57 protein-coding genes and 6 tRNA genes (2 of these 63 cut by a window edge) are annotated in these 55,031 nt (G+C 66.6%); 23 read left to right on the top strand and 40 right to left on the bottom strand.

The genetic code is table 11. The annotated features are described in order from the left end of the window. On the top strand, window positions 1–42 hold the end of the coding sequence (locus O1Q03_RS13930) for a GAF domain-containing protein (RefSeq protein WP_269504141.1). The gene continues 465 nt to the left of window position 1, outside the view; 42 of the gene's 507 nt are visible here — the last part of the coding sequence; its start codon lies off the left edge, out of view; the stop codon is at window positions 40–42. 137 nt (window positions 43–179) lie between these two features. Here the strand turns inward: O1Q03_RS13930 and map are convergent, their stop codons facing one another. Both map and O1Q03_RS13940 read right to left on the bottom strand, forming a co-directional pair. Continuing rightward, window positions 180–986 (bottom strand): type I methionyl aminopeptidase, encoded by an 807-nt coding sequence (gene map, locus O1Q03_RS13935; protein WP_269504143.1) that lies wholly within the window; start codon window positions 984–986, stop codon window positions 180–182. After that, the gene (locus O1Q03_RS13940; protein ID WP_269504145.1) at window positions 986–1,222 is read right to left on the bottom strand and encodes a ParD-like family protein; all 237 of its coding nucleotides are present in this window, start codon (window positions 1,220–1,222) and stop codon (window positions 986–988) included. Before O1Q03_RS13940 ends, map begins: the two co-directional genes overlap by 1 nt. A gap of 125 nt (window positions 1,223–1,347) precedes the next feature. Between O1Q03_RS13940 and O1Q03_RS13945 the strand changes: the two genes are divergently transcribed. Together O1Q03_RS13945 and O1Q03_RS13950 are read left to right on the top strand one after the other, a co-directional pair. Further along, a complete protein-coding gene (locus O1Q03_RS13945; RefSeq protein ID WP_269504147.1) occupies window positions 1,348–1,971 on the top strand; it encodes a helix-turn-helix domain-containing protein in 624 nt (207 codons plus the stop codon). A gap of 39 nt (window positions 1,972–2,010) precedes the next feature. Further along, window positions 2,011–2,559 (top strand): GNAT family N-acetyltransferase, encoded by a 549-nt coding sequence (locus tag O1Q03_RS13950; protein WP_269504149.1) that lies wholly within the window; start codon window positions 2,011–2,013, stop codon window positions 2,557–2,559. Between the two features lie 170 nt (window positions 2,560–2,729). Here O1Q03_RS13950 and O1Q03_RS13955 read toward each other — a convergent pair. From O1Q03_RS13955 to uvrC, 6 genes are all read right to left on the bottom strand, one after another. Then, a tRNA-Cys gene (locus O1Q03_RS13955) sits at window positions 2,730–2,803 on the bottom strand. A gap of 101 nt (window positions 2,804–2,904) precedes the next feature. Continuing rightward, window positions 2,905–2,980: transfer RNA gene (locus O1Q03_RS13960), tRNA-Gly, on the bottom strand. Between the two features lie 50 nt (window positions 2,981–3,030). Continuing rightward, window positions 3,031–3,106: transfer RNA gene (locus O1Q03_RS13965), tRNA-Gly, on the bottom strand. A 52-nt stretch (window positions 3,107–3,158) separates the two neighbouring features. Next, window positions 3,159–3,234, bottom strand: a tRNA-Gly gene (locus O1Q03_RS13970). A gap of 145 nt (window positions 3,235–3,379) precedes the next feature. Beyond that, a complete protein-coding gene (gene pgsA, locus O1Q03_RS13975) occupies window positions 3,380–3,967 on the bottom strand; it encodes a CDP-diacylglycerol--glycerol-3-phosphate 3-phosphatidyltransferase (RefSeq protein ID WP_124829242.1) in 588 nt (195 codons plus the stop codon). A gap of 98 nt (window positions 3,968–4,065) precedes the next feature. Then, window positions 4,066–6,147 carry an excinuclease ABC subunit UvrC gene (gene uvrC, locus O1Q03_RS13980; protein ID WP_269504152.1) on the bottom strand — a complete coding sequence of 694 codons (2,082 nt, stop codon included), beginning with the start codon at window positions 6,145–6,147 and terminating at the stop codon, window positions 4,066–4,068. A gap of 76 nt (window positions 6,148–6,223) precedes the next feature. Here uvrC and earP point away from each other — a divergent pair, with 76 nt between their 5' ends. From earP to O1Q03_RS13995, 3 genes are all read left to right on the top strand, one after another. After that, window positions 6,224–7,411 carry an elongation factor P maturation arginine rhamnosyltransferase EarP gene (gene earP, locus O1Q03_RS13985; protein ID WP_269504154.1) on the top strand — a complete coding sequence of 396 codons (1,188 nt, stop codon included), beginning with the start codon at window positions 6,224–6,226 and terminating at the stop codon, window positions 7,409–7,411. Between the two features lie 137 nt (window positions 7,412–7,548). Continuing rightward, the gene (gene efp / locus O1Q03_RS13990) at window positions 7,549–8,106 is read left to right on the top strand and encodes an elongation factor P (RefSeq protein WP_269504157.1); all 558 of its coding nucleotides are present in this window, start codon (window positions 7,549–7,551) and stop codon (window positions 8,104–8,106) included. Between the two features lie 268 nt (window positions 8,107–8,374). Beyond that, a complete protein-coding gene (locus O1Q03_RS13995; RefSeq protein ID WP_269504158.1) occupies window positions 8,375–9,760 on the top strand; it encodes a sigma-54-dependent transcriptional regulator in 1,386 nt (461 codons plus the stop codon). A gap of 169 nt (window positions 9,761–9,929) precedes the next feature. On the opposite strand, the gene nagZ is transcribed toward O1Q03_RS13995, so the two are convergent. Beyond that, the gene (nagZ, locus tag O1Q03_RS14000; protein WP_269504159.1) at window positions 9,930–10,958 is read right to left on the bottom strand and encodes a beta-N-acetylhexosaminidase; all 1,029 of its coding nucleotides are present in this window, start codon (window positions 10,956–10,958) and stop codon (window positions 9,930–9,932) included. A 92-nt stretch (window positions 10,959–11,050) separates the two neighbouring features. On the opposite strand from nagZ, the gene O1Q03_RS14005 reads away from it, so the two are divergent. Next, window positions 11,051–12,103, top strand: a complete 1,053-nt coding sequence (locus tag O1Q03_RS14005; RefSeq protein ID WP_269504161.1) for an RNA-guided endonuclease InsQ/TnpB family protein — start codon at window positions 11,051–11,053, stop codon at window positions 12,101–12,103. Window positions 12,104–12,136: 33 nt separating this feature from the next. Here the strand turns inward: O1Q03_RS14005 and acpS are convergent, their stop codons facing one another. From acpS to O1Q03_RS14110, 21 genes are all read right to left on the bottom strand, one after another. Next, a complete protein-coding gene (gene acpS / locus O1Q03_RS14010; protein WP_269504163.1) occupies window positions 12,137–12,568 on the bottom strand; it encodes a holo-ACP synthase in 432 nt (143 codons plus the stop codon). An 81-nt stretch (window positions 12,569–12,649) separates the two neighbouring features. Continuing rightward, on the bottom strand, window positions 12,650–13,426 hold the full coding sequence (pdxJ, locus tag O1Q03_RS14015; RefSeq protein WP_269504164.1) for a pyridoxine 5'-phosphate synthase: 777 nt from the start codon (window positions 13,424–13,426) through the stop codon (window positions 12,650–12,652). After that, complete coding sequence (gene recO / locus O1Q03_RS14020) at window positions 13,423–14,262, bottom strand: DNA repair protein RecO (RefSeq protein WP_269504165.1); 840 nt, start codon at window positions 14,260–14,262, stop codon at window positions 13,423–13,425. The genes pdxJ and recO overlap by 4 nt, the downstream gene beginning before the upstream one ends. Beyond that, on the bottom strand, window positions 14,249–15,148 hold the full coding sequence (gene era / locus O1Q03_RS14025) for a GTPase Era (RefSeq protein ID WP_050011463.1): 900 nt from the start codon (window positions 15,146–15,148) through the stop codon (window positions 14,249–14,251). Before era ends, recO begins: the two co-directional genes overlap by 14 nt. Before the next feature lie 60 nt (window positions 15,149–15,208). Next, window positions 15,209–16,471: a ribonuclease III gene (gene rnc, locus O1Q03_RS14030; protein WP_269504170.1), complete on the bottom strand. Its 1,263-nt coding sequence runs from the start codon at window positions 16,469–16,471 to the stop codon at window positions 15,209–15,211. Window positions 16,472–16,627: 156 nt separating this feature from the next. Next, the gene (gene lepB / locus O1Q03_RS14035; RefSeq protein WP_269504171.1) at window positions 16,628–17,521 is read right to left on the bottom strand and encodes a signal peptidase I; all 894 of its coding nucleotides are present in this window, start codon (window positions 17,519–17,521) and stop codon (window positions 16,628–16,630) included. A gap of 16 nt (window positions 17,522–17,537) precedes the next feature. Next, window positions 17,538–19,331, bottom strand: coding sequence for a translation elongation factor 4 (lepA, locus tag O1Q03_RS14040; RefSeq protein WP_269504172.1), 1,794 nt, complete (start codon window positions 19,329–19,331; stop codon window positions 17,538–17,540). A gap of 227 nt (window positions 19,332–19,558) precedes the next feature. Then, on the bottom strand, window positions 19,559–19,795 hold the full coding sequence (locus O1Q03_RS14045; protein WP_269504173.1) for a glutaredoxin family protein: 237 nt from the start codon (window positions 19,793–19,795) through the stop codon (window positions 19,559–19,561). 7 nt (window positions 19,796–19,802) lie between these two features. Then, window positions 19,803–21,302 carry a DegQ family serine endoprotease gene (locus O1Q03_RS14050; protein ID WP_269504174.1) on the bottom strand — a complete coding sequence of 500 codons (1,500 nt, stop codon included), beginning with the start codon at window positions 21,300–21,302 and terminating at the stop codon, window positions 19,803–19,805. Window positions 21,303–21,318: 16 nt separating this feature from the next. Then, on the bottom strand, window positions 21,319–22,371 hold the full coding sequence (locus tag O1Q03_RS14055; protein WP_269504175.1) for a MucB/RseB C-terminal domain-containing protein: 1,053 nt from the start codon (window positions 22,369–22,371) through the stop codon (window positions 21,319–21,321). Window positions 22,372–22,376: 5 nt separating this feature from the next. Further along, window positions 22,377–23,009: a sigma-E factor negative regulatory protein gene (locus O1Q03_RS14060; RefSeq protein ID WP_269504255.1), complete on the bottom strand. Its 633-nt coding sequence runs from the start codon at window positions 23,007–23,009 to the stop codon at window positions 22,377–22,379. 88 nt (window positions 23,010–23,097) lie between these two features. Continuing rightward, the gene (gene rpoE, locus O1Q03_RS14065) at window positions 23,098–23,697 is read right to left on the bottom strand and encodes an RNA polymerase sigma factor RpoE (RefSeq protein WP_269504176.1); all 600 of its coding nucleotides are present in this window, start codon (window positions 23,695–23,697) and stop codon (window positions 23,098–23,100) included. A 91-nt stretch (window positions 23,698–23,788) separates the two neighbouring features. Further along, window positions 23,789–24,253 (bottom strand): hypothetical protein, encoded by a 465-nt coding sequence (locus O1Q03_RS14070; protein ID WP_269504177.1) that lies wholly within the window; start codon window positions 24,251–24,253, stop codon window positions 23,789–23,791. Window positions 24,254–24,264: 11 nt separating this feature from the next. Next, window positions 24,265–25,497 (bottom strand): beta-ketoacyl-ACP synthase II, encoded by a 1,233-nt coding sequence (gene fabF, locus O1Q03_RS14075; protein WP_269504178.1) that lies wholly within the window; start codon window positions 25,495–25,497, stop codon window positions 24,265–24,267. Between the two features lie 162 nt (window positions 25,498–25,659). Continuing rightward, complete coding sequence (acpP, locus tag O1Q03_RS14080) at window positions 25,660–25,899, bottom strand: acyl carrier protein (RefSeq protein ID WP_004197638.1); 240 nt, start codon at window positions 25,897–25,899, stop codon at window positions 25,660–25,662. Between the two features lie 144 nt (window positions 25,900–26,043). Beyond that, the gene (gene fabG, locus O1Q03_RS14085) at window positions 26,044–26,793 is read right to left on the bottom strand and encodes a 3-oxoacyl-ACP reductase FabG (RefSeq protein ID WP_175721876.1); all 750 of its coding nucleotides are present in this window, start codon (window positions 26,791–26,793) and stop codon (window positions 26,044–26,046) included. Between the two features lie 36 nt (window positions 26,794–26,829). Next, a complete protein-coding gene (gene fabD / locus O1Q03_RS14090; protein ID WP_269504180.1) occupies window positions 26,830–27,762 on the bottom strand; it encodes an ACP S-malonyltransferase in 933 nt (310 codons plus the stop codon). Between the two features lie 85 nt (window positions 27,763–27,847). Then, window positions 27,848–28,837 carry a beta-ketoacyl-ACP synthase III gene (locus tag O1Q03_RS14095; RefSeq protein ID WP_269504181.1) on the bottom strand — a complete coding sequence of 330 codons (990 nt, stop codon included), beginning with the start codon at window positions 28,835–28,837 and terminating at the stop codon, window positions 27,848–27,850. Then, window positions 28,838–29,944, bottom strand: a complete 1,107-nt coding sequence (gene plsX / locus O1Q03_RS14100; protein WP_269504183.1) for a phosphate acyltransferase PlsX — start codon at window positions 29,942–29,944, stop codon at window positions 28,838–28,840. A gap of 129 nt (window positions 29,945–30,073) precedes the next feature. Next, window positions 30,074–30,253, bottom strand: coding sequence for a 50S ribosomal protein L32 (rpmF, locus tag O1Q03_RS14105; RefSeq protein WP_006051932.1), 180 nt, complete (start codon window positions 30,251–30,253; stop codon window positions 30,074–30,076). A gap of 98 nt (window positions 30,254–30,351) precedes the next feature. After that, complete coding sequence (locus tag O1Q03_RS14110; RefSeq protein WP_269504184.1) at window positions 30,352–30,987, bottom strand: YceD family protein; 636 nt, start codon at window positions 30,985–30,987, stop codon at window positions 30,352–30,354. Window positions 30,988–31,264: 277 nt separating this feature from the next. Here O1Q03_RS14110 and O1Q03_RS14115 point away from each other — a divergent pair, with 277 nt between their 5' ends. Beyond that, entirely contained in the window at window positions 31,265–31,894 is a 630-nt protein-coding gene (locus O1Q03_RS14115) for a Maf-like protein (protein ID WP_269504185.1), read from the top strand. Continuing rightward, window positions 31,891–32,613, top strand: coding sequence for an SAM-dependent methyltransferase (locus O1Q03_RS14120; RefSeq protein ID WP_269504187.1), 723 nt, complete (start codon window positions 31,891–31,893; stop codon window positions 32,611–32,613). The genes O1Q03_RS14115 and O1Q03_RS14120 overlap by 4 nt, the downstream gene beginning before the upstream one ends. 54 nt (window positions 32,614–32,667) lie before the next feature. Here the strand turns inward: O1Q03_RS14120 and O1Q03_RS14125 are convergent, their stop codons facing one another. Genes O1Q03_RS14125 through O1Q03_RS14140 form a run of 4 tightly spaced genes read right to left on the bottom strand, consistent with a single transcriptional unit; the run spans window position 32,668 to window position 35,749 of the window. Further along, on the bottom strand, window positions 32,668–33,660 hold the full coding sequence (locus tag O1Q03_RS14125; protein WP_269504188.1) for a S49 family peptidase: 993 nt from the start codon (window positions 33,658–33,660) through the stop codon (window positions 32,668–32,670). Between the two features lie 12 nt (window positions 33,661–33,672). After that, window positions 33,673–34,083: a Rieske (2Fe-2S) protein gene (locus O1Q03_RS14130; protein ID WP_269504190.1), complete on the bottom strand. Its 411-nt coding sequence runs from the start codon at window positions 34,081–34,083 to the stop codon at window positions 33,673–33,675. After that, the gene (locus O1Q03_RS14135) at window positions 34,080–34,739 is read right to left on the bottom strand and encodes an HAD-IA family hydrolase (protein WP_269504192.1); all 660 of its coding nucleotides are present in this window, start codon (window positions 34,737–34,739) and stop codon (window positions 34,080–34,082) included. The genes O1Q03_RS14130 and O1Q03_RS14135 overlap by 4 nt, the downstream gene beginning before the upstream one ends. Before the next feature lie 5 nt (window positions 34,740–34,744). After that, window positions 34,745–35,749 (bottom strand): RluA family pseudouridine synthase, encoded by a 1,005-nt coding sequence (locus O1Q03_RS14140; protein WP_269504194.1) that lies wholly within the window; start codon window positions 35,747–35,749, stop codon window positions 34,745–34,747. Window positions 35,750–36,472: 723 nt separating this feature from the next. Here O1Q03_RS14140 and O1Q03_RS14145 point away from each other — a divergent pair. From O1Q03_RS14145 to O1Q03_RS14170, 6 genes are all read left to right on the top strand, one after another. After that, window positions 36,473–39,724: an Rne/Rng family ribonuclease gene (locus O1Q03_RS14145; protein WP_269504196.1), complete on the top strand. Its 3,252-nt coding sequence runs from the start codon at window positions 36,473–36,475 to the stop codon at window positions 39,722–39,724. A 142-nt stretch (window positions 39,725–39,866) separates the two neighbouring features. Further along, window positions 39,867–40,979 (top strand): GTP 3',8-cyclase MoaA, encoded by a 1,113-nt coding sequence (gene moaA / locus O1Q03_RS14150; RefSeq protein ID WP_269504198.1) that lies wholly within the window; start codon window positions 39,867–39,869, stop codon window positions 40,977–40,979. Between the two features lie 43 nt (window positions 40,980–41,022). Further along, entirely contained in the window at window positions 41,023–41,640 is a 618-nt protein-coding gene (gene mobA / locus O1Q03_RS14155) for a molybdenum cofactor guanylyltransferase MobA (protein ID WP_269504209.1), read from the top strand. 104 nt (window positions 41,641–41,744) lie between these two features. Beyond that, window positions 41,745–43,040 (top strand): molybdopterin molybdotransferase MoeA, encoded by a 1,296-nt coding sequence (moeA, locus tag O1Q03_RS14160; protein WP_269504210.1) that lies wholly within the window; start codon window positions 41,745–41,747, stop codon window positions 43,038–43,040. A 37-nt stretch (window positions 43,041–43,077) separates the two neighbouring features. Further along, a complete protein-coding gene (locus O1Q03_RS14165) occupies window positions 43,078–43,353 on the top strand; it encodes a hypothetical protein (RefSeq protein ID WP_006401288.1) in 276 nt (91 codons plus the stop codon). Next, a complete protein-coding gene (locus O1Q03_RS14170; RefSeq protein ID WP_175689429.1) occupies window positions 43,350–43,835 on the top strand; it encodes a GNAT family N-acetyltransferase in 486 nt (161 codons plus the stop codon). Before O1Q03_RS14165 ends, O1Q03_RS14170 begins: the two co-directional genes overlap by 4 nt. 88 nt (window positions 43,836–43,923) lie before the next feature. Here O1Q03_RS14170 and rmuC read toward each other — a convergent pair whose 3' ends face one another. The 5 genes from rmuC to pncB form a co-directional block, all read right to left on the bottom strand. After that, window positions 43,924–45,402, bottom strand: a complete 1,479-nt coding sequence (gene rmuC, locus O1Q03_RS14175) for a DNA recombination protein RmuC (RefSeq protein ID WP_269504211.1) — start codon at window positions 45,400–45,402, stop codon at window positions 43,924–43,926. Beyond that, complete coding sequence (locus O1Q03_RS14180; protein WP_269504212.1) at window positions 45,399–46,388, bottom strand: 2-hydroxyacid dehydrogenase; 990 nt, start codon at window positions 46,386–46,388, stop codon at window positions 45,399–45,401. The genes rmuC and O1Q03_RS14180 overlap by 4 nt, the downstream gene beginning before the upstream one ends. A gap of 81 nt (window positions 46,389–46,469) precedes the next feature. After that, a complete protein-coding gene (locus O1Q03_RS14185; protein WP_269504213.1) occupies window positions 46,470–47,900 on the bottom strand; it encodes a sodium:proton antiporter in 1,431 nt (476 codons plus the stop codon). A 43-nt stretch (window positions 47,901–47,943) separates the two neighbouring features. Then, window positions 47,944–48,606: a LutC/YkgG family protein gene (locus O1Q03_RS14190; RefSeq protein ID WP_269504214.1), complete on the bottom strand. Its 663-nt coding sequence runs from the start codon at window positions 48,604–48,606 to the stop codon at window positions 47,944–47,946. 86 nt (window positions 48,607–48,692) lie between these two features. After that, complete coding sequence (gene pncB / locus O1Q03_RS14195) at window positions 48,693–49,892, bottom strand: nicotinate phosphoribosyltransferase (protein WP_269504216.1); 1,200 nt, start codon at window positions 49,890–49,892, stop codon at window positions 48,693–48,695. Window positions 49,893–50,173: 281 nt separating this feature from the next. On the opposite strand from pncB, the gene fdxA reads away from it, so the two are divergent. From fdxA to O1Q03_RS14235, 8 genes are all read left to right on the top strand, one after another. After that, on the top strand, window positions 50,174–50,497 hold the full coding sequence (gene fdxA / locus O1Q03_RS14200; RefSeq protein ID WP_006753067.1) for a ferredoxin FdxA: 324 nt from the start codon (window positions 50,174–50,176) through the stop codon (window positions 50,495–50,497). Window positions 50,498–50,600: 103 nt separating this feature from the next. Beyond that, window positions 50,601–50,676 (top strand) — tRNA-Asn (locus O1Q03_RS14205). Between the two features lie 80 nt (window positions 50,677–50,756). Then, a tRNA-Asn gene (locus O1Q03_RS14210) sits at window positions 50,757–50,832 on the top strand. Window positions 50,833–50,939: 107 nt separating this feature from the next. Continuing rightward, complete coding sequence (locus O1Q03_RS14215) at window positions 50,940–51,425, top strand: CreA family protein (RefSeq protein ID WP_269504217.1); 486 nt, start codon at window positions 50,940–50,942, stop codon at window positions 51,423–51,425. 61 nt (window positions 51,426–51,486) lie between these two features. Next, window positions 51,487–52,389, top strand: coding sequence for an AraC family transcriptional regulator (locus tag O1Q03_RS14220; RefSeq protein ID WP_269504218.1), 903 nt, complete (start codon window positions 51,487–51,489; stop codon window positions 52,387–52,389). Between the two features lie 149 nt (window positions 52,390–52,538). Beyond that, window positions 52,539–53,306, top strand: a complete 768-nt coding sequence (locus O1Q03_RS14225) for an AzlC family ABC transporter permease (protein ID WP_269504219.1) — start codon at window positions 52,539–52,541, stop codon at window positions 53,304–53,306. After that, complete coding sequence (locus tag O1Q03_RS14230; RefSeq protein ID WP_269504221.1) at window positions 53,303–53,641, top strand: AzlD domain-containing protein; 339 nt, start codon at window positions 53,303–53,305, stop codon at window positions 53,639–53,641. Before O1Q03_RS14225 ends, O1Q03_RS14230 begins: the two co-directional genes overlap by 4 nt. Window positions 53,642–53,800: 159 nt before the next feature. Continuing rightward, the gene (locus O1Q03_RS14235; protein WP_269504223.1) at window positions 53,801–54,586 is read left to right on the top strand and encodes a DUF4088 family protein; all 786 of its coding nucleotides are present in this window, start codon (window positions 53,801–53,803) and stop codon (window positions 54,584–54,586) included. Window positions 54,587–54,710: 124 nt separating this feature from the next. Here the strand turns inward: O1Q03_RS14235 and O1Q03_RS14240 are convergent, their stop codons facing one another. After that, window positions 54,711–55,031: the 3' portion of a hypothetical protein gene (locus O1Q03_RS14240; RefSeq protein WP_269504224.1), read on the bottom strand. 87 nt of this gene lie beyond the right edge of the window; only the last 321 of its 408 coding nucleotides appear in the window; the start codon falls outside the window, past its right edge; the stop codon is at window positions 54,711–54,713.

The following is a 55,031-nucleotide window of genomic DNA, read 5'->3' on the forward strand; positions in this document are numbered from 1 at the left end:
GTGTTCGTCGAACACGCGTGGGAAAAGGCGCGCGGTCGATAAGCGAAGCGCTGCGCTGCCGGTCGCGACTGTCGCGCGCTGAAAGGCGCTGTGCGACCGCACAGACAAAAGTGCCCCGATCGGGGCACTTTTTCGTGGCACCTCTGCTGCGTGCGGCCTGCCGTGCGCGTCCGGCCGCGTCAGGCCGCGTGCGTGCCGGAAAGCGCCTCGGACGCCTGCGGCGTCACGTCGTCCGTCAACACCTCGAAGCCCTGCTCCGTCACCACGACCATGTGCTCCCATTGCGCGGACAGCGAATGGTCCTTCGTGACCACCGTCCAGCCGTCGGCCAGCACGCGCGTATCGCGCTTGCCCGCATTCAGCATCGGCTCGATCGTGAAGATCATCCCCGGCCGCAGCGGCACGCCGGTGCCCGGGCGGCCGTAATGCAGCACCTGCGGCTCGTCGTGGTACACGTCGCCGATCCCGTGGCCGCAGTACTCGCGAACCACGCTGAACCCTTCGCGATGCGCGACCTGCTGGATCGCATAGCCGACGTCGCCGAGCGTCGCGCCCGGACGCACCGCACGGATGCCCGCATGCATCGCCTCATAGGTCGCCGCGACGAGGCGCCGCGCAAGTTCGCCCGGCTCGCCGGCGAAGTACATGCGGCTCGTGTCGCCGAACCAGCCGTCCTTGATCACCGCGATGTCGAGGTTCACGATATCGCCGTCGCGCAGCGGCCGCGACGACGGAATGCCATGGCAGACCACGTGATTGACCGACGTGCAAAGCGTCTTTGGATAGCCGTGGTAACCGATGTTCGCCGGGATCGCACCGAGTTCGTCGACGATGTATTCGCGGCAGAGGACGTCCAGGTCGTCGGTGGTGACGCCCGGCTTCACGTGCTCGGTGATCATCGTCAGCACCTGGGACGCGAGCTTCGCAGCCTCGCGCGACTTGGCGATTTCAGCGGCGCCGCGGATCGGGATGTCGCGCTTCGCCATTACGCCACCTGCTCGATGCCGTGTGCCACCGACTCCGTCGGCCCGGTATCGCCACCGCGCGCTTCGGCGTCGATCAGCATCCGGCAGATGTCGCCATAGGACAGCGACGGATTGAGTTCCGACATCATCCCGACCCGCAGCCAGTGCTCCGCCTGCGCATTGATCGAGCGGCTCAACGCCGTGCTGGTCGAGCGCAGTCGTTCGTGCATGTGCTCGGATATCTTGATGATTCCCATATGTCTCTAATTAAGCGAAATGTAGTCGTTTTGTATATTACGCTCGACATAGGCGCGCAGCAAGCGTCGAACCATGATGAATACCGTTGACATCAAATTCCAACTTGCTGGAAAATAAATCCATCATGCAAGAAACGACCACCTCGGCTGCCGACGATACCGGCATCAACGAACGCATCGCTCGTCGCGTGCGCGACCTGCGCACGTTGAGAGGCTACACGCTCGATGCGCTCGCCGCGCGCTCCGGCGTCAGTCGTTCGATGATCTCGCTCATCGAGCGTGCGTCGGCCAGCCCGACGGCCGTCGTGCTCGACAAGCTCGCCGCGGGCCTCGGCGTGTCATTGGCCGGGCTGTTCGGCGGCGATCGCGACGATGCGCGCGCGCAACCGCTGGTGCGGCGCGCGCAGCAGACGGAATGGCGCGATCCGGCGTCCGGTTATGTGCGGCGCAATGTGTCCCCGCCCGGCTGGCCGTCGCCGATTCAGCTCGTCGAGGTCGATTTCCCGGCCGGTGCACGTGTCGCATACGATAGCGGCGGACGCGAAAGCGCGCTGCATCAGCAGGTTTGGGTCGTCCACGGGCGCGTCGACGTCACGTTCGGCGATCAGCTTCACGAACTTCACGAAGGCGACTGCCTGGCCATGCGGCTCGATCAGCCGCTGATTTTCAGTAATCCGTCGTCGCAGGCCGCGCGCTATGTCGTCGCGATCTGCGATGTATCCGCCGCCACCGGCGTGCGGAACGTGTAATCCGTCATTCGTTCAAAGCCGCCAGGCGCAGGAGCCCGTATGAATTCCCCGAAACAGCGCGACGACGTGCGCCTGATCGATTGCAGCGAAGCCGAGCATGCAGCCGCCATCCTCGAGATCCTCAACGACGCGATCGTGAACTCGACCGCGCTGTACGACTACCAGCCGCGCCCGCCGGAAGCGATGGTCACGTGGTTCGCGACGAAGCGTGCGGGCGGTTTTCCGGTCGTCGGTGCGGTGGATGAAGCCGGCACGCTGGTCGGCTTCGCGAGCTGGGGCACGTTCCGTGCGTTCCCGGCGTTCAAGTACACGGTCGAACACAGCGTCTACGTGCATCGCGACCATCGCGGCCGCGGGCTCGGCGAGTTTCTGCTGCGCGAGTTGATCCGCCGCGCGCGCGAAGCGGGCGTGCACGTGCTGGTCGGCTGTATCGACGCGACCAACGGCGGCAGCGTCGCGCTGCATACGCGGCTCGGCTTCGTGCACTCGGGCACGATCACCGAAGCGGGATTCAAGTTCGGCCGCTGGCTCGATGCGGCGTTCTACCAGCTCAGGCTCGAAACGCCGGCGCAGCCGGTGGATGGGTGAACGGCAGCACCTCTTCGGCTCGTTCATGATGACGCGGGCGGCGTTGAAGAGTCGCCGCAGCGCCGCTCTCCGGCAGCGACGGCGCCGCCGCCACAAATGAGCAACAAGGATGGGCATCTGCGCGCAGAAAAAAGAAAAGCCCCGTCGAAGCGGGGCTTTTCTTTTCTTGCTGGAGGCGCGAGCCGGAGTCGAACCGGCCTAAACGGCTTTGCAGGCCGCTGCATAACCGCTTTGCTATCGCGCCAAAAGCGGACTGTCCGGATGCCATGAAGACAACTGACAGATTTTTTATTCGAGGACCATCAGTCCATCAAATAAAAAGGGAAGCCTGGCTTCCCCATTACCTGGAGCGGGAGACGAGTCTCGAACTCGCGACCTCAACCTTGGCAAGGTTGCGCTCTACCAACTGAGCTACTCCCGCATTGTCCTGCACATGCAGCGTCTTGCCGTACAACACGCTGCCAGAAAATCTGGAGCGGGAGACGAGTCTCGAACTCGCGACCTCAACCTTGGCAAGGTTGCGCTCTACCAACTGAGCTACTCCCGCATGTGTCCTGCATCTGCAGCGCTTTGCCGTACAACACGCTGCCAGAAAAATCTGGAGCGGGAGACGAGTCTCGAACTCGCGACCTCAACCTTGGCAAGGTTGCGCTCTACCAACTGAGCTACTCCCGCGTATTGCTGCGCTACTGCTTCCCCGTCACACACTTACTTCGTCGTGCAGCGGAGAAGCGAGATTATGTCGAAGGCACATTCGTGTGTCAAGGGCTTTTCCAGCCCTTTTTCCAAAAACCTGCGCGATCGACCGTATGCACCCGGCTCACGCGCCGCCGCGCTCGCGGATCTGCGGCCATGCGAGCTTCATGTAGTACAGCATCGACCAGATCGTCAGCACCGCCGCGAGATACATCAGCCATTCGCCCCACACGCGCGTGTCGATCGTCGCGATGCCGAGCGGCAGCGGGCCGTAGTAAAGCAGCATCGGGATCGCGACCATCTGGCATGCGGTCTTGAATTTGCCGAGCTGATTCACCGCGACGCTCTTCGACGCGCCGATCTGTGCCATCCACTCGCGCAACGCGGAGATCGCGATCTCGCGCCCGACGATCACCAACGCAATCGCCGCGTCGACCCGCGAAATCTGCACGAGGATCAGGAGCGCCGCCGTCACCATCAGCTTGTCCGCGACCGGATCGAGGAATGCGCCGAACGACGACGTCTGGTTCCACTTGCGGGCGAGATACCCGTCGAACCAGTCGGTCAACGCGGCGAGAATGAAGATCGCCGCCGCCGCGATATTGCGGTGCGCGCCGCCCATCACCGTGTCCGGCAGATAGAACACGCCGACGACGAGCGGGATCAGCACGATCCGGACCCACGTCAGGAAAATCGGGAAATTGAACGGCATGGCATGCGGGTCAGTAAAGGATTCGCAATTGTGCCGTGTCGACCGGCCTGCCACAAGAACGCGAAAACGCGCGCGGAGGCGACCGGCCGCACGGCCTGTCAGTGAAGCTGCTTGTAGATCTGCTCGGCCAGTGCATGCGAGATGCCGTCGACGCTCGCCAGCTCCTCGACGCTCGCCGCAACGACGCCGCGCAGCCCGCCGAACCGCGCGAGCAGCCGCTGCCGACGTTTCGCGCCGACCCCTTCGAGTTCCTCGAGCCGCGACGTCTGGCGCGCCTTCGCCCGCTTCGCACGCATCCCGGTGATCGCGAAACGGTGCGCCTCGTCGCGGATCTGCGCGACGAGCATCAGCGCGGCGCTCTCCTTGCCGAGTTCGAGCGGCGTACGGCCATCCGCGAATACGAGCGTCTCGAGGCCGACCTTGCGTCCCTCGCCTTTCGCGACGCCGACCAGCATCGACGTGTCGAGCCCGAGCTCCGTGAACACCTGGCGGGCGATCTCGACTTGACCCTTCCCGCCGTCGATCAGCACGATGTTCGGCAGCAGGCTCGATGCCTCGGCCTGGCGCGTCGCTTCGCCGTCGATGCCGGCCGCGTCGTCGGCCGCCGCGGCCTGTGCCGCCTGCTCGACCATCTTCTCGTAGCGGCGCGTGAGCACCTGCCGCATCGCCGCGTAATCGTCGCCCGGCGTGATGCCGGTGATGTTGTAGCGACGGTACTCGCCCGACTGCATCTTGTGATGGTGGTACACGACACACGACGCCTGCGTTGCCTCGCCCATCGTATGGCTGATGTCGAAACACTCGATCCGCAGCGTCGCGAGATCGTCGCTTTCGAAGCTGAGGGTCTCCGCGAGCGCACGCGTACGCGCCTGTTGCGAACCCTGCTCGGACAGCAGGCGCGCGAGCGCGAGCCGCGCGTTCTGTTCGGCCATCGACAGCCACGCGCGCCGCTGCCCCTGCGGCTGCCGCACCATCGATACCTTGTGGCCGGCCTGCTCGGACAGCAGCTCGAGCAGATCGCGGCTCGCGGGCGCATGGCTGACGACCAGCACGGGCGGCACGCGATTGCCGAGATAGTGCTGCGCGATGAACGCATCGAGCACCTCGGCCTCCACCGACGGCCCCGCGCCGCGCGTGCCGGCCGCCTCTTCCACCTCTTCCGCCTCTTCCGCCTCTTCCGCCTCTTCCGCCGCTCCCTCTGCTACCTCGACCGTCGCTTCTTCCGCCGGCACCCCGGCCGCGTCCACCAGCGCGTCGGTGTCGTCGCCGAGGCCGCCTTCGGCAAGCGTCAGCGCACTTTCGACGTGCGTCGGGAAATAAGCCTTGTCGCCGAGATGCCGCCCGCCGCGCACCATCGCGAGGTTCACGCACACGCGCCCGCCCAGCGCGACGACCGCGAGGATGTCGACGTCGCTGTCGCTGCCGACCTCGATCGCCTGCTGGTGCAGCACCGTCGCGAGCGAACTCATCTGGTTGCGCACGGCCGCCGCCTGCTCGAATTTCAGCTCGCCCGCGAACGCGTGCATCTTCTGCTCGAGCTCCTTCATCACTTCGGACTGCCGGCCGAGCAGGAAGCGCGCGGCGTTGGACACGTCGATCGCGTAGTCGTCTGCCGAGATCGCGCCGACGCACGGCGCCGTGCAGCGCCCGATCTGGTGCAGCAGGCACGGCCGCGTGCGGTTGTTGAACACCGAATCCTCGCAGGTGCGCAACTGGAACACGCGCTGCAGGATCTGGATGCTCTCGCGCACGGCCCACGCGCTCGGGAACGGCCCGAAATACTGGTTCTGCTTGTCGACCGAGCCGCGGTAGTACGCCATGCGCGGGAAACGGTGCGCGGTGAGCTTCAGGTACGGATACGACTTGTCGTCGCGAAACAGGATGTTGTAACGCGGCGCGAGCGCCTTGATCAGGTTGTTCTCGAGCAGCAGCGCCTCGGCCTCCGAGCGCGTGACGGTCGTCTCGATGCGCGCGATGCGCGTGACCATCATCGCGATGCGCGGCGACAACTGCGTCTTGGTGAAATAGCTCGATACGCGCTTCTTCAGGTCGCGCGCCTTGCCGACGTAGAGCACGGCGCCCGCTGCGTCGTAGTAACGGTAGACGCCCGGCATGTGCGGCAATTGCGCGAGGATCTTCTTCGGTTCGAACGGAATGTCGGCGGCTTCTGGGGATGTCATGCGTGATCCCGGCACCTTGTGGCGCGGAACGGGTCCATTAGAATCGCCAGTTTAGAGCATTCACGGGCCCGCTTCGATGCCCCGCACCACCCCTGCCTCTCCTTCGCCGCTCGCGCCCGACGAGCCGGTCGCATGCGACCTCTTCTGCACCGTGATCGACAACTTCGGCGACATCGGCGTGTGCTGGCGCGTCGCCCGCCAGCTCGCGCACGAGCATGGCTGGCAGGTGCGCCTCTTCATCGACGACCTAGGCACGTTCGCGCGCCTGGTAGCAGGGGTCGATCCCGATGCCGGCCGCCAGACGATCGACGGCATCGTCGTCGAACACTGGCATGCGGAAGTCGGCGACGCGCTGGACATCGCCGACGTCGTGATCGAGGCGTTCGCGTGCGAGTTGCCCGGCGCGTATCTCGCGGCGATGGCGCGCCGCACGCGCCGCCCGGTGTGGATCAACCTCGAATACCTGAGCGCCGAGGACTGGGTCGCCGATTTCCATTTGCGCCCGTCGCCGCATCCACGCTATCCGCTGCTGAAGACGTTCTTCTTTCCGGGACTGTCGGCCGGCACCGGCGGCGTGTTGAAGGAGCGCGATCTCGATGCGCGCCGCGCGGCGTTCGAAGCCGACGCCGCGGCACGCGCCGCGTGGTGGCAGCGCACGACCGGCAGCGCGCCGCCCGCGCCCGGCACGACGGTCGTGAGCCTGTTCGCGTACGAGAATCCGGCCGTCGGCGCACTGCTCGCGCAGTGGCGCGACGGCCCATCTCCCGTGGTCGCGCTCGTGCCGGCCGGTCGCATTTCGCCTGCGCTCGCGCGGTTCTTCGGGGTCGAATCGTTCGGCGCCGGCGCACGTGCGAGCAGCGGCAACCTGACCGCGTACGGGCTCGCGTTCGTCCCGCAGGCCGATTACGACCCGCTGCTGTGGGTGGCCGACGTCAATTTCGTGCGCGGCGAAGATTCGTTCGTTCGGGCGCAATGGGCGCGCAAGCCGTTCGTATGGCACATCTATCCGCAGGCGGACGATGCGCATCTGCCGAAACTCGACGCGGCGCTCGCGCATGTATCGGCGGGGCTCGCCGATGCGCCGCGCGCAGCGCTGGAACGCTTCTGGCATGCATGGAACGGCGCGGGGACGCCCGATTGGGCCGATTTGCTGCAACATCGCAGTGCGCTCGACGCGAATGCGGGCCGCTGGGCCGACGAACTGGCGAGCGTCGGCGATCTCGCTGGAAAGCTGGCGGAATACGCAAAATCTCAGTTAAAATAAGCGGTTATCCGACGGCTGACCACGCAAGCGCTCGCGTTTGGGCTCTTGGCGCCCACCGGAACGCCCCGCCGCTTGCGCCGTCAGCCGTTGCGCAACGCTCAGGCACCTATTTATTTGATTGGATCAGGACAGTTTTTATGAAGACCGCACAGGAACTCCGCGTAGGCAACGTCGTGCAGATCGGCAGCGAAGCATGGGTCATCGCAAAGGCGGAATACAACAAGTCGGGTCGTAACTCGGCTGTCGTCAAGATGAAGATGAAGAACCTGCTGACGAACGCAGGTCAGGAATCGGTCTACAAGGCTGACGACAAGTTCGACGTCGTCGTGCTCGACCGCAAGGAAGTGACGTACTCGTACTTCGCCGACCCGATGTACGTGTTCATGGACGCCGACTACAACCAGTACGAAGTCGAAGCGGAAATGATGGGCGAGGCGCTGAACTACCTCGAAGACGGCATGGCTTGCGAAGTCGTGTTCTACAATGAAAAGGCGATCTCGGTCGAACTGCCGACGATCCTGATTCGCGAAATCACCTACACGGAACCGGCTGTCAAGGGCGACACGTCGTCGGGCAAGGTGCTGAAGAACGCGAAGCTCGCAACGGGCTTCGAACTGCAAGTGCCGCTGTTCTGCAATACCGGCGACAAGATCGAAATCGATACGCGCACGAACGAATACCGCAGCCGCGCGTAATCGTCTGCGATTTCGCATCGAACAAAGCGCCCTGTGGGGCGCTTTTTGTTTGCCCGCGACCAACAGCGGCCGCGCGCTGCCGCGAGAAGCGGCACAACGCCACCGTTAAAGGTATTCAATTTGTATCATCGGTAACTGTTTTATAGCGCCGGAGAAATATTGCTCGTTACGCGTTCAGCGGGGCATAAAATCAGTTTTTAATCTGACATGCGGCTGCGGCCGGCTCGCTGCCGACAGCCCGCCTCTCTTGACTCGACTCGCGTTCACCATGCCACACGCCCTGATTGTCGAAGACGATCCCAACAGTCTGTCCGGCCTCACCGCGCTGCTCGCTGCAGACGGCTTCTCGGTCGACACGGCCACGTCGCTCGCCGAAGCGCGCACGGCGCTTGGCCGCTCGATTCCCGATGTCGTCCTCGTCGACCTGAACCTGCCGGACGGCAGCGGATTCGACCTGCTCCAGCACCTGCCGCAGCAGCAGCCGAACGGTTCGCTGCCGGTGATCGTGCTGACGGGCAACGCGACGGTCGAGAGCGCGATCGAAGGCCTGCGACACGGCATCTGGGACTACCTGCTGAAGCCGATCAACATTCCGCGCCTGCGCAGCCTGCTCGCCCGGATTCCGCGGCCCTACGAACTGATCGATGAAGTGCAGAAGCTGCGCGCGTCGCTGCGTCACCTCGGCCGCTTCGGCGCCCTCGTCGGCCGCAGCGACGCGATGCAGCACGTGTACGACATGATCGAACACAACGCGCGTACCGAAACGGCCGTGCTGTTCGCGGGCGAAGCCGGTACCGGCAAGAAGCTGGCCGCGCGCGCGCTGCACGACCTGAGCCGGCGCCGCAAGGGGCCGTTCGTGTCGTTCGACTGCCGCACGATCGCGCAGGCCGGCCGTCACGGCGCGTCGCTCGACAGCGTGCTGTTCGGCCATGAGCGCGGCGCGTTCGACGGCGCCGAGCGGCGCGAATCGGGCCTGTTCGAACAAGCGGGCGGCGGCACGCTGTGCCTCGACGAGATCACCGCGCTGCCGCTCGTGCTGCAGGAAGCGCTGCTGCATGCGCTCGACTCGCAGAACTTCATGCGGATCGGCGGCACGAGTTCGATCGCCAGCGACTTCCGGCTGATCGCGACGACGCGCCGCCCCGCGCGAGAATCGGTCGCGAACGGGATGCTGCGCGAGGATCTGTGGCTGCGTCTCGATGCGGCGTCGATCACGATGCCGCCGCTGCGCGAGCGTGACGGCGATGCGCTCGCGATCGCCGATGCGCTGATCGACGAACTGAATCGCGAAGCACGTGCCACGGGCCGCAGCACGACCGACAAGCGTGCGGCACCGGGCTTCGTGCGCGAATGCCTGTCCTACGAATGGCTGGGCAACGTGCGCGAACTGCAGGAGCGCGTGCGCTTCGCGTACGACGCATCGGGCGACTTCATCGAAACGCTGCGTGCCGGCGAGGCCAGCTTCGCGGCTGGTGCCACACTGAACGGCAGCAGCGTGCAGATCAAGGTCGGCACCCCGCTGTCCGACGTCGAGGATCTGCTGATCCGCGCAACGCTCGACGCGGTCGGCGGCACGCGCCACCGTGCGGCGACCCTGCTCGGCATCAGCCCCAAGACGCTGTACAACAAACTGCAGCGGATGAAGGTCAACTGAAGCGCGCCGCCGTTGTCGGGGGCGGTGGCTGGAGCTGACGGTTAGTTGCGTAAAGACGGATTGGCGGACACACCGTGCCGATGAAGAAAAGCCGCGCGTTTGCGCGGCTTTTTCGTTTCCGTCAACCAGGTCAGACCGGAACGGCGCGGCGTCCCGCCGCCCGTCCCGCTTACGCCAGTGCGCTGCTCAACAACGCCTGCGCCTGCAGGTATTCAGGCTGCGCGATCAGCTTCTCCCATTTGAGCGCCTTGCCGCGCCCGCGCATCCGCTTGATGCGCCGCACCGACTCGGCCGATGCATGTGCGTTCAGCCCGTTCAGCACGGCCTCGGCCGCGTCCGGCTGGTTGCACACGAGCACCATGTCGCAGCCGGCGGCGAGCGCCGCGTCGGCGGCCTGCGTGAGCGTGCCGCCTTCGCGCGCCGCTTCCATCGACAGGTCGTCGCTGAAGATCGCGCCGGTGAAGCCCAGCCGGCCGCGCAGGATGTCCTGCAGCCATACGCGCGAGAAGCCCGCCGGCCGCTTGTCGACCTGCGTGTAGATCACGTGCGCCGGAATCACGGCGGACAGCGACAAGCCAAGCCAGTCGTACGGCGCGACGTCCTGCTTGAGGATCGCGTCGAGCGAGCGGTCGTCGGTGGGCAACGCGACGTGCGAATCGGCCTCCGCGAAACCGTGCCCCGGAAAATGCTTGCCGCAGTTCGCCATGCCGGCGAGCGACAGCCCGTGGTTCAGGCTCTTCGCGAGCAGCGTGACGACGCGCGGGTCGCGATGGAACGCGCGATCGCCGATCACCTTCGAGTGTCCGTAGTCGAGGTCGAGCACGGGCGTGAAGCTCATGTCGATGCCGCATGCGCGCAACTCGGCGGCGAGGATGTAGCCGACCGCCGTCGCGACCTTCATCGCGAGCAGCACGTCGCGATCCCACAGGTCGCCGAGACGGCGCATCGCGGGCAAGACCGTGAAACCATCGGTGCGGAACCGCTGCACGCGGCCGCCTTCGTGATCGACGGCGATCAGGATGTCCTCGCGCACCGCGCGGATCGAATCGGTCAGCGCGGTCAGCTGCGCGCGGTTCTGGAAATGCCGCGCGAACAGGATCACGCCGCCGGTGTTCGGATGCGCAAGGCGCCGCGCATCGTCGCGCGACAGGGCCGTGCCGACGACGTCGAGCATGACCGGGCCGGGAGTCGTTTTCATCAGAATTTGCTCCGAGAAACTCCGCCATTGATGGCGGGAAGGAAAGGGGTGCTGTTGACAGGCAGCTTCTTCCACGGGTTAGGATCACCGGCATGATTCTTGTCTACCGCTACCGCGTGAAGTCGCTCAACGGACTGCTGAACAAGCAGAGCCGTGCGGTGAACTACGTCTGGAACTTTTGCAATGACTCGCAGAAGCACGCGCTCAAGTGGAGCAAGAAGTGGCCGACGGGATTCGACCTGAACGTGCTGACGACCGGCAGCAGCAAGGAAGTCGGCATCCACTCCGGCACGATCAACGCGACGTGCGAGCAATATGCGAAGTCGCGCAGTCAGCGCCGTCGGCCCAACCTGCGCTATCGCGGCAGGAAATCGCTGGGCTGGATGCCGCTGAAGGGGCGTGACCTGAAGCGCGAGGGTGACGCGTTCCGTTTCGCCGGCAACACCTTTCGCGTGTTCAACAGCCGGCCGCTTCCCGAAGGTAAGATCAAGGACGGGAGCAACTTCGCGCAGGACGCGCGTGGTAATTGGTTTCTCAATATCGTGATCGAGATGCCCGATGTTCAGGGCCGCCCGATCCGTTCCGGCGTCGGCATCGATCTCGGCCTGAAAGACTTCGCCACACTTTCGACCGGCGAGAAGCTGCCCAATGACCAGTTCGGTCGACGAGCGGCGGAAAAGCTGGCGAAAGCGCAGCGGGCGCGAAAGCACAAGCGACATATCGCGAAGCTGCACGCCAAGGTCGCGAATGCCCGTGCCGATTTCCAACACAAGCTCGCGCTCGATCTGGTGCGGCGTTTTGATTACATCGCGGTCGGCAACGTGTCGGCCGCGACGCTCGCCAGAACCAGGATGGCGAAGAGCGTCTACGACGCATCCTGGTCGTCCTTCCGGAACAAGCTCCGCTACAAAGCGATCGCGCACGGGGTCACGTTCGAGGAAGTCGACGAAAGCGGTTCTACCCAGTCCTGTTCGGCGTGCGGGTCGAAAGACAGCACGGCGCGGCCGAAAGGTATCGCGGGACTGCGAGTAAGAGAATGGGCCTGCAGTGACTGTGGTGTCGAGCATGATCGAGATACCAACGCTGCGTTGAACATTCTCCGATGCGGACGTGCATCGCCAGGTGTGGGAATCCTCCGTCTTTAGGCGGAGGATGACGTCAACGAATCGGGAAGTCCGTCAGGGAGAGGTTCGGGAAACAGGTGCAGGCGGGGCGGCGTCCGTCTCGGCGACCACGAACGACACCGCGTAGTCGCGTTCGTCACTGACCGTCACGCGTGCCGTGATGCCGCGCGCGGCCAGCCAGTCGGCCAGCTCGCCCGATGCGACCACGTACGGCTCGCCGCTCGGGTGATTGAGCGTCTGCAGCGCGCGCCACGTCATCGGCCAGTGCATGCCCAGCCCGATCGCCTTCGAGAACGCTTCCTTCGCGGAGAAGCGCGTCGCGAGAAACGCGATGCCGCGCGCCTCGGAGCGTGCGCGCCGAGCGTGAAACACGCGCAGTTCGTCGGGGCCGAGCACCTTCTCGGCAAACCGGCCGCCCGTGCGTTCGAGCACGGCCGCGACGCGGCTCACCTGCGCGATGTCGGTACCGATGCCGTAGATCGCCATGTCAGTCTCCGCCGGGGTAGCCCGGCAAGGCCGGGTCAGGCGCGTCGCACACGGCGTGCAGGGCGCGGCAGCCTCGCATCGTCAGCGCGCGCCGCCGTGCAGTGCGGCGACACGCGCGGCGACCATGATCGCCTTCATCTCGCGCACCGCGTTGTCCCAGCCCGCGAAAATCGCGTGCGCGACGATCGCGTGGCCGATGTTCAGTTCGACGATGCCGTCGATCGCGGCGATCTGCTGCACGTTCGTGTAGTGCAGGCCGTGACCGGCGTTGACCTTCAGGCCCAGTTGCGCGCCGGCCTGCACGCCCGCAACGATGCGCTCGTACTCGCGCTGCTGCTCGGCTTCGTCGTGCGCATCGGCGTAGCGGCCCGTATGCAGCTCGACGACCGGCGCGCCGGCTTCGTGCGCCGCGCGGATCTGCGTGTCGTCCGGGTCGATGAACAGCGACACGCGCACGCCGGCGTCCGCGAGCTGCTTGCACGCCGCGCGCACGGCCTCGAAGCGGCCGGCGACGTCGAGACCGCCTTCGGTCGTGAGTTCCTCGCGCTTCTCGGGCACGAGGCACGCGTCGTGCGGACGCACTTCGCATGCGATGTCGAGCATCTCGGCCGTCACCGCGCATTCGAGGTTCATCCGCGTCTTCAGCAGCGGGCGCAGCTTGCGCACGTCGGCGTCGACGATATGGCGGCGATCCTCGCGCAGGTGCAGCGTGATCGCGTCCGCGCCGGCCTCTTCGGCGGCGAGTGCCGCGCGGATCGGATCGGGATAGCGCGTGCCGCGCGCGTTGCGCAGCGTCGCGACGTGGTCGATGTTCACGCCAAGGTCGATGGCGGTGGGCGTGGTCAGGAAGAAGCTCATAGATTTTGCAGGTCGATCAGGATCTGACGCGTGGCGAGCGGCGTACCGCCGAGATAGGTGTTCAGCAGGAAGCGCATCAGCGTCTTGCTTTGCGCGACCGTCTGGGCTCGATGGTAATCGTCCTGCTCCATGTCGAGCAACGTCTGTCCGGTAATCACCGGCCAGTGCGACGGCACGTCGTCGTCCGCATTGCGCACGCCGCGCTCGGGATCGAACACGTACCGGCCATCGGGCTCGACCGCGCGGCGCGCGACCGTGCGGTTCAGCGCCATCGCATAGCCGGTCTCGCGCAGCAGCACGCGCTCGAACGAGCGCAGCACCTGCACCGCGGGTTCGCCGTGCGCGAGACGCGTGAGCGTCAACACGTAATGATTGAAGAGCGGCGGCTGAGGATCCTCGCGCGCGCAGAATTTCACGAGCAGCTCGTTCGCGTAGAAGCCGCACAGCAGCCCGTCGCCACCGAGCGGCAACATGCCGCCCACCCATTCGGCGCCCGTCAGCGTGCGTACTTCGGATTTGCCCGACCACGACAGCAAGAGCGGCTGGAACGTCTGCAGCACGCCGCGCAGCGCGGAATGCGGGCGCTTAGCGCCCTTCGCGACGAGTGCGAGCCGGCCGTGATCGCGCGTGAGCACGTCGATGATCAGGCTCGTTTCGCGGTACGGATAGCTGTGCAGCACGAACGCCGGCTGCTCGGCGACGCGGAAATCGGACGTGCGAGACGTCGCACGCCGCGCCTTGCGACGCGGCGGTTCAGGCGGTGCCGGCAGCGGCGCGTCGTTCGCGCCGGCCGTCACCGCGTCTTCGGTCGATGTCAACGCGTCATTCGTACCCATAGGCGCGCAGCCCTGCCTCGTTGTCGGCCCAGCCGCTCTTCACCTTCACGAAGGTCTCGAGGTAGACGGGGCCGTCGAACAGCTTTTCCATATCCATCCGCGCTTCGGTGCTGATCTGCTTGAGCTTCTCGCCCTTCTTGCCGATCACCATCGCCTTGTGCGAATCGCGCTCGACGAGGATCGTCGCGAAGATGCGCTTCAGGCGGCCCTCCTCCTCGAACTTGTCGATCAGCACGGTGCTCGTGTACGGCAGCTCGTCACCGGTCCAGCGGAACACCTTCTCGCGCAGGATTTCGGCCGCGAGAAAGCGCGAGCTGCGGTCGGTCAGCTCGTCCTCGCCGTAGATCGGCTCGCCTTCCGGCAAGTACGGCTTGATCGTATCCAGCAGGCGCTTGATGTCTTCCGGCTTCTGCGCGGACAGCGGCACGAGCTCGGTGAATTCGCGCAGGCCGCTCACCTTCTGCATGAACGGGAACAGCGTGGCCTTGTCGTTCACGCGGTCGATCTTGTTCGCGATCAGCAACGTCGGCATGCCGGGCGGGATCAGGTCGAGCACCTTCTGGTCGTCGGGACCGAAGCGGCCGGCCTCGATCACGAACAGGATCACGTCGACCGACGTCAGCGTCGACGTGACCGCGCGGTTCAGCGAACGGTTCAGCGCGGTGCTGTGACGGGTCTGGAAACCCGGCGTGTCGACGAACACGAACTGCGCGTCGTCGAACGTGTTGATGCCGGTGATGCGGTGGCGGGTCGTCTGCGCCTTGCGCGACGTGATGCTGATCTTCTGGCCGACGAGTGCATTCATCAACGTCGACTTGCCGACGTTCGGGCGGCCCACGATCGCGATCATGCCGCAACGGAAACCGGTAGGAGCGGGAGTGTTCATATCGTTTGGGAGACAGGTTCGGAACCGGCCGCGCGGCGCGCGGCACGATCGATGGGCAATTCAGTGGTCGGCATCGGCCACGCGCGCGTGCGCGGCAGCGAGGCTTGCGCCGCCCGGCGGCGTATCGGTGTCGGGCGACGCGGCATCGCGGACGCGCAACGTCGGACGCGAAGCAGGGTCCGGACCGGCCGGCTTGTCAGCGGTCGGCGACACGGAATCGGTCGGCTGGGCCGCGTGCCCGGCCGGCTTGTCGGCGGCTCGGGGCGCGGCTTCCGCGGGTTTGTCCGCCGCGCGCGATCCGGCTTCGCCGCGATCGGCTGCCTTGTCCGACGGCTTGTCGGCAGATTTGTCGGCGGGTTTGTCGGCGGGTTTGTCGGCCGCTGGCTTCGCCGGCCGTTCGGCCTTGTCCAACGCCGTTTCCACGTGGGATGCGCGAATCGCCGCCATCGGCGCCGGCGCCCCACGCTCGATCGATTCGGCGCCGGCCTCGGCGGCGATCTTCGCGTCGCGTGCGGCGGCGCGTTCCTTGCGCTCGGGAGAGCGCAGGTCGAGCGCTTCCTGCACACCCTTCACGCCCGGCACGATTTCCGGCTCGACATGCTTCGAACCGCGCGCATTCTTCGAACGCTTCGGCTTCGACGCCAGCATCGGCGCGGCCGCCAGCACCTCGTCGAGCGCCTTCTTCGCGGCGGCCTGCTCGGCCGCACGCCGGCTCGCGCCGGAACCCGACACCTTCACGTCGAGCTTCGGCACCGTGCATTCGACCTCGAACTGCTGATTGTGCGCCGCACCATGCGTGGCGACGACCGTATAGGTCGGCAGCGCGATCTTGTGCCCCTGCAGATACTCCTGCAGCAGCGTCTTCGCGTCCTTGCCGAGCGTGCGCGGATCGATGTGGTCGAGAATCGGCACGTAGAGCCGCTTGATGACCCCTTGGGCGGCTTCGAAGCCGCCATCGAGGAATACCGCCCCGATGATGGCTTCGAACGCGTCCGCGAGGATCGACGGCCGGCGGAAGCCGCCGCTGCGCAGTTCGCCCTCGCCCAGCCGCAACCCTTCCGAGATATTCAGGGCCTGAGCAATTTCATACAGCGACTGCTGCTTGACGAGATTGGCGCGCACGCGCGACAGGTCACCTTCGTCCAGCTTGCTGAAACGCTGAAACAAAAGGGCGGCCACCGCGCAATTCAGAACGGAATCGCCGAGAAACTCGAGCCGTTCGTTGTGCGTGGCACTGTGACTGCGATGGGTCAAAGCCTGACGCAACAATTCCGCATTGCGAAATTCGTAGCGCAGCCGGCTTTCCAACTGGGATAGGGGCATGGCAGGAGTATAACGCGGGGCGCCGGTCGGGCCGAAACGGCGCGGCCGGACGCGAAAAGGCGTGACGAGGCGGTGTTACCGCCGGTTCTTAAAGTAGTTCGGCAATACGCGACGCGGCCCGTGCATCGCGGATTGCGCGTGAGTCGACCAACGCGATCAGCGGAAGGAACCGATGCGCTTCAAATCGCTGAAGTTCATCCAGATGAAGAACGCGCGACCGACGATGTTGTTGTCCGGCACGAAACCCCAGTAGCGGCTGTCCGCGCTGTTGTCGCGGTTGTCGCCCATCATGAAGTAGTTGCCCGGCGGCACCTTGCAGATCACGCCGCGGCTGTTGTACGTGCAGTTGTCGCGATACGGGAAATCGTAGGCGCCCATCACGAACGGCGGCACGGCGGGGTTGTTGAGGATCGCGTTCTTCTTGTTGCCGATCGTTTCCTCGAACTGCTTCGCGTAGTTCTGGCGCTCATCGTCGAAGAAATCGGGCAGCGGCGTTTCGGGCACTGGCTGGCCGTTGATCGTCAGTTGCTTGTCCTGGTAAGCGACCGTGTCGCCCGGCAGGCCGATCACGCGCTTGATGTAGTCGACCGACTCGTCCTTCGGATAACGGAACACGACGACGTCGCCGCGCGACAGCGGGCTGCCTTGCGTGATCTTCGTGTTCGTGACCGGCAGGCGCAGCCCGTATTCGAACTTGTTCACGAGGATGAAGTCGCCGACGAGCAGCGTCGGCACCATCGAGCCCGACGGAATCTTGAACGGCTCGACGACGAACGAACGCACGACGAACACCGCGAGAATCACCGGGAAGAAGCTCGCGGTGTACTCGAGCCACCACGGCTGACGCAGCTTCTCGTCGCGCAGCTTCGAACGCGTCTGCACCGCATTTTCATCCGCGAAACGCTTGTCGACGCGCGACTGCTGACGATCGAACTCCTCGATCGCCACGTCGGCCGCCTTGCGTCGCCGCGGCAGGAACACCAGTTTGTCCAACACCCACGCCACACCCGTCACGACGACGAGCACAAAAAGAATCAACGCAAAATTCATAAAAGGATCAGTCCTGTTATTTGTCTTCGACGCGCAAGATCGCGAGGAACGCCTCCTGCGGGATCTCGACCGAACCCACCTGTTTCATGCGTTTCTTACCTTCTTTCTGCTTCTCGAGCAGTTTCTTCTTTCGCGTGATGTCGCCGCCGTAGCACTTCGCGAGCACGTTCTTGCGCAGCGCCTTGATGTTCTCGCGCGCAACGATGTGCGCGCCGATCGCCGCCTGGATCGCCACGTCGTACATCTGGCGCGGGATGATCTCGCGCATCTTCGCGGCCACCTCACGGCCGCGATACTGCGACTGCGACCGGTGCACGATGATCGACAGCGCATCGACCTTGTCGCCGTTGATCAGCATGTCGACCTTCACGACGTCCGACGAGCGGTATTCCGTGAACTCGTAGTCCATCGACGCATAGCCGCGCGACACCGACTTCAGGCGATCGAAGAAGTCGAGCACGATCTCGGCCATCGGAATTTCGTACGTGAGCTGCACCTGGCGGCCGTGGTACTGCATGTTGATCTGCGAGCCGCGCTTCTGCTCGCACAGCGTGATCACGGAGCCGACGTAGTCCTGCGGCATGTACAGGTTCACGGTGACGATCGGCTCGCGCACTTCGGCGATGCGGCCGGGCTCCGGCATCTTCGCCGGGTTCTCGACCATGATCGTCGAGCCGTCGCTCTGCACCACTTCATAGACGACCGTCGGCGCGGTCGTGATGAGGTCCATGTCGAACTCGCGCTCGAGCCGCTCCTGCACGATTTCCATGTGCAGCAGCCCGAGGAAGCCGCAGCGGAAACCGAAGCCGAGCGCCTGCGACACTTCCGGCTCGTACTGCAGCGATGCGTCGTTGAGCTTCAGCTTCTCGAGCGACTCGCGCAGCGCGTCGTACTGGTTCGCCTCGACCGGATAGAGGCCCGCGAACACCTGCGGCTTCACTTCCTTGAAGCCCGGCAGCGGCTCGGCGGCGGGCTTGGTCGCGTGCGTGACGGTATCGCCGACCTTCGCGGCCGTCAGTTCCTTGATGCCGGCGATGATGAAGCCCACCTGCCCGGCCGACAGCGATTCGAGATTGCGCGACTTCGGCGTGAACACGCCGACGTGCTCGACCGGATACTGCGCGCCGGTCGCCATCATCTTGATCTTGTCCTTCGGACGCAGCGTGCCGTTGACGATGCGCACGAGCATCACGACGCCGACGTAGTTGTCGAACCATGAGTCGATGATCAGCGCCTGCAGCGGCGCGGCCGGATCGCCCTTCGGCGGCGGCACCTTCGCGATCAGCGATTCGAGCACGTCTTCCACGCCGAGGCCCGTCTTCGCGCTGCAGCGCGTCGCGTCCGTCGCGTCGATGCCGATCACGTCCTCGATCTCCTCGATCGCGTTCTCGGGGTTCGCGGCCGGCAGGTCGATCTTGTTCAGCACGGGCACGACCTCGACGCCGAGTTCGATCGCCGTGTAGCAGTTCGCGACCGTCTGCGCCTCGACGCCCTGGCTCGCGTCGACCACCAGCAGCGCGCCTTCGCACGCGGACAGCGAACGGCTGACCTCGTACGAGAAGTCGACGTGCCCCGGCGTATCGATCAGGTTCAGGTTGTAGACCTTGCCGTCGCGTGCGCGATAGGACAACGCGGCCGTCTGCGCCTTGATCGTGATGCCGCGCTCGCGCTCGATATCCATCGAGTCGAGCACCTGCGCTTCCATTTCACGGTCGGCGAGGCCGCCGCATACCTGGATGATGCGATCCGCGAGTGTCGACTTGCCATGGTCGATGTGCGCGATGATCGAGAAATTGCGAATATGATCCATTCAGTGCCGATCAAGCGAAAAAGGCGCGCTCGACGACTGCGGAGCACGCCTTGTAAGTCGGTGAAAAAACGGCTTATTTTAGCCGAAAAGGCCTTTGCCGGGCGGTAATTTGGGACGCCGGGCGGCCCGCGCCCGGTAACGACTTCCCGGTGAGCGGCCAATGCTGCCGCCCCCGAAGCGAAAACGCGCGGCTCGAAACGGTGCCGCACCAGCCTGCCAGCCGAGCTTCAGCGCCGGGCCGCGAGCGCGTCGCGCACCCTCCCCTCGTCGAAGCGATGCCGGCACACTTCCGTGCCGTCGAGCAGCAGTATGGGCACGTCCTCGTCATAGCGGGCAACGAGTGCCGGATCGGTGTCGATGTCGACATAGTCGAGCGCGACACCGAATTCGGCCGCAACCGGCGCCAGCGCGTCGCGCATGTCGTCGCACAGGTGGCACCAGCCGCGGCCGTAGAGCGTGAACATCGGCGTGTTACTTCTGCGTCGGGCGCGGCCGCACCGGCACGAACTGCGTGTTGTCGCCGCGTCGCACGAGCACCGCGACCGCCTTCTGCGGATCGAGCTGCGCGGTCACTTCGGCGAACTGCTTCGCACTCACGATGTCGGTGTCGCCGACGCGCAGCACGATGTCGCCGCGCTGCAGGCCCGCACGGGCTGCCGGGCCGTCGACGCCGTCGATCTGCACGCCGTTCTTCAGCTTCAGCGACTTCATCTGATCCGCGGAAATGTCACTGACCGTCAAGCCGAGCGAGTTGGTCTGGCGCGGCTTCTGCGGCGCGTTCTTGCGCTGCTCGGCCTTCGCCGTCGTCTCCACCGGCGTCTCCGCGATCGTGATCGGCAGCTCACGCGCCTGCCCCTTCCGCCACACGCTGACGGTCGCTCTGGTACCCGGCTTCGTGTCGCCGACCATGCGCGGCAGATCCGACGCCGTATCGACCGGCCGGCCGTTGAACTTCAGGATGATGTCGCCCGGCTGGATGCCCGCCTTGTCGGCCGGACCGCCCGGCTCGACGCTGCTGACCAGCGCGCCTTCGGCCTTCGGCAGCCCGATCGAATCGGCCACGTCCTTCGTCACCTCGCCGATCGCCACCGCGATCCGGCCGCGCGTGACCTTGCCCGTCGCCTTCAGCTGGTCGGCCACGCGCATCGCCTCGTCGATCGGGATCGCGAACGAAATGCCCATGAAGCCGCCCGTACGGCTGTAGATCTGCGAGTTGATGCCGATCACTTCGCCCTGCATGTTGATCAGCGGGCCGCCCGAGTTGCCGGGGTTCACGGCGACGTCGGTCTGGATGAACGGCAGGTAGTCGCCGGTGTTGCGGCTCTTCGAGCTGACGATGCCGGCCGTCACGGTGTTGTCGAGGCCGAACGGCGAACCGATCGCGACGACCCACTCGCCGACGCGCACCTTGTTCGAATCGCCGATCGCGACGATCGGCAGGTTCGACGCCTGGATCTTCACGACGGCGATGTCCGTGCGGTCGTCGACGCCGATCAGCTTCGCCTTGAATTCGCGCTTGTCGGTCAGCGTCACGTAGATCGTGTCCGCATCGTCGACGACGTGCGCATTGGTCATCACGTAGCCGTCCGCCGACACGATGAAGCCAGAGCCGACGCCGCGGTTCTGTTCGGTATCGGGCGGATTGTCGGGCGCCGGCGCGTTTTTCGAACTGTCGCCACCGCCGCCGGGCGCCTGCGGCAGCGGAATGCCGAAGAAGCGCCGGAAGAATTCCGACATGTCGCCATTGTCGAACCCGGGCGGCAGCGCGCCGCGCTGGCCGGGCACCGGCACGTTCGCGGTGGTCCGGATGTTGACGACGGCCGGCCCTACTTTTTCGACCAGGTCGGCGAAGTCGGGAAGACTGGCGGCGGGTGCCGCCGTCGTGGCCGCGGCCGCGGTATGCGGAACGAGCGGCAGGCAGGCGCACAGCGCTGCCGCCGCGAGCCAGTTGCGCAGCGTGAGTTTCGTCATGTCGGAAGCCGAAGCGTTACTTGGAAGCCTTGTATTCTATGGCAGACGCGAACTGCTGCAACGTAGCCGGCGGCACTTCGCCGAGCACGGTGATCCAGTAGTCGCCGCGGCGCTTCACGAGAACGTGTGTCGCGCCGGTGCTGCCCGCGCCTTCCTTGCGCGTATTTTTGTCGGCCGGCTCGATGAAGACGGAGATCGTCGCAAGCCCGTCGGTAAAGACGGCCTGATCCACCGGAATCGGCGGATCGCCGGCGTCGCGCGCGGCCATCGGGCGGCGCACTTCACGGATCTTCGCGAAACCGGCGACGTTCGGTGCGATCTGCCAGCCCTGCGCTTCCATGTCGACCGTCGCAACCGGCGGACGGACGACCGTCCAGCCGCCGAGGTTGCGGATGCCGGCGGCGATCGACGACTTGTCGCCGGCCGTGCCGCCCGTCTGCACTTGCGAGAATGCAATCTGCTCGAGCACGTGGTCGCTCGCGTCGAGCGTCTGCGAACGCAGCAACAGCCCGGTGCGCGCGTCGGCCCACAGCTTGTACGTGAAGCGGTACGCGTCCTTCGGCACGAGCTCGACGACCTGCGCGTCGATCCCTGCCACGCGATCCTTGCCGAGCGATTTCGCGTCGTAGACGGACATCACGTGTTCGCCGCTCGCGCCGAGCAGCGCGGGGAACGAATCGCGCGTCTGGCGGCGCTCGACCACGCACAGCTTGCGCTCCGGCACGAACGTGTAGAGCTCGTCGTTATGCCGCAGGACCTTGCGCGGCTTGCCGTCGAGCGTCTCGATGCGCTCGAACTCGCCGTCGCGCGACGACACGTGCGCGATCCGGGACGACTGCACATAGCCGCCGCGCTGGTAGACGAACGTCCCCTCGTAGTTCTGCTGCTGCGCCGCCTGCTGGATGCGGTCGAGCCAGTCCGCCGCACCCTTGCGGGTCGCGACGGGATCGTCCGGTTGCTGGGCGCTGGCAGGAAGGGATTGAACGGACAACAGGGCGGCTGCGCAAAGCAGGAGGGCCGGCAGCCGCTTCCATCCGGAGATGGCGTGATTCAACTGCAATGTCCGCATCGGGTTTATTGGCCTGGCGTGGTGGTCACGGCAGCGCGGATCAGCGGCATCGAGCCCGTGACGACGGGCTGCTGGGCGAATTGCTGGTGCGCTTCAAGGTATTGGTCGAGGCTCGCGTCGCGAATGATGTTGACGTCCTGCAGGCCCGGCTGGGTCGATGCCTGCGCAACCGTCACGCGCTGCAGGTTGCCGCCCTGCGGTGCGCCTGCCGATGCGACCTGGACGGCGCCCGGCGTACCGGCCGTCTGCATCTGCGGGACGACGATCCACGTCAGCGTGGCTGCGGCGGCGGCCACCGCGAACGCGGGCACGACGCGCCGGCGCAGCGACAGCAGCTTGCGGGCGACCGGCGTGCGGGCGACCGGCGCGGCGGCCGGCGCGAGCAGGTGCGGCTCCCTTTCGAGCGCGGCCGACATGCGCGCGGTGAACGCGACGCTCAGCGCGGGCGACAGCGCGAGCTCGTCCGAGCGCAGCGCATCGCCGATCAAGTGGTAATGGGCCCACGCTGCGCGGTCGGCGCGGTCGAGCTCAGCCAGAAACTGCCCATGATCCGGGCCGTCGAACAGTTCACCGTCGACCAGAGCGGAAAGGCGCTCGCCGCGCGAGCACGCCTGCGACTGCGTATTGACCGACCCCATGATGCTCCCCATCTTGCACACACCCCGTCGTGATTCCACGACTCTATCCGTAACTAGACCCCGACCCGCGTCGATCCACCCATCGCGCTTACCAGCGCTTGCCTTCGGGCGTATCGAGCAGCGGACGCAATTTCGCAGCGATTGCCTCGCGTGCCCGGAAGATGCGCGACCGGACCGTTCCGATCGGACAGCCCATCATTTCCGCGATCTCTTCGTAGCTCAAGCCCTCGATCTCGCGCAGCGTAATCGCCTGGCGCAGTTCTTCGGGCAAGAGAGCCATTGCAGCGTTGACCGTCTCGGCAATCTGCTTGCTCATCAACATCGACTCAGGCGTGTTGATATCCCTTAGTTGGTCTGCGTCGGAGAAAGTTTCCGCTTCCTCTGCATCGGCCTCGGTCGACGTCGGCGCCCGACGGCCTTGCGTCGCAAGGTAGTTCTTCGCAGTATTGACGGCAATCCGGTACAACCACGTGTAAAACGCCGACTCGCCGCGAAATTGCGGCAGCGCACGATACGCCTTGATGAACGCATCCTGGGCCACATCCTCGACCTCGGCGGGATCCCGCACGAGGCGCGAGATCAGCCGAATGATCTTGCGGTGGTATTTGGAGACCAGGAGTTCGAACGCCGCCTTGTCGCCTCTCTGTACGCGCTCGACCAGAGCCTGATCGATTTCTTTTTCACTCACCTGACAAATCCGTTAACTAGGGATGCAACGCGGAGCGCTATTGTAGCGTTCCGGCGCCGGGCGCTGGTTACGGTCGGTAACTGCGCCGCCGTCATGCCCGCCCCGCCGTGCCCGCGGTTCGCGCCAGCACGGACAGCGCGCTGAACGACGCGGCGTCGAGCGCATCGGCCGGAATCAGCAGCGGCCGTGCGCGGCGGGCACCCTGCCCGACCGACAGCACGAGCAGCAGGCTGCTCCAGTGCGCATGGCCCGTGACGCGCCCGCGCGCAAGCAGCCGCCCGCTGCGGCCAAAGGCCGCAATCTCCCCGAATGCATCGATCCGCACCTCGGCCGGCAGCCGACGGGCGCAGGCCCGCGCGGCACACACGGCAAGCAGCGCGGCCGTCGCCGCGGACACGCAAGCGCCTGCGGCAGCCCCCGCCCGCGGCGCCCAGAACAGGTACGCGGACGCGACAGCCGCCGCGACGAACGCGGCCAGCACGACATACGACACGGCCGAGGCCCGCAGCGCGAAACGCTGCGGACGCCCAGCCGGAGCATCGAATGGACTCGTCAAGCGATTCTGCTTCAGACGCGCTTGAACACCAGCGTGCCGTTGGTACCGCCGAAGCCGAAGTTGTTCTTCACGGCCACGTCGATCTTCATGTCACGCGCGGTGTTCGCGCAGTAGTCGAGATCGCACTCCGGGTCCTGGTTGAAGATGTTGATGGTCGGCGGCGACACGTTGTTGTGCAGCGCCAGCACCGTGAACACCGACTCCAGGCCGCCCGCGCCACCCAGCAGGTGACCCGTCATCGACTTCGTCGAGTTGACGACCATCTTGTACGCGTGCTCGCCGAAGGCCGCCTTCACCGCGTCGGACTCGTTCTTGTCGCCGAGCGGCGTCGACGTGCCGTGCGCGTTCAGGTACTGGACTTCGTCGGGGTTCACGCCGGCGTCGCGCAGTGCCGCGACCATGCAGCGGCGCGGGCCGTCCATGTTCGGCGCGGTCATGTGGTACGCGTCGCCCGTCATGCCGAAGCCCGAAACTTCCGCATAGATCTTCGCGCCGCGCGCCTTCGCCGCCTCGTACTCTTCCAGCACCATCACGCCCGAGCCTTCGCCGAGCACGAAGCCGTCGCGATCCTTGTCCCACGGACGAGACGCCGTCGCCGGATCGTCATTGCGGGTCGACAACGCACGCGCTGCCGCGAACCCGCCGATGCCGAGCGGCGACACCGTCGATTCGGCACCGCCCGCGACCATCACATCGGCGTCGCCGGCCTGGATCAGCCGCGCAGCGAGACCGATGCTGTGCAGGCCGGTCGTGCAGGCCGTCACGGTCCCGAGGTTCGGGCCTTTCAGGCCGAACATGATGCTCAGGTGACCCGAGATCATGTTGATGATCGAACCCGGCACGAAGAACGGCGAAATCCGGCGCGCACCGCGATCGACGTAGGTCTGGTGCGTATCTTCGATCATCGGCAAGCCGCCGATGCCGGAGCCGACCAGCACACCGATGCGTTCCGCATTGGCTTCGGTCACTTCCAGCCCGCTGTCGCGGATTGCCTGGACGCCGGCTGCGATGCCGTAATGGATGAACGTATCCATGTTGCGGGCTTCCTTCGCCGGAATGTATTCCTCGGCGCTGAAACCCTTCACTTCGCCCGCGAAATGGCACGCGAGGTTCGACGCATCGAACTTCGTGACGGTGGCGATGCCGGACTTGCCGGCGACGAGATTGGCCCAGCCGTCGGCAACATTATTGCCAACGGGCGAAATCAGCCCCAGGCCTGTAACGACAACACGACGGCGGCTCACGGTAACCTCTTTTCCATTGGATGACAAAAACAAAAGCCACAGTGGCCGCAGGAACCAGCCCTGCGAGCCCTGTGGCTGTTAGTCCGTCCGGCGCGGTTGCCGGCAGGATGGCGCGTCAAACGCGAAGATCGCGGCGACGTGGCAGACGAGCGCGAAGCGCGCTTACGCCTTGACGTTTGCGCGAGCGTAGTCGATCGCTTGCTGGACCGTCGTGATCTTCTCTGCTTCTTCGTCCGGGATTTCCATGCCGAACTCGTCTTCCAGAGCCATCACCAGTTCGACCGTGTCGAGCGAATCGGCGCCCAGGTCGTTCACGAACGAAGCTTCGTTCTTGATCTCGGCTTCAGCGACGCCCAGTTGCTCAGCGACGATCTTCTTGACACGTTGTTCGATGTTGTCCATTACCCCTCCGAGGGAAAGTTCAGATTTACAAGTGCGCGCATTTTATCAGGTTTGCTGACGCCAAAACGCGCGTTGGCTTGATGGTCGATCAAGCGCCGGTCCGCCTGAAAAACGGGATACGGCGCGGATGGTAAACGAAAACCGTTACGACATGTACATGCCGCCGTTCACGTGCAGCGTCGTGCCGGTGATGTAACCGGCTTGCGGCGATGCGAGGAACGCGACGGCATGGGCGATGTCCTCCGGGCTGCCGAGGCGGCCGAGCGGAATCTGGGTCTTGAGCGCGGCTTGCTGTTCTTCCGGCAGCGTCTTCGTCATGTCGGTGTCGATGAAGCCCGGCGCGACGCAGTTCACCGTGATGCCGCGGCTGCCGATTTCTCGCGCGAGCGCACGCGTCATGCCCGCGACACCGGCCTTCGCGGCCGCGTAGTTGGCCTGGCCCGGGTTGCCGGCCGAGCCGACCACCGACGTGATGTTGATGATGCGGCCGCCACGCGCCTTCATCATCGGGCGCAGCACCGCGCGCGACAGGCGGAACACCGACTTCAGGTTGGTGTCGATCACTGCGTCCCAGTCCTCGTCCTTCATCCGCATCGCGAGCTGGTCCTGCGTGATCCCGGCGTTGTTGACGAGCACGTGGAGCGCGCCGAATTCCTTCACGGTCGCGTCGATCAGCGCCTCGGCTGCCGCCGCGTCGTTGACGTTCAGCACCGCGCCGCGGCCCGTCACGCCCGCTTCCGCGAACCCGGCGGTAATCGCGGCAGCGCCCGATTCGCTCGTCGCCGTGCCGATCACCGTCGCGCCCAGGCGCGCCAGTTCGATCGCGATCGCCCGGCCGATGCCGCGCGATGCGCCGGTCACGATCGCGACCTGTTTATCGAGAGTCTTTTCCATGAATCGAATATCCGTCTCTTGAGGAAAGGCGCCGCGTCAGGCGGTCGCCAGCTTGAGCGCTTCTTCGAGCGACGCCGGATCGAACACCGATGCGCCGACCAGGTTGCCGTCGATGCGCTTGGTCAGCCCTGCCAGCACCTTGCCCGGACCGCATTCGATCACGTGCGTGACGCCGGTGCCCGCGATGTGCTGCACGCACTCGACCCAGCGCACCGGGCCCGCGGCCTGCCGCACGAGCGCGTCCTTGATCGCGGCCGGATCGCTGACCACCGCGACGTCGATGTTGTTGACGACCGGAATCTGCGGCGCCTTCACGTCGACGTTCGCGAGATAGTCGCGCAGTTGATCCGACGCCGGCTTGAGCAGCGACGAATGGAACGGCGCCGACACCGGCAGCGGCAGCGCGCGCTTCGCGCCCTTCGCCTTCGCGATCTCGCAGGCCTTCTCGACGGCCGCCTTCGCGCCCGCGATCACGACTTGCGCCGGCGCGTTGAAGTTCACCGCTTCGACCACGCCCGCTTCGGCGGCTTTCGCACATACCGCGCGTACCGCGTCGTCGTCGAGGCCGAGGATCGCGGCCATGCCACCCTGGCCGACCGGCACGGCCGTCTGCATGGCCTGCGCACGGAAGCGCACCAGCGGCACCGCGTCCTTGAACGCGATCGCGCCGGCCGCGACGAGCGCCGTGTATTCGCCGAGGCTGTGACCCGCGACGATCGACGGCGCCGGGCCGCCGGCCTGCTGCCATGCGCGATAGCACGCGTACGCGGCCGTCAGCATCACGGGCTGCGTGTTGGTCGTCAGATTGAGTTCGTCGGCCGGACCTTCGGCGATCAGCTTGCCGAGATCCTGATTGAGTGCATCGGATGCTTCCTGGAGCGTCTCGCGCACGACGGCCAGATCGGCGAATGCGTTGAGCATGCCGACCGCCTGCGAGCCCTGCCCCGGAAAAACGAATGCAAATTTCATATCGTCCCCAATTGAATCGATTTGGACGGCGCGCGCGAACGGCGCGCCGGTTCGGGATCCGCGCGCAGCACACGCGCGCTGCGGATCAGAAGCGGAAGACCGATGCGCCCCAGGTGAAGCCGCCGCCGACGCCTTCGATCAGCACGTGCTGACCGCGCTGGATGCGGCCGTCGCGCACCGCCGTATCGAGCGCCAGCGGGATCGATGCAGCCGACGTATTGCCGTGCTGATCGACCGTCACGACCATGCGCTCCTGCGGCAGGCCGAGCTTGCGGCAGGTGCTGGTCATGATGCGGATGTTGGCCTGGTGCGGAATCAGCCAGTCGACTTGCTCGGGTGCGAGATTCGCCTTGGCGAGCGCCTCGATCGCGACCTTCTCGAGCACGTTGACCGCGAGCTTGAACACGGCCTGCCCGTCCATGTACAGGAACGCGCTGCCGTCGATCACGCCGCGATTGACGTTGCCCGGGGTGCAGAGAATGTGCGAATAGCTGCCGTCGGCGTGCAATGCGCTGCCGAGCACGCCGGGCTCTTCCGATGCGGACAGGATCACCGCGCCCGCGCCGTCGCCGAACAGCACGCAGGTCGTGCGGTCCTTGAAGTCGAGAATGCGCGAGAACGTCTCCGCGCCGATCACGAGCGCCGTACGATGCTGGCCGCTGCGGATGAAGCTGTCGGCCGTCGCCATCGCATAGGCGAAGCCCGAGCACACGGCCTGCACGTCGAATGCCGCGCCGCCGTTCTTGATCCCGAGCTTGTTCTGCAGCAGGCAGGCCGTGCTCGGAAACACGAAATCGGGGGTCGAAGTCGCGACGATGATCAGGTCGATCGACTGCGCATCGATGTCGGCCGCCTCGATCGCGCGGCGTGCCGCTTCGAGCGCGAGATCGCTCGTCGTGACGTCCGCTGCGGCGAAATGGCGCGCATGGATGCCGGTGCGCGCGACGATCCACTCATCGCTCGTCTCGATGCCTTCCTTCGCGAGACGATCGGCGAGTTGCTGGTTCGTGACGCGGTCGGGCGGCAGATAGCTGCCCGTGCCGAGCACGCGGGAATAGAGAGTCGATTGGGCCATTTATGCTTTAGAGGATTGCGCAGCGGAAGGTTCAGCGTGATGGCCTGCTGCCGGGCTCGCCTGGCCCGCGCTGCCCGCGTTGTGTTCGCCGTCGTCGAGCGACACCGAATTGTCCGCCATCGCGCGCGTGAGGCGCTCCAGCACGCCGTTTTTGACGGCATCATACCCGCGTTTGATCGCCCACTCAAACGCGTAGGCATCGGCCGAACCGTGGCTTTTGATCACGAGACTCTTCAGCCCCAGGAGCGCCGCGCCGTTGTACTGGCGATGGTCGACGCGCTTCTTGAAACGCATCAGCACCGGCAGCGCGAGCAGCGCCATGAACTTCGACATCAGCGACCGGCCGAATTCCTCGCGGATGATGTCGGACAGCATCTGCGCGAGCCCCTCCGACGTCTTCAGCGCGACGTTGCCGACGAAGCCGTCGCAGACGATCACGTCGACCGTGCCCTTATAGATGTCGTTGCCTTCCACGTTGCCGCGGAAATTCAGCGTGCTGGCGCGCAGCAACTCGCCCGCGCGCTTGATCGTCTCGTTGCCCTTGATGACCTCTTCGCCGATGTTCAGCAGGCCGATCGTCGGACGCTCCTTGCCCTCGAGCGCGGCGACGAGCGCATGCCCCATCTCCGCGAACTGCAGCAGGTGCTGCGGCTCGCAGTCGACGTTCGCGCCGAGGTCCAGCATCATCGTGTAGCCGGTCGGGTTCGGCAAAGCGAACGCGATCGCGGGCCGCTCGATGCCGGGCAGCGTCTTGAGCACATAACGGGAAACGGCCATCAGCGCGCCGGTATTGCCGGCGGAGATACAGGCCTGGGCCGCGCCTTCCTTGACGTGGTTGAGCGCGACACGCATCGAAGAATCCTTCTTCTTGCGCAGCGCCACTTCGACAGGGTCGTCCATGGCCACGACTTCGGTGGCGGGCACGATGGTCAGCGCCGGATCGTCGAGGGCTTTGAGCTTTTTCAGCTGAGCGCGGATCGCGCTTTCGATGCCGACGAGCATCAGGTGCGCATCGGGATGCGCGCGGACGAACTTGACTGCCGCGGGAACGGTCACGGACGGGCCGTGGTCGCCTCCCATGCAATCGATTGTGAGCTTTACGGTCATGGAATGCGACGAATTTCAGGCACAAAAAAGCGGCAGTTGAATGCCGCCTTTTTGTTGCGCCAGGAAAGTGTCAAGCGAACCAGTTGTCACGCGAACGGCGAGCGTAGCGCGCAACGCGTGACTTGACGCTTAGTCGTTCTTCGTCTTGACGACTTTCTTGCCGCGATAGTAGCCGTTCGGGCTGACGTGGTGACGCAGATGCACTTCACCCGTGCTCGGCTCGACTGCCAGCGGCGCTGCCGTCAGGAAATCGTGCGAACGATGCATGCCGCGCTTCGACGGCGACTTCTTGTTTTGCTGGACTGCCATGACTAACTCCTAAATAATTTTCCGGATTCTAACACAGCCCGATCCGGCGCTTAACTACCCTGGCCCAAAGCCCTTACGCCTTCCCGCGCCACAACTGCTTAGTGTTTCTTGTTGCCGTCGCCGTCCTTCTTCAACGCTTCCAGCGCTGCGAACGGATTCGGCCGTTTGCCTTCGTCCCCGGCTTCCTCGGACTCATCGTCCGCGTCTTCCAAAGGACCGCTCGCACCCGACACGAGGCTTTCGTGAACTGCCGGGCAAACCTCGTGCTTGGGCACGAGCGGCAACGAAAGCAGCAATTCCTCTTCGATCAAGTCGACGAGATCGAACTGGCGAGAGCCCACGATCACATCGGCTTCATCGTCGTCGAGCGGAAATTCTTCAGCTTCTTCTTCGGTCGCGACGACCCGGTACGTCATGTCGACGTCGAACGTCTGGTCGTACGGGGTCATGCAGCGCTGGCACGTGAGCCACGCATGGCCGTGCACCGCGAGGCGCAGATACGGCTGCTGCCCATCGGCGCCGTCGTCCTGCAACTCCTTCTGGGTAAACCCTTCGGCCTGCCACGTGAAGACCGTGTCGCGATCTGGCGCGTCCACCGGCACTTCGTTTAACATGCGCGGCAGTTGCGAAAGACGCACCGCGCCTGCTGCCTGCCGGCCGCTGCGGGCGAATTCGAACAGGTCGACCACGTGCGGATCAAGCGATGCCGCAGGTTTGCCAGAAGAAGTGTTCATATGCGCTCCTGCCTACAGGCTGACTTGCGGATCCGGCTTGGCACCGCTCACTTGGCACGGCTCACGTACGGGCGATACCGCCGCGCACGCTTCGTACCACGCTTCGTACTGTACTTCCGCGTACTTTACTTCCGAAGACCCGGCAGGCGCCACCACAACGAAAGCCTGCCGACGAAAAGCGGGAAAGCATACCTGTTTTACCTTTTACGGTCAATCACTTAAGCTTGCGTCCGCGCAACGCCGCGCCACACCTGACGACTCACCGACCCAACCGACCATGCCGGATACCGTTTGCCGCCCGCCGCGGCTGATTCTCGCCTCCAGTTCCCGATACCGCCGCGCACTCCTCGAGCGCCTCGGCGTGCCGTTCGACGTCATATCGCCCGATCTCGACGAAACCCCGCTCGCCGGCGAGACGCCGGCCGCGACCGCGTTGCGCCTCGCCGGCGCAAAGGCGCGCGCCGTCGCCGCGACGATCGATGCGCCGGACGGCGTGCTCGTGATCGGGTCGGACCAGGTCGCAACGTTCGACGGGCGGCAGATCGGCAAGCCCGGCACGCATGAGCGCGCGCTCTCGCAACTGCTGTCGATGCAGGGCCGCGACGTCGAGTTCCATAGCGCGCTCAGCCTGTACGACAGCCGCACCGGCGACACGCAAACCGAGGACGTCGTCACGCACGTGCGCTTTCGCTCGCTGCCCGAAGCCGAACTCGACGCGTATCTCCGCGCGGAAACGCCATACGACGTCGCCGGCAGCGCAAAATCCGAAGGGCTCGGCATCGCGCTGCTCGACGCGATCGACTCCGACGATCCCACCGCACTCGTCGGCCTGCCGCTGATCGCGCTCACGCGAATGCTGCGCGCCGCGGGCTATCCGTTGTTCGCCACCCATGGAGACCGCGCATGACCGCCGGCACGCTCTACCTCGTCCCGAATACCCTTGGCGAAGGCGACGAATCGATGCTCGCCGCCGTGCTGCCCGCAGCCGTGCAGGCCCGCGCCGGCACGCTCGGCTATTACATCGGCGAAAACGCGAAAACGACCCGCGCGTTCCTGAAGAAGATCGGCACGACGCGGCCGATCCAGGAAATCGAGATCCGCGAGCTGAATGTCAACACGCCGGGCGGCGAGATCGACCGGCTGCTCGCGCCGATACTGGCCGGTGCGGACGCGGGGCTCGTGTCCGAGGCCGGCTGCCCGGCCGTGGCCGATCCCGGCGCGCTGCTGGTGCGCCGCGCGCACGAGCGCGGCGTGAAGGTCGTGCCGCTCGTCGGGCCGAGTTCGATCCTGCTCGCACTGATGGCATCGGGCCTGAACGGCCAGAGTTTCGCGTTCAACGGCTATCTGCCGGTCGATGCGGCCGCGCGCGCGAAACGTCTGCGCGAGCTGGAACAGCTGTCGCGCAAGGCGCGCCAGACGCAGATCTTCATCGAGACGCCGTACCGGAACCACGCGATGCTGGACACGCTCGTCGCGACGTGCGCACCGTCCACGCAGATCTGCGTCGCAGCCGATCTGACCCTCGAGACGGAGACGATCGCCAGCCGCTCGGTGGCGGACTGGAAAAAGGCGCCTGCGCCGAATCTGCACAAGCGCCCTGCGATCTTCCTGCTGCTTGCAAACTAACGCGGGAAGGCGGCGGCACGCCGCGGGGCGCACTGCCCCGTGTGCCGCTCCCGGTCAGCGCAGGCTGAACGACGTGCCGCCCGCGGTGAGCGCCTTCATCGCGGCACCGCCGACGGCCGCGCCGAACTTGCGCGCGACGCGGTTCGTCAGGCTTTCCTTCACCGTGTAGTCGACGAGGTCCGGCGCCTTCAGCACGTCGCGCGCGACCGTGTCCGTCGTGCCGTAGCCGTCCGCGAGCCCGAGTTCAACGCTCTTCTCGCCGGTCCAGAACAGCCCCGAGAACATGTCGGGCGTTTCATGCAGCCGCTTGCCGCGGCCATCCTTCACGGCCTTGATGAACTGCGCATGGACCTGGTCGAGCAGTTGCTGTGCATGCGCGTCCATCTTCGGCGTCTCGGGCGAGAACGGATCGTAGAAACCCTTGTTTTCGCCCGACGTATGCAGGCGCCGGTCGACGCCGAGCTTGCCCATCAGGCCCGTGAAGCCGAAACCGTCCATCAGCACGCCGATCGAGCCGACGATGCTCGCCTTGTCGACGAAAATCTTGTCGGCCGCCGACGCAATGTAATAGCCGCCCGATGCGCACATGTCGGTCACCACGACATACAGCGGCTTGCTCGGATACTTCGCGCGCAGCCGGCGGATCTCGTCGTAGACCATGCCGGCCTGCACCGGGCTGCCGCCCGGGCTGTTGATCCGCAGCACGACGCCAGCCGTGCTGTCGTCGTCGAACGCCGCATCGAGCGCGGTATTGATGTCGTCGGCGTTCGCGTTGGTGCCGGCCGCGATCTCGCCGTCGATCGTCACGAGCGCCGTGTGCCGCCCGCTCGACGCAAACTTCGAGTCGCTCGAGAAATTGATCAGCGCAAACGCGAACAGCACGAATACACCGAGGAACGCGAAGCGGAAGAAAATCTTCCAGCGTCGCGCCGCGCGCTGTTCCTTCACGGCCGCGAGCGCGATCCGCTCGAGCGCGGCGCGCTCCCAGCTCGGTTCGCGGCTGTCGGGACGGGACGAGGAATCAGGGGAATTCGGTTGGTCGGCCATGCAGTGTCGTGGTCAGTCGGTCGTGGCGGGAGGAACCGGCGCGGCGGGATACAGGTCCGCATCGGGCACCCAGAATACCGCACGCCCGTCCGGCGTGTCGCGCTCGTCGACCTCGACCGGCCGCAGCCGGCCGCCGCGGCACGGGCCGCCGACGCACTTGCCGGTGTCCGGCGCATAGATCGCGCCGTGCGTCGCACACATCAGATAGAGGCCCGACGACTCGAAGAACTGCCCTTCCGCCCAGTCGAGCTCCATCGGCACGTGCGCGCAGCGGTTCAGGTAGCCGTACGCGCGGCCGTCGTAGCGCACGAAAAATACGACTGCCTGCTCGCCGCGCAGCGTCGCATCGACACGCACGCCGGCGCCGCCGTCGGTCAGCGCATCGGATGCACACACGCGCACGGCGTCGAGCGCCGTGCTCATGCGTGCTCCCGCAGCCACGCCGCCAGCGAGACGACGTCCGGCGCGACGAAACGCGGCGTCAGCGCAGCCAGCGCGTCGGCCGTGTGCGCGCCGTACGAAACGCCGATGCCCGCGGCACCGGCGCTCGCGGCCATCTGCAGGTCGTGCGTCGTGTCGCCGATCATCACTGTGCGGCCGAGATCCTGCCCCAGTTCACGCGTCAGCTCGTGCAGCATCGCCGGATGCGGCTTCGAGAACGTCTCGTCCGCGCAGCGCGTCGCATCGAACACGCTCGTCAGTTTCGACTGGTCGAGCACGCGGTTCAGCCCGACCCGGCCCTTGCCGGTCGCGACCGCGAGCAGGTAGCCCGTGTCGCGCAGCTCGGCGAGCAGTTCGCGCACGCCGGCGAACAGCTCGATGTGCTGGTCGTCGAGCAGATAGTGATACCGATAGCGCTCGGCGAGCCGCGGATAGTCGGACGGATCGAGGGTCGGAGCGGTAATCTGCAATGCATCGCGCAGGCCGAGACCGATCACGTAACGGGACGCCTCGTCCGAGGGCTTGGGCAGACCGAGATCGCGGCAGGCGGCCTGGATGCTGTGCGCGATGTGCGCAGTCGAATCCATCAGCGTGCCGTCCCAGTCGAAGACGATCAGATCAAATTGCTGTCGGGCCATGCGATTCAGGCGGTATCGCGCAGAGCGCTGAGTTGATCGAGAAAGCGCCGGCATTCGTCCGGCAGCGGCGCGTCGAACTGCAGCGCCTCGCCGGTCAGCGGGTGAGCCAGCCGCAGACGATGCGCATGCAGGAACATCCGTTTCAGCGACGGCTGCGCGTTCGCGCGCGCCAGCGCCTTGTTCAGTGCGAAATCGCCATACTTGGCGTCGCCGGCGATCGGCAGGCCGAGATGCGCGAGATGCACACGAATCTGATGGGTCCGACCCGTTTTGAGTTCCGCCTCGACCAGCACGTAGTCCGGCCAGCTGTCGAGCAGGTTGAATACGGTGTGCGACGGCAGGCCGTCGTCCTGGACGCGCACGCGCCGCTCGCCCTCCGGCGTCGAATACTTGAACAGCGGCGCCTTCACCGCGCGGCGGCGGCCCCAGTCGGGCTGCCATTCGCCGTGTCCGCACGCGAAGTAGCGCTTGTCCATCCGGTTTTCGCGGATCTGTTCGTGCAGGCCGACGAGCGCGGTGCGCTTCTTGGCGAGCATCAGGATCCCGGACGTCTCGCGGTCGAGCCGGTGCACGAGTTCGAGGAATTTCGCGCGCGGGCGCGCCTGGCGCATCTGCTCGATCACGCCGAACGCGACGCCGCTGCCGCCGTGCACCGCGACACCGGCCGGCTTGTTGATGACGAGCATCGCGTCGTCCTCGTACAGCACGTCGAACTGCGCGGGCGGCACGATCGGCGTGTCGGCGCGCGCGAGGTCGGCGGCCGCCACCCGCACGGGGGGCACGCGGACGACGTCGCCGAACGCGAGACGATACTGCGCATCGACCCGACCCTTGTTTACCCGAACTTCCCCGCTGCGCAGGATTCGGTAAATATGGCTCTTGGGCACGCCTTTACAGACGCGCAACAGGAAGTTATCGATCCGCTGACCGGCCGCGTTTTCGTCGATCTCGATCATCGATACCTGGCCGCTTGCGACTGAATTCTGGGATATTTTGCCTAACTCATTCATACTGAATATAATTTTGCCCAGCCGGACGTTGAGGGTGGCCTGACAGGCCGGCCCCGACCGAGTCGGGCAAGGCGCAAGCGGAAACCGTTATTTTACTTGCGCCGGGGGTCTGCTGCTCACCCCTAATCAAAGAGACGCAGCAAGTTGCACGCACGGCGCAGCCCGTCGGCAAGGATCGCGCCCACAGGCGGATTCGGTCGGCAACGCGCCGCGGTAACGGAAAGTTGGTTGAAAAGAATTTGATCGGTAGCCCGACGGCGCGAAGTGCGTCCGCAGGCTGCCGGTTGCGAAAATTACGGCGTTGCGCCCGATTTGGCCCCGCGGAAGCGTGCGGGGCTTGGCGACGTCAAACCAGGGAAGTACACCCCAGGCGGGAAAGTCGGGCAGGATTCGATACTCCCCGCTGCGGCCCGAGCCGCAGCATCTGCCGCCCGTCGGCGCGCGCGACGCATTGCGCGCGCCCCGTGGCAATGCCGGTATCAGGCTTAGCGCGCTTGTGCAGCGTGCGGTGTGTGGACGCCGTGCTTTGAAGCCGTGTTCGCAGGTGCCCTATGGCCGCCGGCCCCGTGTTTCGGGCCCAAGCGCCTCTTCAGGCAATTCTCCCCGCCATCCTTCCCGCTCCAGCGTGCTTGTGACAACACAACAAGGTGCGGCCTGCCGCCGTCTCCGCCGTCGCGACTGACAACCGCGGGGCGCCGGCAGCAGAGTCGCCTGGAGTCGTTCATGAAACGCATGCTGTTCAATGCGACGCAGCAGGAGGAGCTGCGCGTCGCCATCGTCGATGGGCAAAAGCTCATCGACATCGACATCGAAACAGCCGGGCGCGAACAGCGCAAAGGCAATATCTACAAAGGTGTCGTGACCCGCATCGAGCCATCGCTCGAAGCGTGCTTCGTCAACTACGGCGAAGACCGCCACGGCTTCCTGCCGTTCAAGGAAGTCGCCCGCCAGTACTTCAAGGAAGGCATCGACATGCGCTCCGCGCGCATTCAGGATGCGCTGCGCGAAGGTCAGGAGCTGATCGTCCAGGTCGAGAAGGAAGAACGCGGCAACAAGGGCGCCGCCCTTACGACGTTCATTTCGCTCGCCGGCCGCTATCTGGTGCTGATGCCGAACAACCCGCGCGGCGGCGGCGTGTCGCGCCGGATCGAAGGCGACGAACGCCAGGAACTGCGCGAAACCATGGCGCAGCTGCAGATTCCCGACGGCATGAGCATGATCGCCCGTACCGCGGGCATCGGCCGCAGCGCCGAGGAACTGCAGTGGGACCTGAACTACCTGCTGCAACTGTGGCGCGCGATCGAAGCGGCGTCGCAAAGCGGTAATTCCGGCCAGCCGATGCTGATCTATCTGGAATCGAGCCTCGTGATCCGCGCGATCCGGGACTATTTCCAGCCCGATATCGGCGAAATCCTGATCGACACGACCGAGATCTACGATCAGGCCCGTGCGTTCATGGACATCGTGATGCCGGACAACGTGTCGAAGGTGAAGCGCTACCACGACGACGTGCCGCTCTTCTCGCGCTTCCAGATCGAGCACCAGATCGAAACCGCGTACTCGCGTACGGTGCCGCTGCCGTCGGGCGGCGCGATCGTGATCGACCACACCGAAGCGCTCGTCGCGATCGACGTGAACTCGGCGCGCGCGACCAAGGGCGCGGACATCGAGGAAACGGCCACCCGCACGAACCTCGAAGCGGCGGACGAAGTGGCCCGCCAGCTGCGCCTGCGCGACCTCGGCGGCCTGATCGTGATCGACTTCATCGACATGGAGTCGGCCAAGAGCCAGCGCGAAGTCGAGCAACGCCTGAAGGACGCGCTCAAGCACGACCGCGCCCGCGTGCAGATGGGCAAGATCTCCCGCTTCGGCCTGATGGAACTGTCGCGCCAGCGCCTGCGTCCGGCCCTGTCGGAAGGCAGCCACGTGACGTGCCCGCGCTGTAACGGCACCGGCCACATCCGCGACACCGAATCGTCCGCGCTGCAGGTCCTGCGGATCATTCAGGAAGAAGCGATGAAGGAAAACACCGCGGCGATCCACTGCCAGGTGCCGGTCGAGGTGACCGCCTTCCTGCTCAACGAAAAGCGTCAGGAAATCAACAAGATCGAGTCGCGCTTCAAGGTCGGCATCGTGCTGATCCCGAACAAGCACCTCGATACGCCGCACTACAAGCTCGAGCGCCTGCGCCATGACGACGCACGCCTCGACGATCCGCGCGCGTCCTGGAAGATGGCCGAGGAAGCCGCCCGCGAACTGGAGTCGGAAACCGGCTACAGCAAGCGCGCAGCCGACGTGAAGCCGAAGCAGGAAGCCGCGGTCAAGGGCATCACGCCCGAGCGCCCGGCTCCGAGCCCGGCACCCCAGCGCCCGGCCGAGCCGGTTGCGGCCCCGGCACCGGCGCCCGCACCGGTCGCCGTGGCAAGCGGCGGCTTCATCGGCTGGCTGAAGGGTCTGTTCGGCATGTCGCCGGCTCCGGCCCCCGCGCCGGTCGCACCGGCACCGGTGAAGGAACAGGCTGCCCGCCCGGCCCGCGAGCGGACCGAGAAGTCGGACCAGCGCGGCGGCGATCGCAACCGCAACCGTCGCGGCGGCACCCAGCAGGCTCAGGGCGGTCGCGACCAGGCTGCAGCAGGCCGCGGCCAGCCGCAACGCCCGGAACGCGAAGGCAAGGAAGTACGCGAGTCGCGTGAACCGCGCGAAGGCCGTGAACCGCGCGAGGGCCGTGAACCGCGCGAGGGCCGTGAACCGCGTGAGGGTCGCGAACCGCGCGAAGCTCGCGAACCGCGTGAAAACCGCGAAGGTCGCGAGGGCCGTGGCCCGCGTGAAGGCCGCGAACCGCGCGAGCCGCGTGAAAACCGCGAACCGCGTGAACCGCGCGAGAACCGCGAGCCGCGCGAACGCGTGGAGCAGCCGGAAGCCGCCGAAGCAGCCGGTCGTGGCGAGCGCCAGGAACGTGGCGAGCGTCGCGAGCGCGGCGAACGCCGCAAGCCGACGCAGCATGCGGCCACGCTGGAAACCGTCACCCGTGGCGAGAACCACCCGGAATCGGAAGCCGACGAAGCAGCCGTCAACGCGCTGCCGGGCGCCGATGTCACTGCCGATGCGGAAGCCGGCGCACGTGACGGCGAGGAACGTCGCCGCCGCCGCCGCGGCCGCCGTGGCGGTCGCCGCGAGCGCGAGGACGAAGGCGCAGTCGTCGACCAGGGTATGCACGGCGAAGCCGCCGAGCAGGCCGTGACGACGGAAGCGTCGCCCGCGATCGAGCCGACCCATGCGGCCGCACCGGCCGCCGTGGCAGCCGTCGCCGCAGCAGGCGCCGCCGTTGCCGACGCAGCGGTCGAGCAGCGTGCCGAACCGGCCGCACCGGCCGCGGTCGAGCCGCAACCGGCGCCGGTTCGCGTCGAAGCGACGCCGGTCGCTCCGGTCGAGCCCGCCGTGGTCGCCCAGGCCGCCGAACCGGCACCGGTCGCACCGGCCGCCGCCGAGGAAGCCGGCCCGGCTCCGGTCGCGGTTTCGCCGACCGACGCGTTCGAAGTGCCGGCCGCACCGGCTGCCGTCGAAGCGCAGCAGTCCGCGCCCGTCGAGCAGCCCGCACCGCCACCGGTCGTAGCGGCCGAAGTTGCTCCGGCAGCGGTCGAACCGGCGTCTGTCGCTCAGGTCCATGTCGAAGCGGCACCGGTCGAACCGGCTCATGTCGAAGCCGCGCCGGTCGAAGCCGCGCCGGTCGAAGCAGTTGCCGCACCGGCTCCCGCTCCGACCGCGCAACCGGCGGCGGCGCCCGCTTCGGCGAGCCTCGATGCCGTGCTGGAACAGGCTGGCCTCGTGTGGGTGAACACGGACGCCGACAAGTTCCGCGCTGCGCAGGACGCCGCGTCGCGCCTGCCGCGTGCAGCGCGCGTGCCGCGCGAGCGCAAGTCGCTGCCGCCGGTCGACTCGACCCCGATGCAGCAGGTCGAAACGTCGCACCGCTAAGCGGCGCAGCGCTTGACCAGAAAAAGCCCGCCGAGCCCGCCGCTCCGGCGGGCTTTTTCATTTCCGCGCTGCGGGTTTCCGCCCACCGGCCCGTCCGGCCGCTTGCGGCTAAAATAGAACTCTGGCTCGCACCTCTTCCAACATGTCCCGACGCATCATTCCTCTCGCCGATGTCAGCGGGATGCCGGATATCTCCGGCGTCGCGCACACCCCTGACGGCGCCCTGGCCGACACGTTCGCCAGACCGCTGCGCGATCTGCGCATTTCGGTGACGGATCGCTGCAACTTCCGCTGCGTGTACTGCATGCCGCGCGACGTGTTCGACAAGGACTACCCGTTTCTCCCGCACAGCGCGCTGCTCACGCACGAAGAGATCGAGCGCGTGGCGCGGCTCTTCGTCGCACATGGCGTCGAAAAGATTCGCATCACGGGCGGCGAGCCGCTGCTGCGCAAGAACCTCGAATTCCTGATCGAGCGCCTCGCGCGCCTGACCACCCACGACGGTCGCCCGCTCGACCTGACGCTGACGACCAACGGTTCGCTCCTCGCCCGCAAGGCGCGCGCGCTGAAGGATGCCGGGCTCACGCGCGTGACGGTCAGCCTCGACGCACTCGACGACACGCTGTTCAAACGCATGAACGACGCCGACTTCGCGAGCGCCGACGTCCTCGACGGCATCTTCGCCGCACAGGCCGCGGGCCTCGCGCCGGTGAAGGTCAACATGGTCGTGAAGCGCGGCACCAACGACGCCGAGATCCTGCCGATGGCCGAGCGCTTCCGCGGCACCGGCGTGATCCTGCGCTTCATCGAATACATGGATGTCGGCACGTCGAACGGCTGGAACATGACCGAAGTGCTGCCGTCCGCGGACGTCATCGCACGGGTCGCCGAACGATTCCCGCTGGTGCCGCTCGAGGCACACACGGCGGCCGAAACCGCGCAGCGCTGGGGCTATGCGGACGGCAGCGGCGAGATCGGCGTGATCTCGAGCGTCACGCAGGCATTCTGCGGCGACTGCACGCGCGCGCGGCTGTCGACCGAAGGCAAGCTGTACCTGTGCCTGTTCGCGTCGGCAGGCCACGATCTGCGCGCGCTGGTGCGCGGCGGCGCAAGCGACGCCGAGATCGCGACTGCGATTGCCCGGATCTGGCAGGCCCGCACCGACCGCTATTCGCAGTTGCGCGGCAGCGCGGCCGGCGACGTCGCGCCCCACGGCGACGGCAAGCGCGTCGAAATGTCGTACATCGGCGGCTGAGCGCGCCGCCTATCCCCGTTTTCCCCACCGCTTTCCGCACCCGATGCCCGCTTCCGACCCGCCCTCCGTCACCGGCCTGCTGCTTGCGGGCGGCCGCGCGACGCGCATGGACGGCGCCGACAAGGGGCTGCAGTTGCTCGACGGTACGGCGCTCGCGCTGCACGTGCTGCGCCGGCTGTCGCCGCAGGTCGACGAGACGCTGATCAGCGCCAATCGCAACGCCGATCGCTACGCCGAGCTCGGTGCACCGTTCGGCGCGCGCATCGTGCCTGACGAAACACCCGATTTCCCCGGCCCGCTCGCGGGCCTGCTTGCCGGCATGCGGGCCGCGCGCGCGCCGCTCGTCGCGTGTTCGCCCTGCGACACGCCGTATTTGCCGTCCGACCTGGTCGCGCGGTTGCGCGCGGCACTCGACGCACAACAAGCCGACATCGCGATGGCGGTGACCGTCGACGCACAGCAGACGCGCTCGCCGCAGCCGGCCTTCGCGCTGCTGCGCGCGTCGCTCGCCGACGATCTTACCGTCGGGCTCGCGGCCGGGGAGCGCAAGGTGCGTGCGTGGTACGCACGCCACAAGACGGTCGAAGTCGAGTTTCGCGACGAGCGTGCGTTTTACAATGCCAACTCCTGGCAGGAACTCGCCGCGCTCGCCCGCCGCTGACGGCACCGGCATCGTTCCCGCCCGCCGCATGCGCCTGCGCGCTCAGGCGCCGTCTTCGCGCCACCGGCCACGAACCCGATACGCCTTGCGGCGCAGTCCGACCGATGATCAAGCAACCCCCGCCCGTTTCCCGAACCGCACCCGATTCCGATGCCCCGCTATCGCTCGCCGACGCGCAGGCGCTCGCGTGCCGTTTCGCGGAACCGATCGATGCTTGCGACACGGTATCGCTGCGTGATGCGCTCGACCGCGTGCTCGCGGCCGACGTCAACGCGCCGTTCGACATTCCCGCGTACGACAACTCGGCGATGGACGGCTATGCGTTCGACGGCAGCGCAGGCGCGCCCGCATCGCCCGGCGACGTCACGCTGACGATCGCCGGTGCCGCGTTCGCCGGCCATCCGTTCGATGGCGCCGTGCCAGCCGGCACGTGCATCCGTATCATGACTGGCGCGCCGATGCCGGCCGGATGCGACACGGTCATTCCGCAGGAACGCGTTCGGGTCGACGGTGACGTCGTCCGCTTCGCCGCGCACGACGTCGCGCGCGGCGCGAACTGCCGCAAGGCGGGCGAGGACCTCGCGCGCGGCGCGTGCGCGCTCGCCGCCGGCCGCATCCTGCGGCCATCCGATCTCGGCCTGCTCGCATCGTTCGGTCTGACCGAGGTCACGGTGCGCCGCCGCGTGCGCGTCGCCGTGTTCTCGACCGGCGACGAACTGCGCGAACCCGGTGAACCGCTCGGCCGCGGCACGCTGTACGACAGCAATCGCGGGATGCTGGTCGCGATGCTCGAGCGGCTGCACATCGATGCCGTCGATCTCGGGATCGTCCGCGACGATCCGGCCGCGCTCGAACGCACGTTGAGCGACGCGGTTGCCGCACAGGCCGACGCAGTGATCACGTCGGGCGGCGTGTCGGTCGGCGAAGCCGATTTCACGCGCGACGTGATGGCGCGCCTCGGCGACGTCACGTTCGCGAGCCTCGCGCTGCGGCCCGGCCGGCCGCTCGCGTGCGGCACGCTCGCGCGCACGGCCGACGGCGCCGGCCACGTGCTGTTCTTCGGGCTGCCCGGCAATCCGGTCGCATCCGCCGTGACGTTCTACGCCATCGTGCGCCCCGCGCTGCTGACGCTGGCCGGTGCGCACGCCCCGCCGCCGGCGATGTACACGGCACTCAGCACGCATGCGCTGAAAAAACGCCCGGGCCGCACCGAATACCTGCGGGCCATCGCGACGCGCGCCGCCGACGGCCAGTGGCACGTCGCGCCGGCCGGTTCGCAAAGCTCGGCGTCGCTGAGCGGCCTTGCGGCCGCCAACTGTTTCATCGTCCTGGGACACGATACCGCGGCAGTCGACGCGGGCACCCCGGTCGACATCCTGCCGCTCGACGGCCTGATCTGAATTCCAATCGGTATATCTCTACGGGGGCAATCCGCACATGAAAAAACAAATTTCGTCGATCGCCGCGGGGCAGACCGCAAAGGCACTGATCCTCGTCTACCTGACGTTCAGCGTGCCGATCGTGCTGCTCGGCATTCTGGTCGCGTACGTCCGCTACGGGATGGTCGAGCTGAGCACGATCCTGAGCGCGCTGCTGCTGAACGCGATCCTCGGCTTCGTGCTGCTGTGGATCGCATGCCACGCGTACAACTGGGTCGCATCGCGCTTCGGCGGCATCGAGATCGTGCTGTCCGATCCGCCGGAGGAAGCATGAGCGGCACGCCGCTGATCCGGGCGGCCGACGCCCGTGATGTCGGCGCGATCCTCGCGCTGATGCGCGAACTGGCCGACTTCGAGAAACTTGCGCACCTGTTCGTCGCGACCGACGCCGACCTGGCTGACGCGCTGTTCGGCGAACGGCCGGCCGCCGAGGCGCTCGTGGCCGAGCGCGACGGTGCGATCGTCGCGTATGCGCTGTTCTTCCACAATTATTCGACGTTCCTCGGCCGTCGCGGCCTCTATCTCGAGGATCTGTACGTGCAGCCGTCGCAGCGCGGCACCGGTCTCGGCACCGCGATGCTGCGGCACCTCGCGGCGCTGGCCGTCGAGCGTCGCTGCGGGCGTTTCGAATGGTCGGTGCTCGACTGGAACCAGCCGGCGATCGATTTCTACGAGAAGATGGGCGCGACCGTGCTGCCGGAATGGCGCATCGTGCGCGTGACGGGCGACGCGCTGGATACGCTCGCCGGTAGCTGAGCACGGCCCGGCCATGCCGGGCGCCGCTGCAAAAGAAAACGGGCGCCGCGGCGCCCGTTCTCGTTCCTGCCGATTGCGGCCACGCAGGTCATACGTCGTCCGCATCGGCGCCGTCCGCGCCTTCCGCGCCGAGCAACCCGGCCGCCGTGTCGCCCGGCAACGCCTCCACCTGCTTCAGCTTGCGGTTCATCACGCGCGTGCGCTGCTCGGCCGCCTCGATCGAGCGCGTCACCGTCTCGAGCTGCGCCTTCGTGCGCGCGAGCACGTCGCCGAACTTGCCGAACTCGGTCTTCACCGCGCCGAGCACCTGCCACACCTCGCTCGAACGCTGCTCGATCGCGAGCGTGCGGAACCCCATCTGCAGGCTGTTCAGCAGCGCGGTCAGCGTCGTCGGCCCGGCCACCGTCACGCGATAGTCGCGCTGCAGCAGGTCGGTCAGCCCCGGGCGCCGCAGGATCTCCGCATAGAGCCCCTCGGTCGGCAGGAACAGCAGCGCGAAATCGGTCGTATGCGGCGGCGCGACGTACTTCTCGGCGATCGTACGCGCCTCCATCCGCACGCGCGTTTCGAGCGCGCGGGCCGCTTCCTCCACCGCCGCCGAATCGGCACGCTCCTGCGCATCGATCAGCCGCTCATAGTCCTCGCGCGGGAATTTCGCGTCGATCGGCAGCCACACCGGCGCCGCGTCGCGCGTGCCGCCCTCGCGCCCCGGCAGCCGGATCGCGAACTCGACGCGCTCGCTGCTCCTGGGCACCGTCGCGACGTTCTTCGCGTACTGGTCCGGCGTGAGCATCTGTTCGAGCAGCGCCTCGAGCTGCACCTCGCCCCACGTGCCGCGCGTCTTCACGTTGGTCAGCACCTTCTTCAGGTCGCCGACGCCGGCCGCGAGCGTCTGCATCTCGCCGAGCCCGCGGTGCACCTGCTCGAGCCGGTCCGACACCAGCTTGAACGATTCGCCGAGCCGCTGTTCGAGCGTCGCATGCAGCTTCTCGTCGACCGTGCGGCGCATTTCCTCCAGCTTCGCCGCGTTGTTCGTCTCGATTTCCTTCAGCCGCTGCTCGAGCGTCGCGCGCACTTCGCCGATCCGGCGGTCGTTTGCTTCGCTCAACTGCGTGAGCTGCCGGTTCAGCGTGTCGCCGAACAGCCGCAACGCGACCGTCTGCTCTTCCCGTGCCTGCTGCGCCTGGCGCTGCACGCTTTCGCGCATCGCGTCGAACTGCTGCGCGTTGCCGGCGACGAGCTTGCCGAGCTGCTGCGCGAACCCGTCGATCTGGTTGTTCTGCACGGTCGCGATGCTCGTCAGCTGCGTCGCGAGCGCCTGCTGAAGCTGCGAGAAGTTGCCGGCCAGCTCGGTACGCGAGCCGCGTGCGTTCTCGACGATCTCGCCGCGCAACTCGCGTTCGAGCCGCTCGACCGCGCGCGCCTGCGCGTGCGCGGCGTCCTCGATCTGGTCGCCGAGTACGGCTGCATCGTCGTGACTCCCGCCGCCGCGCACGATCACGACGACCGCCACCGCCAGCGCGACAGCCAGCACGACGACTGCCGCCAGCAACAACGTCGTCGTCATGCGCGCGGCTTCCCGATCACGTCCGGGTTGATCGGATTCGGCGGCCGCCCCGCACGCGGTCCTTCGCCCAGCGCGGCAATCAGGTTGTCGGCGGCGAGGTCCGCCATCGCGCGGCGCGTCTTTTCGGTCGCGCTCGCGATGTGCGGCGTCAGCACGACGTTCGGCACCTCGAGCAGCGCCGGATGCACGCTCGGCTCGCCTTCATACACGTCGAGGCCGGCCGCGGCGATCGTCCCGTTGCGCAGCGCAACGGCCAGCGCCGCGTCGTCGACGATGCCGCCGCGCGCGATGTTGGTCAGCGTCGCGGTGGGCTTCATCTTCGCGAGTTCGGCCGCGCCGATCGTGTGATGGTTCTCCTTCGTATACGGCAGCACCAGCACGACGTGATCGGCACGCGACAGCAGCGCGTCCTTCGACACGTATTCGGCATTCAGTTCGGCCTCGATCTCGGGCGCGACCCGCGAGCGGTTGTGATAGATCACCTGCATCCCGAACCCGCGCGCACGGCGCGCGAGCGCCTGACCGATACGCCCCATCCCGATGACGCCCAGCGTCGACCCGTAAATGTCGCTGCCGAGGAAGCCGTCGTACGCCCACTTCTGCCAGTGCCCGGCGCGTAGCCAATGCTCGGATTCCGCGATTCGTCGCGCCGCGGCCATCATCAGCGCCCAGCCGAAATCCGCGGTCGACTCGTTCAGCACGTCGGGCGTGTTGGTACCGAGCACGTTCGCCGCATTGAACGCGGCCATGTCGAAGTTGTTGTAGCCGACCGCCATGTTCGACACGACGCGCAGGCGCGGCGCCGCCGCGAGCGCGGCCGCGCCGACCGGATCGCCGGCCGTGAGCGCGCCGTCCTTGTCCGCGAGACGCGCGGCGAGCGCATCGGGAGCGAGCGCGTCGCCGTTGTTCCAGTCGACTTCGAAATACTGCTTGAGCCGCTCGATCACGTCCGCAAAAATCGGACGTGCGACCAGGATCTTCTGCATCGTCATCTCCACATGCCGCAGCCGGAACGCGGCACACCGTGTGCCGCCGGGACCGCCCGCGCTTGGTTGAAAATCGTCAGCCTACGCCGTGAAAAAGATCCACGACGTCAGCAGGAACACCGGTACCAGTACGATCAGCGACCAGCCGAGATACGCAAAGAAGCTCGGCATCTTCACGCCGCGCGATTCCGCGATCGCCTTCACCATGAAGTTCGGCGCATTGCCGATATAGCTGTTCGCGCCCATGAACACGGCCCCCGCGGAGATCGCGGCGAGCGTCGTCGCGCCGGTCGTCATCAGCGACTGCGCGTCGCCGCCCGCGAGGTTGAAGAACACGAGGTAGGTGGGCGCGTTGTCGAGGAACGACGACAGCAGGCCGGTCGCCCAGAAGTACATCGCATCGATCGGCTTGCCGTCGGGGCCCGTGACGAGATGGACGACGTGCGCGAACGCGCCGTCGGCACCCGCGCGCAGGATCACGATCACGGGCGCGATCGTCACGAAGATTCCCGCGAACAGCTTCGCGACCTCTTCGATCGGCGCCCAGTTGAACGCGTTGCCCTCGCGCGCCGAACGCGGCGTCAGCGCAAGCGACGCGAGCGCCACGACGACGAGCGCGACGTCGCGCACGAGGTTCTGGAGCGCGACGTGCGTGCCCCACACGTCGAACGTGATGCCCGGCTTCCAGATACCGCTCATCAGCACGAGGCCGATCACGGCCGCGAGCAGCACGAAGTTGATCTTGCCGTCGATCGACAGCGCGGCGCCGTCGGGCGTCGGATCGAGCGCGAGCGGCCGTGCGTCGCCGCCCTTGCGGTAGAAGTATGTGTCGAGCACGAAGAACAGCGTCAGCAGCACCGCACAAATGAATAGCATCGGCAGCGCAAGATGCGTAGTCGTCCAGAAGAAGCTCACGCCGTTCAGGAAACCGAGGAACAGCGGCGGATCGCCGAGCGGCGACAGCGAGCCGCCCGCGTTCGCGACGAGGAAGATGAAGAAGATCACGACATGCACGACGTGCTTGCGGTTGTCGTTCGCGCGCAGCAGCGGCCGGATCAGCAGCATCGCGGCACCCGTCGTGCCCATAACGCTCGCGAGCAGCGTGCCGAGCGCGAGGATCGCGGTGTTCAGCTTCGGCGTGCCGTGCAGGTTGCCGTTCACGCAGATGCCGCCGGCCACCGTGTAAAGCGCGGTCAGCAGCACGATGAACGGGATGTACTCCTCGAGCAGCGCATGCACCAATGTACCGAACGCGGTGCCCGCGCCGAACGCGAGCGCGAACGGCGCCAGGAACGCGACGGCCCACGCGGCGGCGATCTTGCCGAAGTGGTGATGCCAGAACACCGGCGCGACGAGCGGGAACACCGCGATGGACAGCAGGATCCCGGCGAACGGGATACCCCAGAGCGCGGACAGCGTGGCACCGTCGAGCGTGGCGGCCGATGCGAGCGCCGGAACGGCGCCAAGCGCGGTTCCCGACGCCATGCCCGCCCAGGCGGCATGTCGTTTCATGCAGAACTTCCTTGTACGAATGGCGGTGGGTGCAGCGGATACGTCAGGCGCCCCGCACGACGATCGCGTGAACGCGGTACGGGCCGTGTGCGCCCAGCACGATGGTCTGCTCGATGTCGCCGGTGCGCGACGGGCCCGATACGAAATTGACCGCGCGCGGCAATTCGCCCCGCTCCGCGCGAATCAGCGCGAATGCGTCTTCATGGCCGGCGACGATCCGCGACGCCGGCACGATCGCGATGTGGGTTTCCGGCAGAAGGCCGGCCGACGCATAGGTGTCGGGGCCGGACAGCAGCACCAGCGAGCCCGTTTCGGCGGTCGCGCAGAAACAGCCCGTCAGGCCGACGAGATCGCCGTCGCGCGGCTTGCGGCATTCGACCGACAGGCCGGCGCCTGCCCAGTCGAGATCGGACAGCGTACGCCATGCGATGGCCTGCATCGGCAGGCCGTGAGCGGAAAGATAGCGGGCAGCGGCAGCCGGCGCGTCGGCGAGCGTCGCGACTTCGTCGACCGTCGTCGACAGGCGCGCCGCCTCATCGACGAACGCGGCGACGAGGTCGGCCGGCATCGGCGGACGCGGCCCCTCGGGATGACGGGCGAGATAGTCGGCGACGCCTTCGCGCTCCGTCGCATCGGGTTCGCCCGTGCGCCCCTGAGCCGCGCGAATGCGCGCGAGGATCTGGCGACGGGCAGCGGAAGTGTCCATGAACGGTCCTCGTGACGTTGGCGTGCGATACCGTCGGATTATACCGGCGGCCCTCGCCGCGACGCACCTGGCCGTTCGGCCGGCGCCTACTTCGACGCGTCGTCGTCGGCCGGCTGCGCGATGCCGAACACCTGGCGCAGGTACGCGAGATACGCCTTGTCGTCGCACATGCTCTTGCCCGGTGAATCCGACAGCTTGGCGACCGGTTGCCCGTTGCAGCGAACCATCTTGATCACGATCTGCAGCGGCACGTAGCCGAGATCGTTCGTGAGATTGGTGCCGACGCCGAACGCCAGCTTGCAGCGGCCGCGGAACCGTTCGTACAGCTGCATGACCTTCGGGATGTCGAGCGCGTCCGAGAACACGAGCACCTTGGTGCGCGGGTCGCAGCGGTTCGTTTCGTAGTGATGCAGCATGCGCTCGCCCCAGTCGAACGGATCGCCCGAGTCGTGACGCGCACCGTCGAACAGCTTGCAGAAGTACATGTCGAAGTCGTTCAGGAACGCGTCCATCCCGTAGACGTCCGACAGTGCGATCCCGAGGTCGCCGCGATATTCCTTCGCCCACATCTCGAAACCGTAGGTCTGCGAATCGCGCAGCCGCGGGCCGAGCGCCTGGCATGCCTGCAGGTATTCGTGCGCCATCGTGCCGAGCGGCGTCAGGTCGTGCTTCATCGCGTAGAACACGTTGCTCGTGCCCGCGAATTGCGGCCCGAGCCCGTCGCGCAGCGTGAGCGCGACCTCCTCGTGCCACACCTTCGAGAAGCGCCGGCGCGTGCCGTAGTCGGCGATCTTGCAGTCGGCGAACTCGGGCTGCGCGCCGAGCAGCTTGACCTTCTCGCGCAGCCGCTCGCGGCCTTCGCGATAGTCGGGCTCGCGCTGCGTGTTGCGGAAATAGACTTCGTTGACGATCGCCAGCACCGGGATCTCGAACAGGATCGTATGCAGCCACGGCCCCTCGATCACGATGTCGATCTCGCCGTTGCCCTTCGGCGACGGCGTGATCGAGATGTACTTTTCGTTCAGGTGGAACAGCGCGAGGAAGTCGACGAAGTCGCTCTTGATGAAGCGCATGCGCCGCAGGTAGTCGAGCTCGTCGTCGGTGAAGCGTAGCGAACAGAGGCCGCGCACCTCGTCGCGGATCTCGTCGATATACGGCACGAGATCGACGCCGGGCGTGCGGCACCGAAACCGGTATTCGACGTTTGCGGCAGGAAAGTGATGCAGAACGACCTGCATCATCGTGAACTTGTAGAGATCCGTGTCGAGCAGCGAAGTGATGATCATGATTGCGGTACGCCGATATCGTGACCGGGCCCCGGCGCACCGCGCGCCGCCCGATCTGTCGGCCATGTTACCCGAATGCGTGCCCGACCATCGTGAAACCCCTGCCCGCCCGGCCGCGTCGGGCCGGCGTTGCGCCGCCGCGCGCGGCCGACGCCATAAACTAATCACGAAACGATATAAGCCGGAAAGCCGACCACGTCATGCGGGTTTTGCGCTTCAGTTACAATGCCGCTTTTGGCGCACACGCCACCCCATATATACCGCCAAGCAGGAGCGTTTTAATGACTCACGTTGTGACCGAAGGCTGCATCAAGTGCAAATACACGGATTGCGTGGATGTGTGCCCGGTGGATTGCTTCCGTGAAGGTCCCAACTTTCTCGCCATCGATCCGGACGAGTGCATCGACTGCGCCGTGTGCGTCGCCGAGTGCCCGACCAATGCGATCTATGCCGAAGAAGACGTTCCGGGCGACCAGCAGCAGTTCACCGAGCTGAACGCCGAGCTGGCGAAGAACTGGCCGTCGATCACGAAGACCAAGCCGGCACCGGCCGACGCGGACGAGTGGAAGGACGTGCAAGAGAAGCTGCACCTGCTCGAGCGCTGATCGCGCGGCGGCGCCGAAAAAAATTTTGTGCGTCGCGGCCCAAAAGTGTTGACAGGTTAGCGAACACTCCATACAATCTCGTTTCTCTGCTGTTGTTGTTTGTTCCCCGATAGCTCAGTCGGTAGAGCGCCGGACTGTTAATCCGTAGGTCCCTGGTTCGAGCCCAGGTCGGGGAGCCAAAAACATCAGGCCCGTTGAAAGTGGACGGGTTTTTGTTGGCAACCCTGTTGGAACCCAACACGCAGATGTACCGATTTATTCCCCGATAGCTCAGTCGGTAGAGCGCCGGACTGTTAATCCGTAGGTCCCTGGTTCGAGCCCAGGTCGGGGAGCCAGACAATGAAAGGCCCGTCATTCGACGGGCCTTTTGTCTTTTCGGCACCCGACGGCCGCCGCCCCGCATGCTAGAGTCTTTGTCTCGCACTCGCATCCGGTTCCGTCGATGAAACCCCGCCTCCTTTCCGCCACGCCGTTCGCCCTTCTCTTTTGCGCCCTTGCCGTCGCCCCGCTCGCGCACGCGGAGGAAGTCGGCAGCGTCAACACCCATTTCCGCGTGACGGGCTCCGATCGGGTGGTCGTCGAAGCGTACGACGACCCGCTCGTGAGCGGCGTGACCTGCTACGTCTCACGTGCACGCACCGGCGGGATCAAGGGCACGCTCGGCGTCGCGGAAGATCCGAGCGAAGCGTCGATCGCATGCCGGCAGGTCGGCCCGCTCAGCTTCAAGGAGCCGCTCAAGCAGCAGACCGACGTGTTCAGCGAGCGCATGTCGTTCATCTTCAAGACGCTGCACGTCGTGCGCGTGGTCGACAAGAAGCGCAACACGCTCGTCTACCTGACCTACAGCGACCGCATCGTCAGCGGCAGCCCGAAGAACGCCGTCACCGCGGTGCCGATGCCGGCCGGCACGACGATTCCGGTCAAGTAAGCCCGCGCCTGCCGGGCGCGCGAGCGATACACTGTCGATTCGACTCTCCCCGCGCCCGACCATGTCCGCCACCCGCCTTCCGGATTCCGCACGCTACTGGCGCACGCCGTTGCTGCCGAACGCGGATCTGCTCACGGCCACGTATCGCAACCATACGTTCGCGCCGCACTGGCACGACGCGTACACGATTCCGGTGATCCTCGAGGGCGCCGAGCGTTACACCTATCGCGGCAGCGGCCATGTCGCCGAAACGGGCACCGTGCCGGTGATCAATCCCGGCGAAGTGCACACGGGCTCGCGCGCGACCGACGAGGGCTGGTGCTATCGCGTCAGCTACGTGCCGGTCGACTATCTCCGCGCACTCGCGAACGCGATCGCGGGCCGCCCGCAAGATGCGCCGTGGTTCCCGTCCGGCGTGATCCGCGACCCCGATCTCGCCGCGCGCCTCGCGCACGCGCACCGGATGATGGAAGCCGGCAGCGAACCCATGCGGCCAACCAGCGCACACGGGGCGGCGCACGCCGGCGCTCCCGCTCCCGGGACGCCGCGCGTGTACGACCCGCTCGCCGCCGAAACCGCGATGCTCGACGCGCTGTCGACGCTGATCGCGCGCCATGCCGACGCGCGGCTGCAACCGGCGGCGCTCGCGGCAGACGAGCCGCGCGTCGACGCGATGCGCGAACGGCTCGCTGCCGATCTCACGTGCACGGTGACGCTCGACGAGGTCGCGCGGGCAGTCGGCCTGTCGTCGTTCCACGCGGCGCGACTGTTCACCCGTACGACCGGGATGCCGCCGCATGCGTGGCGCAACCAGTTGCGGCTGCAGCGCGCGCTTGCGCCGTTGCGCGCAGGCGCGCCCGTCGCCGATGTCGCGGCCGCAAGCGGCTTCGTCGACCAGAGCCACTTCACGCGCCACTTCAAACGGATGTTCGGCGTGCCGCCCGGGCGCTGGCAGGCGCGCTGACGCGCCGATTTCGCGCATTCGCCGGTACGGGGAACCGTGCCCGCGCGGCATCGGCATCGGCATCGGCATCGGCATCGGCATCGGCGTCGGCATCGCCCGGAGCAAGAACATACAAGCCATCACGGAGCCACCCCGCTATCCTCCGACTCATGGAGAAGCGTCCCTTGAACCCCGTACCCCCGCCCCCACCCCGCCGTCCGCTGAACGAATGGCTCGACGGCGCCCGCGACACGATCCCGATGATGATCGGCGCGGCGCCGTTCGGCGTGATCTTCGGCACGCTCGTCGGCGGCGGTCCGCTCGCCGCCTGGCACGGCGCACTGATGTCGCTCGCCGTGTTCGCCGGCTCCGCGCAATTCATCGCGCTCGGCCTGATCGCCGGCAGCGCGAGCTTCGTCGTCGTGCTCGCGACGACGCTGATCGTGAACCTGCGCCACCTGCTGTACAGCGCGACGCTCGCGCCGTACGTCGCGCACCTGCCGCTGCGCTGGCGCGCGGCACTCGGCGCGCTGATGACCGACGAAGTGTTCGCGGTCGCCTATGCGCACTACCGGCACTTCCCGCCCGGCGCGATCGGCCCGTACTACTTCTTCGGCTCGGGCCTCGCGATGTACCTGAACTGGCAGGTCTGGACGCTCGCGGGCATCGGCTTCGGCGCCGCGTTCCCGGGCCTCCAGTCGCTCGGCCTCGATTTCGCGATGGCGGCGACCTTCATCGCGATCGTCGTCCCGCAACTCGGCACGCTGCGCTATTTCGCGGCCGCCGCGACGGCCGGCACGCTCGCGTACTTCTGGCAGGGATGGCCGTACAAGCTCGGGCTGCTCGGCGCCGTGGCCGCCGGTGTCGCGGTCGGCGTCGCGCTCACGCTGCTGCACGCGCGCGCGCGCACCGGTTCTCGCACGGAGGTCGCATCGTGAGCTACGCGTTGCTGATCCTCGGGATGGCCGTCATCACCTATGCGATCCGGACGACGCTGTTCCTGTTCGGCGAGCGGCTGACTTTTCCGCCGCTCGTGCGGACCGCGCTCGGCTTCGTGCCCGTCACCGTGCTGACCGCGATCATCGTGCCGATGGTCGTCTCGCCGCACGGCGGCACGGCCGAACTGTCCTGGCGCAATGCGCAGCTCGTCGGCGCGCTCGCCGCCGTGTTCGTATCGGCAACGACGCGCCGGCCGCTGTTGACGATCGCGGTCGGGCTCGCGGTGTTCTTCGTCTGGCAAGGAATCGTGATGCCGCACTGGCTGCCGGCGTAAGCGCGCTTCGCCGGTCGCGCTCAAGTTTGCGTGCGGCGCGCCGATATAGCGAATGAAGACCCGCCATCGGCCTCGGCGCGAACCGGTCCGTCGACGCTGCGCCCCGCCCGGTGCGTGATGCCGGCGAGCGGCCCGCGCGGGCCGCCACCGAGACGATTCATGGGCCAGATCACCCTTTCCATCAAGGACGACACCCTTGCGTCCCTGCGCAAGGACTACGATGCGTTCGTGCGCGTATCGCTGAAGCTCGACCCCCAGTTCGCGACGCCGTCGTTCGAGGATTTCCTGCGCGCCAAGCTGCTCGACAACATGGTGCCGCTGACCGAGCACGCGGTGCAGCGGATGCTCGAGGGCGGCCAGTACGCGTGGGCCAAGCGCACGCTCGACAAGGAATTCCCTGACGTCGTCGCGATCCTGATGCGGCAGGCCGGCGAATTCGGCTTCGGCTTCGCGTCGCGCTCGGAGTGGACGCCCGACGAGCTCGCGAAGGCATGCCGCGACTGGGCCAAGGCGATCGTCGCCGAAGCGCAGAGCGACGTATCGCTCGTCGATCCGCTCGCCGCGCAGATCAAGAGCGCGGTGCACGATATCCAGACCCTCGAGGAGATGATGCAGACGCCCGCGTGGCGACTCGCGGAGTCGCTGCGGCAGCGCATCTACGAGGCGAAGCTCGCGTGCGAGATGAGCGTCGGCAGCGCGGCGCGCGACAAGCTCGGCGAACTGCGCGGGCTCTTGCGGCTCGGTCTGTCGCACGGCTCGTTCCAGAAACAGGAAGCGCAGCAGATCATGGAATATATGCGGCTCCTGAAACCCGAGATCTTCGTCGACGAACCGTACGACGTATTCGCGCGGCTCGCCGCATGGCTGCGCAGCGTGTTTACGCCGGCCGCCGCCGCGCGCCATGCGCCGGGACCGGGGCCGGGGCCGGACCAGCGCCGGCCATGACGGCCGGCGCCCGCGGCCGCGCATGAAAAACGGCCCGGGCCGCGCAATGCGAACCGGGCCGCCGGATCACCGCCGTCGCGACGCGCCGTCCGCGGCGAACGTCGCGCGACGGTCGGGCACCGCTTTACTGCGTCGCGCCCGATGCGGACGCACCGCCCTGCACGCCGGTCGACGCACCGGCGTCGACCGCTTCGTCACCGGCCTTCGACTTCGAGCCTGTACGGTGCTTGGTCGAGTTCGCCGCGTGCTTGCGGTGCTTCTTCGCCGAGTGGACGGACGACGCTGCCATATCGTTCGCGCCCCCCGCCGTCGCGCCGACCGCATCGCTCGCGCCGCCGACCGCGTTGCCCGACGCGTTCGCGCCGGCGCCGCCCTGCATGCCCGCACCAGCGCCTGCGCCGGCCGCCGGCGTCTGCGTCTGCACGCCGGCGCCCGCGGAGCCCTG

Source organism: Burkholderia sp. IMCC1007, from assembly GCF_027257875.1.
Lineage (GTDB): Bacteria > Pseudomonadota > Gammaproteobacteria > Burkholderiales > Burkholderiaceae > Burkholderia.

Coding starts and splice junctions, on each gene's coding strand:
- moeA (WP_269504210.1), top strand. CDS start 41,745: ATGATCAAGCAACCCCCGCCCGTTTCCCGAACCGCACCCGATTCCGAT.
- lepB (WP_269504171.1), bottom strand. CDS start 17,521: ATGAATTTTGCGTTGATTCTTTTTGTGCTCGTCGTCGTGACGGGTGTG.
- rpmF (WP_006051932.1), bottom strand. CDS start 30,253: ATGGCAGTCCAGCAAAACAAGAAGTCGCCGTCGAAGCGCGGCATGCAT.
- nagZ (WP_269504159.1), bottom strand. CDS start 10,958: ATGAAAACGACTCCCGGCCCGGTCATGCTCGACGTCGTCGGCACGGCC.
- O1Q03_RS14060 (WP_269504255.1), bottom strand. CDS start 23,009: ATGGGGTCGGTCAATACGCAGTCGCAGGCGTGCTCGCGCGGCGAGCGC.
- efp (WP_269504157.1), top strand. CDS start 7,549: ATGAAGACCGCACAGGAACTCCGCGTAGGCAACGTCGTGCAGATCGGC.
- O1Q03_RS14130 (WP_269504190.1), bottom strand. CDS start 34,083: ATGAGCACGGCGCTCGACGCCGTGCGCGTGTGTGCATCCGATGCGCTG.
- map (WP_269504143.1), bottom strand. CDS start 986: ATGGCGAAGCGCGACATCCCGATCCGCGGCGCCGCTGAAATCGCCAAG.
- O1Q03_RS13940 (WP_269504145.1), bottom strand. CDS start 1,222: ATGGGAATCATCAAGATATCCGAGCACATGCACGAACGACTGCGCTCG.
- O1Q03_RS13995 (WP_269504158.1), top strand. CDS start 8,375: ATGCCACACGCCCTGATTGTCGAAGACGATCCCAACAGTCTGTCCGGC.
- fabG (WP_175721876.1), bottom strand. CDS start 26,793: ATGGAAAAGACTCTCGATAAACAGGTCGCGATCGTGACCGGCGCATCG.
- O1Q03_RS14180 (WP_269504212.1), bottom strand. CDS start 46,388: ATGCAGAAGATCCTGGTCGCACGTCCGATTTTTGCGGACGTGATCGAG.
- O1Q03_RS14225 (WP_269504219.1), top strand. CDS start 52,539: ATGGAGAAGCGTCCCTTGAACCCCGTACCCCCGCCCCCACCCCGCCGT.
- pncB (WP_269504216.1), bottom strand. CDS start 49,892: ATGATCATCACTTCGCTGCTCGACACGGATCTCTACAAGTTCACGATG.
- O1Q03_RS14115 (WP_269504185.1), top strand. CDS start 31,265: ATGCCGGATACCGTTTGCCGCCCGCCGCGGCTGATTCTCGCCTCCAGT.
- O1Q03_RS14125 (WP_269504188.1), bottom strand. CDS start 33,660: ATGGCCGACCAACCGAATTCCCCTGATTCCTCGTCCCGTCCCGACAGC.
- O1Q03_RS14120 (WP_269504187.1), top strand. CDS start 31,891: ATGACCGCCGGCACGCTCTACCTCGTCCCGAATACCCTTGGCGAAGGC.
- O1Q03_RS13945 (WP_269504147.1), top strand. CDS start 1,348: ATGCAAGAAACGACCACCTCGGCTGCCGACGATACCGGCATCAACGAA.
- O1Q03_RS14050 (WP_269504174.1), bottom strand. CDS start 21,302: ATGACGAAACTCACGCTGCGCAACTGGCTCGCGGCGGCAGCGCTGTGC.
- uvrC (WP_269504152.1), bottom strand. CDS start 6,147: ATGACATCCCCAGAAGCCGCCGACATTCCGTTCGAACCGAAGAAGATC.
- O1Q03_RS14145 (WP_269504196.1), top strand. CDS start 36,473: ATGAAACGCATGCTGTTCAATGCGACGCAGCAGGAGGAGCTGCGCGTC.
- O1Q03_RS14235 (WP_269504223.1), top strand. CDS start 53,801: ATGGGCCAGATCACCCTTTCCATCAAGGACGACACCCTTGCGTCCCTG.
- O1Q03_RS14005 (WP_269504161.1), top strand. CDS start 11,051: ATGATTCTTGTCTACCGCTACCGCGTGAAGTCGCTCAACGGACTGCTG.
- acpP (WP_004197638.1), bottom strand. CDS start 25,899: ATGGACAACATCGAACAACGTGTCAAGAAGATCGTCGCTGAGCAACTG.
- O1Q03_RS14190 (WP_269504214.1), bottom strand. CDS start 48,606: ATGGACACTTCCGCTGCCCGTCGCCAGATCCTCGCGCGCATTCGCGCG.
- fdxA (WP_006753067.1), top strand. CDS start 50,174: ATGACTCACGTTGTGACCGAAGGCTGCATCAAGTGCAAATACACGGAT.
- era (WP_050011463.1), bottom strand. CDS start 15,148: ATGAACACTCCCGCTCCTACCGGTTTCCGTTGCGGCATGATCGCGATC.
- mobA (WP_269504209.1), top strand. CDS start 41,023: ATGCCCGCTTCCGACCCGCCCTCCGTCACCGGCCTGCTGCTTGCGGGC.
- O1Q03_RS14045 (WP_269504173.1), bottom strand. CDS start 19,795: ATGTTCACGCTCTACGGCCGCGGCTGGTGCCACCTGTGCGACGACATG.
- pdxJ (WP_269504164.1), bottom strand. CDS start 13,426: ATGAGCTTCTTCCTGACCACGCCCACCGCCATCGACCTTGGCGTGAAC.
- O1Q03_RS14055 (WP_269504175.1), bottom strand. CDS start 22,371: ATGCGGACATTGCAGTTGAATCACGCCATCTCCGGATGGAAGCGGCTG.
- O1Q03_RS14140 (WP_269504194.1), bottom strand. CDS start 35,749: ATGAATGAGTTAGGCAAAATATCCCAGAATTCAGTCGCAAGCGGCCAG.
- rnc (WP_269504170.1), bottom strand. CDS start 16,471: ATGCCCCTATCCCAGTTGGAAAGCCGGCTGCGCTACGAATTTCGCAAT.
- O1Q03_RS14165 (WP_006401288.1), top strand. CDS start 43,078: ATGAAAAAACAAATTTCGTCGATCGCCGCGGGGCAGACCGCAAAGGCA.
- O1Q03_RS14215 (WP_269504217.1), top strand. CDS start 50,940: ATGAAACCCCGCCTCCTTTCCGCCACGCCGTTCGCCCTTCTCTTTTGC.
- O1Q03_RS14185 (WP_269504213.1), bottom strand. CDS start 47,900: ATGAAACGACATGCCGCCTGGGCGGGCATGGCGTCGGGAACCGCGCTT.
- O1Q03_RS14220 (WP_269504218.1), top strand. CDS start 51,487: ATGTCCGCCACCCGCCTTCCGGATTCCGCACGCTACTGGCGCACGCCG.
- acpS (WP_269504163.1), bottom strand. CDS start 12,568: ATGGCGATCTACGGCATCGGTACCGACATCGCGCAGGTGAGCCGCGTC.
- O1Q03_RS14135 (WP_269504192.1), bottom strand. CDS start 34,739: ATGGCCCGACAGCAATTTGATCTGATCGTCTTCGACTGGGACGGCACG.
- O1Q03_RS14110 (WP_269504184.1), bottom strand. CDS start 30,987: ATGAACACTTCTTCTGGCAAACCTGCGGCATCGCTTGATCCGCACGTG.
- rmuC (WP_269504211.1), bottom strand. CDS start 45,402: ATGACGACGACGTTGTTGCTGGCGGCAGTCGTCGTGCTGGCTGTCGCG.
- earP (WP_269504154.1), top strand. CDS start 6,224: ATGCCCCGCACCACCCCTGCCTCTCCTTCGCCGCTCGCGCCCGACGAG.
- recO (WP_269504165.1), bottom strand. CDS start 14,262: ATGGGTACGAATGACGCGTTGACATCGACCGAAGACGCGGTGACGGCC.
- moaA (WP_269504198.1), top strand. CDS start 39,867: ATGTCCCGACGCATCATTCCTCTCGCCGATGTCAGCGGGATGCCGGAT.
- lepA (WP_269504172.1), bottom strand. CDS start 19,331: ATGGATCATATTCGCAATTTCTCGATCATCGCGCACATCGACCATGGC.
- plsX (WP_269504183.1), bottom strand. CDS start 29,944: ATGACCGTAAAGCTCACAATCGATTGCATGGGAGGCGACCACGGCCCG.
- O1Q03_RS14095 (WP_269504181.1), bottom strand. CDS start 28,837: ATGGCCCAATCGACTCTCTATTCCCGCGTGCTCGGCACGGGCAGCTAT.
- O1Q03_RS13950 (WP_269504149.1), top strand. CDS start 2,011: ATGAATTCCCCGAAACAGCGCGACGACGTGCGCCTGATCGATTGCAGC.
- O1Q03_RS14170 (WP_175689429.1), top strand. CDS start 43,350: ATGAGCGGCACGCCGCTGATCCGGGCGGCCGACGCCCGTGATGTCGGC.
- pgsA (WP_124829242.1), bottom strand. CDS start 3,967: ATGCCGTTCAATTTCCCGATTTTCCTGACGTGGGTCCGGATCGTGCTG.
- fabD (WP_269504180.1), bottom strand. CDS start 27,762: ATGAAATTTGCATTCGTTTTTCCGGGGCAGGGCTCGCAGGCGGTCGGC.